The sequence below is a fragment of the Pseudomonas sp. GGS8 genome (genome assembly GCF_024168645.1).
Lineage (GTDB): Bacteria > Pseudomonadota > Gammaproteobacteria > Pseudomonadales > Pseudomonadaceae > Aquipseudomonas.
The window spans coordinates 3,709,856-3,765,091 of the sequence record NZ_JALJWF010000001.1; the positions used below are offsets into that span (position 1 = coordinate 3,709,856).

Annotated in this window: 54 protein-coding genes, 4 tRNA genes and 1 riboswitch (2 of these 59 only partly in view); of the genes, 41 read left to right on the forward strand and 17 right to left on the reverse strand. The window is 59.4% G+C overall.

Annotated features, from left to right (window positions below; translation table 11 throughout):
* The 8 genes from J3D54_RS16785 to J3D54_RS16820 all read left to right on the forward strand — a co-directional run.
* On the forward strand, positions 1-1,552 hold the 3' portion of the coding sequence (locus J3D54_RS16785; RefSeq protein ID WP_253420303.1) for a 2-oxoglutarate dehydrogenase E1 component. It extends 1,280 nt beyond the left edge of the window; 1,552 of the gene's 2,832 nt are visible here — the last part of the coding sequence; the start codon falls outside the window, past its left edge; it ends in the stop codon at positions 1,550-1,552.
* Positions 1,553-1,594: 42 nt separating this feature from the next.
* Positions 1,595-2,815 (forward strand): 2-oxoglutarate dehydrogenase complex dihydrolipoyllysine-residue succinyltransferase, encoded by a 1,221-nt coding sequence (odhB, locus tag J3D54_RS16790; RefSeq protein ID WP_010456848.1) that lies wholly within the window; start codon positions 1,595-1,597, stop codon positions 2,813-2,815.
* Positions 2,816-2,925: 110 nt separating this feature from the next.
* On the forward strand, positions 2,926-4,362 hold the full coding sequence (lpdA, locus tag J3D54_RS16795) for a dihydrolipoyl dehydrogenase (protein WP_253420306.1): 1,437 nt from the start codon (positions 2,926-2,928) through the stop codon (positions 4,360-4,362).
* A 199-nt stretch (positions 4,363-4,561) separates the two neighbouring features.
* Entirely contained in the window at positions 4,562-5,728 is a 1,167-nt protein-coding gene (gene sucC, locus J3D54_RS16800) for an ADP-forming succinate--CoA ligase subunit beta (protein WP_007919879.1), read from the forward strand.
* On the forward strand, positions 5,728-6,609 hold the full coding sequence (gene sucD / locus J3D54_RS16805) for a succinate--CoA ligase subunit alpha (protein ID WP_007919877.1): 882 nt from the start codon (positions 5,728-5,730) through the stop codon (positions 6,607-6,609). Before sucC ends, sucD begins: the two co-directional genes overlap by 1 nt.
* Before the next feature lie 430 nt (positions 6,610-7,039).
* Positions 7,040-8,353 carry a branched-chain amino acid transport system II carrier protein gene (gene brnQ, locus J3D54_RS16810; RefSeq protein ID WP_253420309.1) on the forward strand — a complete coding sequence of 438 codons (1,314 nt, stop codon included), beginning with the start codon at positions 7,040-7,042 and terminating at the stop codon, positions 8,351-8,353.
* Between the two features lie 167 nt (positions 8,354-8,520).
* On the forward strand, positions 8,521-9,258 hold the full coding sequence (locus J3D54_RS16815) for a DUF599 domain-containing protein (RefSeq protein WP_253420312.1): 738 nt from the start codon (positions 8,521-8,523) through the stop codon (positions 9,256-9,258).
* Positions 9,258-9,659 carry an MAPEG family protein gene (locus J3D54_RS16820; RefSeq protein WP_253420315.1) on the forward strand — a complete coding sequence of 134 codons (402 nt, stop codon included), beginning with the start codon at positions 9,258-9,260 and terminating at the stop codon, positions 9,657-9,659. The genes J3D54_RS16815 and J3D54_RS16820 overlap by 1 nt, the downstream gene beginning before the upstream one ends.
* Before the next feature lie 76 nt (positions 9,660-9,735).
* Here J3D54_RS16820 and J3D54_RS16825 read toward each other — a convergent pair whose 3' ends face one another.
* Positions 9,736-9,981 carry a hypothetical protein gene (locus J3D54_RS16825; RefSeq protein ID WP_253420320.1) on the reverse strand — a complete coding sequence of 82 codons (246 nt, stop codon included), beginning with the start codon at positions 9,979-9,981 and terminating at the stop codon, positions 9,736-9,738.
* Between the two features lie 156 nt (positions 9,982-10,137).
* On the opposite strand from J3D54_RS16825, the gene J3D54_RS16830 reads away from it, so the two are divergent.
* The 4 genes from J3D54_RS16830 to J3D54_RS16845 all read left to right on the forward strand — a co-directional run bounded on the left by J3D54_RS16830 (position 10,138) and on the right by J3D54_RS16845 (position 13,845).
* On the forward strand, positions 10,138-10,614 hold the full coding sequence (locus J3D54_RS16830; RefSeq protein ID WP_253420322.1) for a PaaI family thioesterase: 477 nt from the start codon (positions 10,138-10,140) through the stop codon (positions 10,612-10,614).
* Entirely contained in the window at positions 10,611-11,063 is a 453-nt protein-coding gene (locus J3D54_RS16835) for a PaaI family thioesterase (protein WP_253420325.1), read from the forward strand. Before J3D54_RS16830 ends, J3D54_RS16835 begins: the two co-directional genes overlap by 4 nt.
* An 81-nt stretch (positions 11,064-11,144) precedes the next feature.
* A complete protein-coding gene (gene htpG, locus J3D54_RS16840) occupies positions 11,145-13,049 on the forward strand; it encodes a molecular chaperone HtpG (RefSeq protein ID WP_253420328.1) in 1,905 nt (634 codons plus the stop codon).
* A gap of 67 nt (positions 13,050-13,116) precedes the next feature.
* Complete coding sequence (locus tag J3D54_RS16845; protein ID WP_253420331.1) at positions 13,117-13,845, forward strand: dienelactone hydrolase family protein; 729 nt, start codon at positions 13,117-13,119, stop codon at positions 13,843-13,845.
* A gap of 160 nt (positions 13,846-14,005) precedes the next feature.
* Here the strand turns inward: J3D54_RS16845 and J3D54_RS16850 are convergent, their stop codons facing one another.
* The 5 genes from J3D54_RS16850 to purM form a co-directional block, all read right to left on the reverse strand.
* Complete coding sequence (locus tag J3D54_RS16850) at positions 14,006-14,866, reverse strand: pirin family protein (protein WP_253420334.1); 861 nt, start codon at positions 14,864-14,866, stop codon at positions 14,006-14,008.
* Between the two features lie 61 nt (positions 14,867-14,927).
* The gene (locus J3D54_RS16855; RefSeq protein WP_253420337.1) at positions 14,928-15,344 is read right to left on the reverse strand and encodes an OsmC family protein; all 417 of its coding nucleotides are present in this window, start codon (positions 15,342-15,344) and stop codon (positions 14,928-14,930) included.
* A gap of 239 nt (positions 15,345-15,583) precedes the next feature.
* The gene (locus tag J3D54_RS16860; RefSeq protein ID WP_253420340.1) at positions 15,584-16,297 is read right to left on the reverse strand and encodes a DUF3108 domain-containing protein; all 714 of its coding nucleotides are present in this window, start codon (positions 16,295-16,297) and stop codon (positions 15,584-15,586) included.
* 8 nt (positions 16,298-16,305) lie between these two features.
* Positions 16,306-16,956, reverse strand: coding sequence for a phosphoribosylglycinamide formyltransferase (purN, locus tag J3D54_RS16865; RefSeq protein ID WP_253420342.1), 651 nt, complete (start codon positions 16,954-16,956; stop codon positions 16,306-16,308).
* Positions 16,956-18,014: a phosphoribosylformylglycinamidine cyclo-ligase gene (gene purM, locus J3D54_RS16870; RefSeq protein WP_253420345.1), complete on the reverse strand. Its 1,059-nt coding sequence runs from the start codon at positions 18,012-18,014 to the stop codon at positions 16,956-16,958. The genes purN and purM overlap by 1 nt, the downstream gene beginning before the upstream one ends.
* 383 nt (positions 18,015-18,397) lie before the next feature.
* Here purM and J3D54_RS16875 point away from each other — a divergent pair, with 383 nt between their 5' ends.
* From J3D54_RS16875 to J3D54_RS16900, 6 genes are all read left to right on the forward strand, one after another.
* A complete protein-coding gene (locus J3D54_RS16875) occupies positions 18,398-19,447 on the forward strand; it encodes a DUF2066 domain-containing protein (RefSeq protein WP_253420348.1) in 1,050 nt (349 codons plus the stop codon).
* Between the two features lie 32 nt (positions 19,448-19,479).
* Positions 19,480-20,553 carry an AI-2E family transporter gene (locus J3D54_RS16880; protein ID WP_253420351.1) on the forward strand — a complete coding sequence of 358 codons (1,074 nt, stop codon included), beginning with the start codon at positions 19,480-19,482 and terminating at the stop codon, positions 20,551-20,553.
* A gap of 230 nt (positions 20,554-20,783) precedes the next feature.
* Positions 20,784-21,488 (forward strand): DnaA regulatory inactivator Hda, encoded by a 705-nt coding sequence (hda, locus tag J3D54_RS16885; protein ID WP_007936072.1) that lies wholly within the window; start codon positions 20,784-20,786, stop codon positions 21,486-21,488.
* Between the two features lie 225 nt (positions 21,489-21,713).
* Positions 21,714-22,340, forward strand: a complete 627-nt coding sequence (locus J3D54_RS16890; RefSeq protein WP_105339778.1) for a C40 family peptidase — start codon at positions 21,714-21,716, stop codon at positions 22,338-22,340.
* A gap of 167 nt (positions 22,341-22,507) precedes the next feature.
* A complete protein-coding gene (locus J3D54_RS16895) occupies positions 22,508-23,044 on the forward strand; it encodes a C40 family peptidase (protein ID WP_007936074.1) in 537 nt (178 codons plus the stop codon).
* 11 nt (positions 23,045-23,055) lie between these two features.
* A complete protein-coding gene (locus tag J3D54_RS16900; RefSeq protein WP_253420354.1) occupies positions 23,056-23,718 on the forward strand; it encodes a class I SAM-dependent methyltransferase in 663 nt (220 codons plus the stop codon).
* Positions 23,719-23,725: 7 nt separating this feature from the next.
* On the opposite strand, the gene J3D54_RS16905 is transcribed toward J3D54_RS16900, so the two are convergent.
* Both J3D54_RS16905 and J3D54_RS16910 read right to left on the reverse strand, forming a co-directional pair.
* Positions 23,726-25,039 (reverse strand): sorbosone dehydrogenase family protein, encoded by a 1,314-nt coding sequence (locus tag J3D54_RS16905; RefSeq protein WP_253420358.1) that lies wholly within the window; start codon positions 25,037-25,039, stop codon positions 23,726-23,728.
* Positions 25,040-25,107: 68 nt separating this feature from the next.
* Entirely contained in the window at positions 25,108-25,692 is a 585-nt protein-coding gene (locus tag J3D54_RS16910) for a hypothetical protein (protein WP_253420361.1), read from the reverse strand.
* Positions 25,693-25,846: 154 nt separating this feature from the next.
* Positions 25,847-26,082, forward strand: a riboswitch (cobalamin riboswitch).
* 80 nt (positions 26,083-26,162) lie between these two features.
* Here J3D54_RS16910 and cobO point away from each other — a divergent pair.
* The 14 genes from cobO to J3D54_RS16975 all read left to right on the forward strand — a co-directional run bounded on the left by cobO (position 26,163) and on the right by J3D54_RS16975 (position 37,574).
* Positions 26,163-26,774 (forward strand): cob(I)yrinic acid a,c-diamide adenosyltransferase, encoded by a 612-nt coding sequence (cobO, locus tag J3D54_RS16915; RefSeq protein ID WP_007936078.1) that lies wholly within the window; start codon positions 26,163-26,165, stop codon positions 26,772-26,774.
* Entirely contained in the window at positions 26,771-28,171 is a 1,401-nt protein-coding gene (locus J3D54_RS16920) for a cobyrinate a,c-diamide synthase (RefSeq protein ID WP_253420366.1), read from the forward strand. The genes cobO and J3D54_RS16920 overlap by 4 nt, the downstream gene beginning before the upstream one ends.
* Positions 28,168-28,818: a 5,6-dimethylbenzimidazole synthase gene (bluB, locus tag J3D54_RS16925; RefSeq protein ID WP_253420370.1), complete on the forward strand. Its 651-nt coding sequence runs from the start codon at positions 28,168-28,170 to the stop codon at positions 28,816-28,818. Before J3D54_RS16920 ends, bluB begins: the two co-directional genes overlap by 4 nt.
* Positions 28,815-29,723 carry an adenosylcobinamide-phosphate synthase CbiB gene (gene cbiB, locus J3D54_RS16930; RefSeq protein ID WP_253420374.1) on the forward strand — a complete coding sequence of 303 codons (909 nt, stop codon included), beginning with the start codon at positions 28,815-28,817 and terminating at the stop codon, positions 29,721-29,723. Before bluB ends, cbiB begins: the two co-directional genes overlap by 4 nt.
* The gene (cobD, locus tag J3D54_RS16935) at positions 29,716-30,708 is read left to right on the forward strand and encodes a threonine-phosphate decarboxylase CobD (RefSeq protein ID WP_253420378.1); all 993 of its coding nucleotides are present in this window, start codon (positions 29,716-29,718) and stop codon (positions 30,706-30,708) included. Before cbiB ends, cobD begins: the two co-directional genes overlap by 8 nt.
* Entirely contained in the window at positions 30,705-32,156 is a 1,452-nt protein-coding gene (locus J3D54_RS16940; protein ID WP_253420381.1) for a cobyric acid synthase, read from the forward strand. The genes cobD and J3D54_RS16940 overlap by 4 nt, the downstream gene beginning before the upstream one ends.
* Positions 32,157-32,216: 60 nt before the next feature.
* Positions 32,217-32,738, forward strand: a complete 522-nt coding sequence (gene cobU, locus J3D54_RS16945) for a bifunctional adenosylcobinamide kinase/adenosylcobinamide-phosphate guanylyltransferase (protein ID WP_253420383.1) — start codon at positions 32,217-32,219, stop codon at positions 32,736-32,738.
* Positions 32,735-33,790: a nicotinate-nucleotide--dimethylbenzimidazole phosphoribosyltransferase gene (cobT, locus tag J3D54_RS16950; protein ID WP_253420386.1), complete on the forward strand. Its 1,056-nt coding sequence runs from the start codon at positions 32,735-32,737 to the stop codon at positions 33,788-33,790. Before cobU ends, cobT begins: the two co-directional genes overlap by 4 nt.
* Positions 33,787-34,362 carry an alpha-ribazole phosphatase family protein gene (cobC, locus tag J3D54_RS16955; RefSeq protein WP_253420389.1) on the forward strand — a complete coding sequence of 192 codons (576 nt, stop codon included), beginning with the start codon at positions 33,787-33,789 and terminating at the stop codon, positions 34,360-34,362. Before cobT ends, cobC begins: the two co-directional genes overlap by 4 nt.
* Before the next feature lie 2 nt (positions 34,363-34,364).
* A complete protein-coding gene (locus J3D54_RS16960) occupies positions 34,365-35,096 on the forward strand; it encodes an adenosylcobinamide-GDP ribazoletransferase (RefSeq protein ID WP_253420390.1) in 732 nt (243 codons plus the stop codon).
* 70 nt (positions 35,097-35,166) lie between these two features.
* Complete coding sequence (locus J3D54_RS16965) at positions 35,167-35,571, forward strand: MarR family winged helix-turn-helix transcriptional regulator (protein WP_253420393.1); 405 nt, start codon at positions 35,167-35,169, stop codon at positions 35,569-35,571.
* Positions 35,572-35,623: 52 nt separating this feature from the next.
* Entirely contained in the window at positions 35,624-36,832 is a 1,209-nt protein-coding gene (locus J3D54_RS16970; RefSeq protein WP_253420395.1) for an MFS transporter, read from the forward strand.
* Complete coding sequence (locus J3D54_RS30345; RefSeq protein ID WP_301293363.1) at positions 36,829-36,951, forward strand: hypothetical protein; 123 nt, start codon at positions 36,829-36,831, stop codon at positions 36,949-36,951. Before J3D54_RS16970 ends, J3D54_RS30345 begins: the two co-directional genes overlap by 4 nt.
* Before the next feature lie 71 nt (positions 36,952-37,022).
* Positions 37,023-37,574 (forward strand): glutathione peroxidase, encoded by a 552-nt coding sequence (locus J3D54_RS16975; RefSeq protein WP_253420397.1) that lies wholly within the window; start codon positions 37,023-37,025, stop codon positions 37,572-37,574.
* Positions 37,575-37,663: 89 nt separating this feature from the next.
* Here the strand turns inward: J3D54_RS16975 and J3D54_RS16980 are convergent, their stop codons facing one another.
* From J3D54_RS16980 to J3D54_RS16990, 3 genes are all read right to left on the reverse strand, one after another.
* Positions 37,664-38,935, reverse strand: coding sequence for an OmpP1/FadL family transporter (locus tag J3D54_RS16980; RefSeq protein ID WP_253420400.1), 1,272 nt, complete (start codon positions 38,933-38,935; stop codon positions 37,664-37,666).
* A gap of 146 nt (positions 38,936-39,081) precedes the next feature.
* Positions 39,082-39,564 carry a hypothetical protein gene (locus tag J3D54_RS16985; RefSeq protein ID WP_253420402.1) on the reverse strand — a complete coding sequence of 161 codons (483 nt, stop codon included), beginning with the start codon at positions 39,562-39,564 and terminating at the stop codon, positions 39,082-39,084.
* A 275-nt stretch (positions 39,565-39,839) separates the two neighbouring features.
* Complete coding sequence (locus J3D54_RS16990; RefSeq protein WP_007898912.1) at positions 39,840-40,064, reverse strand: hypothetical protein; 225 nt, start codon at positions 40,062-40,064, stop codon at positions 39,840-39,842.
* A 991-nt stretch (positions 40,065-41,055) separates the two neighbouring features.
* Between J3D54_RS16990 and J3D54_RS16995 the strand changes: the two genes are divergently transcribed.
* On the forward strand, positions 41,056-41,379 hold the full coding sequence (locus J3D54_RS16995) for a sel1 repeat family protein (RefSeq protein ID WP_253420404.1): 324 nt from the start codon (positions 41,056-41,058) through the stop codon (positions 41,377-41,379).
* A 175-nt stretch (positions 41,380-41,554) separates the two neighbouring features.
* The gene (rmuC, locus tag J3D54_RS17000) at positions 41,555-42,919 is read left to right on the forward strand and encodes a DNA recombination protein RmuC (protein ID WP_253426647.1); all 1,365 of its coding nucleotides are present in this window, start codon (positions 41,555-41,557) and stop codon (positions 42,917-42,919) included.
* Between the two features lie 48 nt (positions 42,920-42,967).
* Here rmuC and J3D54_RS17005 read toward each other — a convergent pair whose 3' ends face one another.
* Entirely contained in the window at positions 42,968-46,438 is a 3,471-nt protein-coding gene (locus J3D54_RS17005) for a PAS domain-containing hybrid sensor histidine kinase/response regulator (protein WP_253420407.1), read from the reverse strand.
* Between the two features lie 219 nt (positions 46,439-46,657).
* Positions 46,658-47,197, reverse strand: coding sequence for a TetR/AcrR family transcriptional regulator (locus tag J3D54_RS17010; protein ID WP_253420410.1), 540 nt, complete (start codon positions 47,195-47,197; stop codon positions 46,658-46,660).
* A gap of 91 nt (positions 47,198-47,288) precedes the next feature.
* Here J3D54_RS17010 and J3D54_RS17015 point away from each other — a divergent pair, with 91 nt between their 5' ends.
* The 3 genes from J3D54_RS17015 (at position 47,289) to J3D54_RS17025 (ending at position 51,768) form a co-directional block, all read left to right on the forward strand.
* Positions 47,289-48,479 carry an MFS transporter gene (locus J3D54_RS17015; protein ID WP_253420413.1) on the forward strand — a complete coding sequence of 397 codons (1,191 nt, stop codon included), beginning with the start codon at positions 47,289-47,291 and terminating at the stop codon, positions 48,477-48,479.
* Positions 48,480-48,639: 160 nt separating this feature from the next.
* Positions 48,640-49,791, forward strand: coding sequence for a TDT family transporter (locus J3D54_RS17020; protein WP_253420416.1), 1,152 nt, complete (start codon positions 48,640-48,642; stop codon positions 49,789-49,791).
* A gap of 102 nt (positions 49,792-49,893) precedes the next feature.
* Entirely contained in the window at positions 49,894-51,768 is a 1,875-nt protein-coding gene (locus tag J3D54_RS17025; protein WP_253420419.1) for an MFS transporter, read from the forward strand.
* Between the two features lie 126 nt (positions 51,769-51,894).
* Here J3D54_RS17025 and sugE read toward each other — a convergent pair whose 3' ends face one another.
* From sugE to rdgC, 3 genes are all read right to left on the reverse strand, one after another.
* Entirely contained in the window at positions 51,895-52,209 is a 315-nt protein-coding gene (gene sugE / locus J3D54_RS17030) for a quaternary ammonium compound efflux SMR transporter SugE (protein ID WP_018925158.1), read from the reverse strand.
* A 119-nt stretch (positions 52,210-52,328) separates the two neighbouring features.
* On the reverse strand, positions 52,329-53,294 hold the full coding sequence (locus tag J3D54_RS17035) for a bile acid:sodium symporter family protein (protein WP_253420421.1): 966 nt from the start codon (positions 53,292-53,294) through the stop codon (positions 52,329-52,331).
* A gap of 114 nt (positions 53,295-53,408) precedes the next feature.
* Entirely contained in the window at positions 53,409-54,329 is a 921-nt protein-coding gene (gene rdgC, locus J3D54_RS17040) for a recombination-associated protein RdgC (RefSeq protein ID WP_007936132.1), read from the reverse strand.
* 160 nt (positions 54,330-54,489) lie between these two features.
* Here rdgC and J3D54_RS17045 point away from each other — a divergent pair.
* From J3D54_RS17045 to J3D54_RS17060, 4 genes are all read left to right on the forward strand, one after another.
* Positions 54,490-54,565: transfer RNA gene (locus J3D54_RS17045), tRNA-Val, on the forward strand.
* Positions 54,566-54,583: 18 nt separating this feature from the next.
* Positions 54,584-54,660: transfer RNA gene (locus J3D54_RS17050), tRNA-Asp, on the forward strand.
* 187 nt (positions 54,661-54,847) lie between these two features.
* Positions 54,848-54,923: transfer RNA gene (locus J3D54_RS17055), tRNA-Val, on the forward strand.
* 19 nt (positions 54,924-54,942) lie between these two features.
* Positions 54,943-55,019, forward strand: a tRNA-Asp gene (locus tag J3D54_RS17060).
* Positions 55,020-55,162: 143 nt separating this feature from the next.
* Here the strand turns inward: J3D54_RS17060 and J3D54_RS17065 are convergent.
* A protein-coding gene (locus J3D54_RS17065) for a catalase family protein (RefSeq protein WP_253420423.1) crosses the window boundary here: on the reverse strand, positions 55,163-55,236 show its end. It continues 1,063 nt past the right edge of the window; only the last 74 of its 1,137 coding nucleotides appear in the window; the start codon falls outside the window, past its right edge; the stop codon is at positions 55,163-55,165.

Genomic DNA, 55,236 nt, shown 5'->3' on the forward strand with positions numbered 1-55,236 from the left:
TGTGAATGGCGATGATCCGGAAGCCGTGTTGTTCGTGACCCAGCTGGCCATCGACTACCGCATGCAGTTCAAGCGTGACGTGGTGATCGACCTGGTCTGCTACCGTCGTCGCGGCCACAACGAGGCCGACGAGCCTAGCGGCACCCAGCCAATCATGTATCAGCAGATCACCAAACAGCGCACCACCCGGGAGCTGTATGCCGATCGTCTGACCCAGGGCGGTGTGCTGGACGCAGAGCGTGTTCAGGCGAAAGTCGACGAATACCGCAACGCGCTGGACAACGGTCTGCACGTGGTAAAAAGCCTGGTCAAAGAGCCGAACAAAGAGTTGTTCGTGGACTGGCGTCCGTATCTGGGCCACGCCTGGACCGCGCGTCACGACACTCGCTTCGATCTGAAAACCTTGCAGGAACTGTCCGCCAAGCTGCTGGAAATCCCGGAAGGCTTCGTGGTTCAGCGCCAGGTCTCGAAAATCTACGAAGACCGTCAGAAGATGCAAGCCGGCGGCCTGCCGATCAACTGGGGTTACGCCGAAACCATGGCGTACGCGACCCTGGCGTTCGAAGGTCACCCGATTCGCATGACGGGTCAGGACATCGGTCGCGGTACGTTCTCGCACCGTCACGCTGTCTTGCACAACCAGAAAGACGCGGGTACCTACATCCCGTTGCAAAACCTGTACAAGGGCCAGCCACGTTTCGACCTGTACGATTCGTTCCTGTCCGAAGAAGCCGTGCTGGCGTTCGAATACGGTTACTCGACCACCACGCCTGAGGCGCTGGTGATCTGGGAAGCCCAGTTCGGCGACTTCGCCAACGGTGCCCAAGTGGTTATCGACCAGTTCATCACCAGTGGCGAGCACAAGTGGGGTCGTCTCTGCGGTCTGACCATGCTGCTGCCGCACGGTTATGAAGGTCAGGGTCCGGAGCACTCTTCGGCTCGTCTGGAGCGTTACCTGCAGCTGTGCGCCGAGCACAATATTCAGGTAGCCGTGCCGACTACACCGGCTCAGATCTACCACTTGCTACGTCGTCAGGTGATTCGCCCGCTGCGCAAGCCGTTGATCGTTCTGACTCCGAAGTCGCTGCTGCGTCACAAACTGGCCATCTCGACCCTGGAAGATCTGGCCGAAGGTTCGTTCCAGACCGTTATTCCGGAAATCGATGCCCTGGACCCGAAAAAGGTCGAGCGCGTTGTTCTGTGTAGCGGCAAGGTCTACTACGACCTGCTGGAAAAACGCCGTGCCGAAGGTCGTGATGACATCGCCATCGTGCGTATCGAGCAGCTGTACCCATTCCCTGAGGACGACTTGAAAGAAGTCCTGGCTCCTTACACCAACGCCAAGCATGCCGTTTGGTGTCAGGAAGAGCCGATGAACCAGGGTGCCTGGTACTGCAGCCAACACCACTTGCGTCGTAGCATCAGTACGCTCAACAAGTCTCTCGTACTCGAGTACGCGGGTCGTGAGGCTTCTGCTGCACCTGCTTGTGGTTATGCATCGATGCACGCTGAGCAGCAGGAACAACTGCTGCAAGACGCCTTTACTGTTTAACGCCTTCGCGCACCTGAAACCGAATTTAAGGACCCACAGATAATGGCTATCGAAATCAAAGCCCCCACTTTCCCGGAATCGGTTGCCGATGGCACCGTTGCCACCTGGCACAAAAAACCGGGCGACGCCGTCAAGCGCGATGACCTGATCGTCGACATCGAAACTGACAAAGTCGTATTGGAAGTGTTGGCTACCGCTGACGGCGTGCTGGGCGCTATCGTCAAGAACGAAGGCGACACCGTTCTGTCCGACGAAGTCCTGGGCTCCATCGAAGCGGGCGGCGCTGCTGCCGCTCCAGCTGCTGCCGCTGCTCCGGCCGCTGCACAAGCTGCTGCTCCAGCCGCTGAAGGCGAAGATGATCCTGTTGCTGCACCGGCTGCTCGCAAGCTGGCTGAAGAAAACGGCATCAACATCGCTTCCGTTGCCGGCACTGGCAAAGGCGGTCGTGTGACCAAGGAAGACGTTGTTGCCGCTGTAGCTGCCAAGAAAGCCGCTCCGGCTGCCGCGCCTGCCAAGGCTGCTGCGCCTGCCGCTGCTGCTCCAGTGTTCGCTGCCGGCGATCGCATCGAGAAGCGCGTACCGATGACCCGTGTGCGGGCCACCGTTGCCAAGCGTCTGGTTGAAGCTCAATCGAACATGGCAATGCTGACCACTTTCAACGAAGTCGACATGACCGAAGTCATGGCTCTGCGTTCGAAGTACAAGGACCTGTTCGAGAAGTCCCATAATGGTGTACGCCTGGGCTTCATGTCGTTCTTCGTGAAAGCGGCCACCGAGGCGCTGAAACGCTTCCCGGCTGTTAACGCGTCGATCGACGGTGCTGACATCGTTTATCACGGCTATGCTGACGTCGGTGTGGCTGTTTCCAGCGACCGCGGCCTGGTTGTACCGGTTCTGCGTAACGCCGAACTGATGAGCCTGGCTGAAATCGAAGGCGGCATCGCTACCTTCGGCAAGAAAGCCCGTGACGGCAAACTGTCGATGGACGAAATGACCGGTGGTACGTTCACCATCACCAACGGTGGTACCTTCGGTTCGATGATGTCGACTCCGATCGTCAACCCGCCACAAGCGGCCATCCTGGGCATGCACAACATTCTGCAGCGTCCTATGGCGATCAATGGTCAAGTCGTTATCCGTCCGATGATGTACCTGGCGCTGTCCTACGATCACCGTTTGATCGACGGCAAAGAAGCTGTGACCTTCCTGGTTACCATCAAGAACCTGCTGGAAGACCCGGCTCGTTTGCTGCTGGATATCTGATTTCGTTGCACGGGCCGCTCAGCGATGAACGGTCCTTCTGTAATGACCAGCTTCGTCCCACGACGGTCCCCAAAAGGGGCCGTCCGGTTTGATTCGAGAAGGAATGACACATGACTCAGAAATTCGACGTGGTAGTGATTGGCGCGGGCCCTGGCGGCTACGTGGCTGCCATTAAAGCAGCGCAACTGGGCCTCACCACTGCCTGCATCGAGAAATACACCGACAAGGAAGGCAAACTGGCCCTCGGCGGTACTTGCCTGAACGTCGGCTGCATTCCATCCAAGGCGCTGCTGGACAGCTCCTGGAAGTTTCACGAAGCGCAAGACGGCTTCGCGATCCACGGTATCAACCACGCTGGCGTGACCATGGACGTGGCAGCGATGGTCGGCCGTAAAGCCAACATCGTTAAAGGCCTGACCTCCGGTGTTGCGACCCTGTTCAAGGCGAACGGCGTCACTTCGATCCAGGGCCACGGCAAACTGCTGGCCGGCAAGAAAGTCGAAGTCACCAAGCCTGACGGTTCGGTAGAAATCATTGAAGCCGAGAACGTGATTCTGGCTCCAGGTTCGCGTCCGATCGACATTCCACCGGCTCCGGTCGACCAGAATGTGATCGTCGATTCGACGGGTGCTCTGGAATTCCAATCCGTGCCAAAACGCCTGGGTGTAATCGGCGCTGGTGTTATCGGTCTGGAACTGGGTTCGGTATGGTCCCGTCTGGGCGCAGAAGTCACCGTTCTCGAAGCACTGGATACCTTCCTGATGGCAGCGGACACCGCTGTTTCCAAGGAAGCGCTGAAAACCCTGACCAAACAGGGTCTGGACATCAAGCTGGGCGCTCGCGTAACCGGTTCCAAAGTGAACGGCGACGAAGTCGTTGTGAACTACACCGATGCCAACGGCGAACAGAACATCACTTTCGACAAGCTGATCGTAGCCGTTGGTCGCCGTCCGGTGACCACTGATCTGCTGGCCGCTGATTGCGGCGTGACCCTCGACGAGCGCGGTTTCGTGCACGTTGACGATCACTGCGCCACCACCGTGCCGGGCGTTTACGCCATCGGTGACGTGGTTCGCGGCATGATGCTGGCTCACAAAGCCTCGGAAGAGGGCATCATGGTTGTCGAGCGCATCAAGGGCCATAAAGCCCAGATGAACTATGACCTGATCCCTTCGGTTATTTATACTCACCCGGAAATCGCGTGGGTCGGTAAAACCGAGCAGGCCTTGAAAGCTGAAGGCGTAGAAGTTAACGTCGGCACCTTCCCGTTCGCAGCCTCTGGCCGTGCCATGGCCGCCAACGATACCGGTGGTTTCGTCAAGGTCATCGCTGATGCCAAGACTGACCGCGTATTGGGCGTCCACGTGATTGGTCCGAGCGCTGCAGAACTGGTTCAGCAGGGCGCGATCGGCATGGAATTCGGCACCAGCGCTGAAGACCTGGGCATGATGGTTTTCTCCCATCCGACCTTGTCTGAAGCCTTGCACGAAGCAGCGTTGGCAGTGAATGGCGGCGCCATCCACATCGCCAACCGCAAGAAACGCTAAGCGGATAATAAGAAACCACGGCGGTACGGCCCGTCGTGAGCCTTGCGAGCAAGACTCACCGCGGAATGTCCGCTGGACGCAGTCTTGCGTAACTGCACCGGGTACCCGGAAAGGTTACGCAAGCAGCAGTCACAGGTGGTGCGGCACTTGAATGAGTGCAGCACCGAATGCGCAGTACCTAACGAAGACGGTAATAAGCATGAATCTTCACGAGTATCAGGGTAAGCAGCTGTTCGCTGAGTACGGCCTGCCAGTATCCACCGGTTACGCGGTAGACACCCCGGAAGCAGCAGCAGAAGCTTGCGACAAAATCGGCGGCAGCGAATGGGTTGTCAAAGCCCAGGTTCACGCCGGTGGTCGCGGTAAAGCGGGCGGCGTAAAGCTGGTTCGCAGCAAAGAAGACGCTAAAGCATTCGCACAGCAGTGGCTGGGCAAGCGTCTGGTGACTTACCAGACTGACGCCAATGGTCAGCCAGTCACCAAGATCCTGGTTGAATCGTGCACTGATATCGCTAAAGAGCTGTACCTGGGCGCTGTCGTTGACCGTTCGAGCCGTCGCATCGTGTTCATGGCTTCCACCGAAGGTGGCGTGGACATCGAGAAAATCGCTCACGACACTCCAGAAAAAATTCTGAAAGCCACTATCGATCCACTGGTTGGCGCTCAGCCATTCCAGGGTCGCGAGCTGGCATTCCAGCTGGGTCTGGAAGGCAAGCAAGTTGCTCAGTTCGCCAAGATCTTCGTAGGTCTGGCCAAGCTGTTCAAGGATCACGACCTGGCTCTGCTGGAAGTGAACCCGCTGGTGATCAAGGCTGACGGCGATCTGCATTGCCTCGACGCCAAGATCAACATCGACGCCAACGCCATGTACCGTCAGCCTAAGCTGAAGACTTTCCACGATCCGTCGCAAGACGATCCGCGCGAAGCGCACGCTGCCAAGTTCGAACTGAACTACGTAGCGCTGGAAGGCAACATCGGTTGCATGGTCAACGGTGCTGGCCTGGCCATGGGTACCATGGACATCGTCAACCTGCATGGCGGCAAGCCAGCCAACTTCCTCGACGTGGGCGGCGGTGCTACCAAAGAACGCGTAACCGAAGCGTTCAAGATCATCCTGTCCGACACTAACGTCGCTGCAGTACTGGTCAACATCTTCGGCGGCATCGTTCGTTGCGACATGATTGCCGAAGGCATCATCGGCGCTGTGAAAGAAGTCGGCGTGAAAATCCCGGTTGTTGTTCGCCTTGAAGGCAACAACGCTGAGCTGGGCGCTAAAGTACTGGCAGAAAGCGGTTTGAACATCATCGCTGCTACCAGCCTGACCGACGCTGCTCAACAAGTTGTCAAAGCTGCGGAGGGCAAATAATGAGCGTCCTGATCAATAAAGACACCAAAGTTATCTGCCAGGGTATTACCGGTTCGCAAGGTAGTTTCCACACCCAGCAAGCCATCGAGTACGGCACCAAGATGGTTGGCGGCGTAACTCCAGGCAAAGGCGGCACCGAGCACCTGGGTCTGCCAGTGTTCAACACCGTGAAAGACGCTGTAGCTGCCACTGGCGCCACCGCCAGCGTGATCTACGTTCCAGCTCCTTTCTGCAAGGACTCCATCCTGGAAGCAGCTTTCGGCGGCATCAAGCTGATCGTTTGCATCACTGAAGGCATTCCTACCCTGGACATGCTGGATGCCAAGGTCAAGTGCGACGAGCTGGGCGTAGTCCTGATCGGTCCTAACTGCCCAGGCGTGATCACTCCAGGCGAATGCAAGATCGGCATCATGCCAGGTCACATTCACTTGCCAGGCAAAGTCGGTATCGTTTCCCGTTCCGGCACCCTGACCTACGAAGCTGTGAAGCAGACTACTGACGCCGGTTTCGGTCAGTCGACTTGCGTCGGCATCGGTGGTGACCCGATCCCGGGTTCGAACTTCATCGACATCCTGAAGCTGTTCCAGGAAGACCCGAAGACCGAAGCGATCGTGATGATCGGCGAGATCGGCGGTTCGGCTGAAGAAGAAGCGGCTGCCTACATCAAGGCACACGTGACCAAGCCGGTTGTTTCCTACATCGCTGGTGTGACTGCTCCTCCGGGCAAGCGCATGGGCCATGCTGGCGCAATCATCTCTGGCGGCAAAGGCACTGCAGACGAGAAATTCGCTGCTCTGCAAGACGCAGGCGTTAAAACCGTGCGTTCGCTGGCAGACATCGGCAAGGCCCTGGCCGAGCTGACTGGCTGGGCCGTCAAGTAAGCCTCGCGCTTAACTGACGCTTCACCCAACAAAGGCCACCTTCGGGTGGCCTTTGTCATTTCCGGGATTTGTGTTGGCCGTGCGGACGCCATCGCGGGCAAGCCCGCTCCCACAGGAAATTGTGCTGTATGCAGTTTTTCCGAACGACCCGGTCACCTGTGGGAGCGGGCTTGCCCGCGATGACGGAGTTACAGGCGACAATGCATTTACATGTAAAAACGCGACATTGAAATGTCGCGTATCGGATAGTTCGCCCTGTAATAGTGCGTTTGTCAGCAAGATTAGTTACGCTAGCCGCCATTTTTGCGTCTGCGGCCCACAAGGCAGCGGCGCGCTAAACGGGTCGGTCCTATACGGATCGACAGCATTTCCCTCACCCATAAGGGAAATCCCTCTCTAAATTCCGATTCAGTAGTGTGGTATTTCCTTAATGAAAGTGTTGAAAGGCCAGGACATCCTGGCACTGGGCTTCATGACATTTGCCCTGTTCGTCGGGGCCGGCAACATCATCTTCCCGCCTATCGTCGGTTTACAGTCCGGGCCTAATGTCTGGATGGCGGCGCTGGGTTTCCTGATCACGGCGGTCGGTCTGCCGGTGATCACCGTTGTCGCTCTGGCCAAGGTCGGTGGGGCAATGGATGCCTTGAGCAGCCCGATCGGTAAAATCGCCGGTGGCTTGCTGGCAGCTGCGTGCTACCTCGCTGTCGGTCCATTGTTCGCGACACCGCGCACCGCGACCGTGTCGTTCGAAGTGGGTCTGGCGCCGCTGACCGGCGAGAGCCCGCTGGCGCTGTTTCTCTATAGCTCGGTGTACTTCCTGCTGGTGTTCTTCATTTCGCTCTATCCGGGCCGTCTGCTGGACACCGTAGGACGGTTCCTCGCACCGCTGAAGATCATCGCTCTGGCCGTTCTTGGCATCGCAGCGTTCGCGTTGCCAGCCGGTGATATCGGCGTGGCCACCCCCGAATATGTTGCAGCACCGTTCTCCCAGGGTTTCATCAATGGTTACCTGACCATGGATACCCTGGGTGCGCTGGTCTTCGGCATTGTCATCGTCAATGCGATCCGCTCCCGTGGCGTCGAATCGCCGGCGCTGATCACCCGTTACGCGATCATCGCCGGGCTGATTGCCGGTGTAGGTCTGGCGCTGGTTTATGTCAGCCTGTTCCGTCTCGGTTCGGGCAGCCATGAAGTGGCCGTCGGTGCCACCAACGGCGCGGCGGTATTGCACGCCTACGTGCAGCACACCTTCGGCTCCCTGGGCAGCGGTTTCCTCGCGGTGCTGATCTCCCTGGCCTGCCTGGTGACCGCAGTCGGTCTGACTTGCGCCTGTGCCGAATACTTCAGCCGTGTACTGCCACTGTCCTACAAGACGCTGGTGATCATCCTGGCCGCGTTTTCCCTGCTGGTGTCCAACCTGGGCCTCACCAAGCTGATCGCGTTCTCGATCCCGGTGCTGACCGCTATCTACCCGCCATGCATCGCTCTGGTGGCTTTGAGCTTCTGTAAGGACTTCTGGCATGAGCAGGGCCGCATCGTCGGTCCGGTGATGCTGGTGTCGTTCATCTTCGGCATGATCGACGCGCTCAAGGGCGCCGGTCTGGCCGACTGGATGCCGGCTCAACTGGCTCACCTGCCGCTGAGCGAGCAGGGCCTGGCGTGGCTGGTGCCGTCGGTCATGACCCTGATGGTCGCCGTGGTTTGCGATCGTCTGCTGGGCAAGCGCGAAGAAGCGCTGGCTTAAGTCGCTCCATCGTCCGCCACAAGCGGGCTTGAGCTACAAATGGAAATGCCCCGTATCAATCGATACAGGGCATTTTTTATGCGCGTGATGCAGTGTCTTTTTCCTTGGGTTAACGTCGAAGCACTGTCCGCAGGTTTCATCATTACCAACGTCTCACAGGGAACTGCATGTCGTTCATCCACGCCAATCTGATCCACATCCTCGCCGCGCTCTGGTTTGTCGTCTGCTGGGGTGGCTACACCCGTTACGCGACATGGAAGGGCCGTGACACCGCATGCCTGGCCAGCGTGTTGCACCTATATCGCGAAGACTGGATGCGCCGCATGCTGTTGCGCGACAACCGCATCGCCGATGCCAGTGTGATCGGTAACCTGGAGCGCAACGCCTCGTTCTTCGCTTCCAGCACGTTGATTATCCTGGCCGGTATTCTCACGGTGTTGGGTGCGTCCGAAAGGGCCGTGTCGTTGCTGGCGGATATCCCGATGGTGCAACAGGCTTCCCAAGGCATGTCGGAGATCAAGTTGTTGTGCCTGGCGCTGGTGTTTGTCTATGCGTTCTTTACGTTCAGCTGGTGCATGCGTCAGTACAACTTTGCCGCCGTTCTTGTGGGCTCGGCACCGATGATCGGTGAGCGGCATGTGTCGGAGCAAGAGCGTAAAGCCTTCGCTTCCCGAGCTGCCCGTGTGATCTCCATGGCGGCCAACCAGTTCAACTTCGGTCTGCGTTCCTATTATTTCGGCATGACCATGCTGGCGTGGTTTGTCAGTCCCTGGTTGTTCATGTTGATGAGCGCCGGTGTCGTGTTTGTGTTGTATCGCCGCGAGTTTCACTCCGACGTTCTTGACGTGATGGTCTATACACCTACAGAGGCGCCATTGCCTGAGCTGAACAAAGAGGCGGCTTGATGAGTATTCCATTCTGGTGTGTGTTTATCAGTGGCTTGTTGATTTTCGTGGCACGCATGCCGGTGGCCAAGGCGATGAAAGAGCAGGGCGGCTACAACAATCACCTGCCGCGTCAACAGCAGGCGCAACTCACAGGTTTCGGCGCCCGCGCATTGGCGGCCCACCAGAATAGTTTCGAGGCATTCATTTTGTTTGCGGTTGGGGTGTTGATGGCGCACACCACGCAAACGGCGGGATGGCTGATCGATGCGCTGGCGATCATCTTCGTGATCGCGCGTGTTATCTACTTGCTGTGTTACTGGGCTGATCTGACCTGGCAGCGAAGTCTGGTGTGGTTGGTCGGATTAGTGTGTTCGTTGTTGCTGATGATTAGTCCGACTTTTAGGACTGTTTTGCTCTAAAGGCGCGTATCGAACGAAATGTCAGATAAAAGAAAACCCGCACTTGGCGGGTTTTCTTTTATCACTAAAAACACTTTTAGTTTTTAGGAGCTTCCGGTGCGGCTTCTTTTGTCGCGGCTTCGTTCGATTCAGTCTGAGCTTTGGCAGCTTCAGCGTTTTCTTTTGCTGCCTCGTTCACTTTATCCTGAGCTTCGCTCATTTTTTCCTGAGCTTGCTCACTATGTTTGGCGGCATCTTGAGCTTTGTCCTCGGATTTTTTACCGCAAGCGGCGAGACCGAGGGAAGCGGTCAACATCAAGGCAATAGCTAAAGTCTTACGCATGGGGTGTTTCTCCTGGTGGAAAATATTTACTGGCCTTTCGAGCACAGCGACCAGGGTTAAGTTCCTCAAATCACTCAGATATATAAGTTTGTTTTGCCACGGAACTTTTGCTCATTAGCCTGCTACTTTGCCCGGACACTAGAAGAGATTTATCAAATGGCCGAAAACCCCGTTTTTGAGCGTGCGACGCGATTCCTGTCGGCGTTGCGCCATTGTCAGGTGCTCGGCATGCGCCTTCACAGCGCCAGCAACGAAGGGCTGACGGTAATTCTTCCGTACAGCCGACAGATCGTCGGTAACCCGCAAACCGGGGTGATTCATGGCGGTGCGCTGACCTCGCTGATGGATACCGCCTGCGGCATGGCCACCCTCTGCGTGCTGTCTGAGTTCGAAGTCTGCCCGACGCTCGACTTGCGCATCGACTATATGCACGCCGCTGAGCCACACAAGGACGTGTATGGCTTCGCCCAATGCTACCGAGTGACCACGGACGTGATCTTCGCGCGCGGTTTTGCCTATCAGGACGACCCCGAACAGCCCATCGCCCATGTTGTGGGCACGTTCATGCGCATGGGCAAAGGCGTCAAAGGCACCAAGGGCTTTGGCGGTGTCATTGCAGGAGATGCGAAATGACCGACACGTTCAAGAAGCAGCTCCAGCAGGCCCATGCGCAGGGGGACTACACCGCACTGCTGCAGCTGATTCCCTATGCCGAACTTATCGGCGTCGAATGTTCGCGGGTAGGAGATGAGCTGCTGTTTCGTCTGCCGGCCAACAAGGACAACATTGGTAACCCTTTACTGCCGGCGATTCATGGTGGGGTGATTGCCGGGTTCATGGAGCTCTCGGCGGCGCTGCACCTGTTGATTTTCACCGGCTCGCCCGGTGTGCCGAAGATTATCGACTTTTCCCTCGACTATCTGCGCGCGGGGCAGTTTCGCGATACCTGGGCCCGATGCCAGGTTTGCCGTCAGGGGCGGCGGGTGGCAAACGTGGCGATTGCCGCCTGGCAAAGCACTGAAGCCGAGCCTATTGCCACGGCTCGGGCTCACTTCAAAATCGAAGAGCCCTTGAAATCCTGATCTAAGCCCCCAACTTTGATGACAACCCGCCGCCGACCCTCTAGGTCGCGGCCACTGCCATCTGATTGGAGTTTGATGACCATGAGTGTGGAAACTCAAAAGGAAACCCTGGGCTTCCAGACCGAGGTGAAGCAGCTGCTGCACCTCATGATCCATTCGCTGTATTCCAACAAGGAAATCTTCCTTCGCGAATTGATCTCGAACGCCTCTGACGCTGTCGATAAGTTACGTTTTGAAGCGCTGGCCAAGCCTGAATTGCTGGAAGGCGGCGCTGAGCTGAAAATCCGTGTGAGCTTCGACAAAGACGCTAAAACCGTCACCCTCGAAGACAACGGCATTGGCATGAGCCGTGAAGATGCGGTCACTCACCTGGGCACCATCGCCAAGTCCGGTACCGCCGATTTCATGAAGCACCTGTCTGGCGATCAGAAGAAAGACTCGCACCTGATCGGTCAATTCGGTGTCGGTTTCTACTCGGCGTTCATCGTCGCCGATAAAGTTGACGTATTCAGCCGCCGTGCCGGCCTCGCTGCCAGCGAGGGTGTGCACTGGTCGTCCAAGGGCGAAGGCGAATTTGAAATCGCTACCGTCGAGAAAGCTGACCGCGGCACTCGCATCGTCCTGCACCTGAAGTCCGCTGAAGACGAATTCGCCGATGGCTGGCGTCTGCGCAACATCATCAAGAAGTATTCCGACCACATCGCTTTGCCGATCGAGTTGCCGAAAGAAGTGGCAGCTGCCGAGGGTGAAGAAAAGCCTGCCGTTGAATGGGAAACCGTCAACCGCGCCAGCGCTCTGTGGACTCGCCCTCGCACTGAAGTAAAGGACGAGGAATACCAGGAATTCTACAAACACGTCGCTCACGATTTCGAGAATCCGCTGAGCTGGAGTCACAACAAGGTCGAAGGCAAGCTCGAGTACACCTCGCTGCTTTATGTGCCGACCCGTGCTCCGTTCGACCTGTACCAGCGTGAGGCGCCGAAAGGCCTGAAGCTGTACGTGCAGCGCGTGTTCGTCATGGATCAGGCCGAGTCGTTCCTGCCGCTGTATCTGCGCTTCATCAAAGGCGTGGTCGATTCCAACGACCTGTCGCTGAACGTGTCGCGGGAAATCCTGCAGAAAGACCCGATCATCGACTCCATGAAGTCGGCGCTGACCAAGCGCGTTCTGGACATGCTGGAAAAACTGGCGAAGAACGAGCCTGAGCAATACAAAGGTTTCTGGAAGAACTTCGGTCAGGTCATGAAAGAAGGCCCGGCAGAAGATTTCGCCAACAAAGAAAAAATTGCTGGTCTGCTGCGTTTCGCGTCCACTCAGGGCGACGACGGCGAGCAGGTTGTGGGTCTGGCCGACTACCTGGCCCGTGCCAAGGAAGGTCAGGACAAGATCTACTACCTGACCGGCGAAACCTACGCGCAAGTTAAAAACAGCCCGCACCTGGAAGTCTTCCGCAAGAAAGGCATCGAAGTGCTGCTGTTGACCGACCGTATCGATGAGTGGCTGATGAGCTACCTCAACGACTTCGACGGCAAGAGCTTTGTCGACGTGGCACGCGGTGACCTGGACCTCGGCAACCTGGATTCGGAAGAAGACAAGAAAGCCGCGGAAGAAGTCGCCAAGTCCAAAGAAGGCCTGGTTGAGCGTCTCAAGACCGCTTTGGGTGAATCCGTTGCTGAAGTGCGGGTTTCCCACCGTCTGACCGATTCCCCGGCGATTCTGGCCATCGGCGAGCAAGACCTGGGCCTGCAAATGCGTCAGATCCTGGAAGCCAGCGGTCAGAAGGTTCCGGATTCGAAACCGATTTTCGAATTCAACCCGGCTCACCCGCTGATCGAGAAACTCGACAACGAGCAGAGCGACGAGCGCTTCGGCGACCTGTCGCACATTCTGTTCGATCAGGCGGCCCTGGCGGCCGGCGACAGCTTGAAAGACCCGGCCGCTTATGTGCGCCGTCTGAACAAGCTGCTGGTTGAACTGTCGGCTTAACCAAGTTGTATAAAAACCCGCTTCGGCGGGTTTTTTCATTCTGGTGCTTTTTTACTGGGAGTCAGTCATGAGCCAAATCACTGTTCGATCCGTGGCCTATCAGATCGACGGCCAATCGTATGAAAGTCGTCTGGCCTTTGATGCCGACCATAAAGGCCCGCGTCCGGGGCTGTTGATGGCGCCGAACTGGATGGGCGTCAGCTTTGGCGCCGAGGAGATTGCCAAATCGATAGCATCCAAGGGTTATGTGGTACTGATCGCGGATCTGTATGGGCAATCGGTTCGTCCGCAGAACGGCGACGAGGCAGGCGCGGCGATGATGCCGTTGAAGAGTGATCGCGCCTTGCTGCGCAAGCGCATGCAGGCTGCCTTCGAACAGCTGCAAGGGCAGGGCGAGGCGGCGGTCGATACCTCGAAGCTGGCGACCTTTGGTTTCTGCTTCGGTGGTTGCTGCGCGCTGGAGTTGGCGCGTAGCGGTGCGCCGGTGAAAGCGGCGGTATCGTTCCACGGCACGCTGGATACGCCGAACGTGAACGATGCGAAAAGCATTAAGGGCTCGGTGCTGGTGCTGCATGGCGCTGCTGATCCGTTGGTGCCGAAAGAGCAGCTGCCGGTGTTCGAAGCTGAGATGAATGCCGCCGGTGTGGATTGGCAATTGCTCAGCTATGGCGGTGCGGTGCATTCGTTCACCGATCCGCATGCCAATGTACCGGGCAAGATGATGTATGACGCGAAGACGGCTGCTCGCGCGTTCACGTCGATGCATAACTTGCTGGATGAAGTGTTCAAGGGCTGATCTGTTTTCAGGTCCTGACTGGGTCGTTGCCTGACAGGGCCTATATCGCGGGCAAGCCCGCTCCCACAGGGAACTGCGCCGTATGCAATTTTTGCGAACGACCCGGTCAACTGTGGGGGCGGGCTTGCCCGCGGTGACGGATTGACAGGCGACGCAGAAATTACGGCAGTTCGATCCGCTCGCTTTCCCCCGGCACCGTCGGCCAATCCCCTGTCGCCCAGCGCCGACGTGCTTCATCAATCAATGCCGGATCACTGGCCACGAAGTTCCAGTTGATCCGTCGTGGCCCATCCAGTGGCGCTCCGCCAAACAGCACGGCATGGCAGTCACTTTCGGCGAACAGCGTCATCTCTTCCCCGGCCGGCAGCACCACTAGCGTATAGGGCTCCAGCAGTTCACCATCAAGCTGCGCCTCACCGCTCAACACATACAGCGCCCGTTCTTCATGCTCGGTGGGAATCAGTAGCGTCGTCGCCGTTTGCAGGTTCAATTCGGCATACAGCGTAGGAGAAAGCACCGGGACCGGCGATTCAAGGCAAAAGCCCTTCCCGGCGATCATTCGTATCTTCACGCCAAGGTTTTCGCTGACCGGCAGCGTGGCCGCCGGATGGTGGCTGTAGTATCCCGGGCCGTGCTCACGGTCCTTGGGCGAAGCCAGCCAGATCTGTAAGCCGTGCATCGTACCGCCACTGTTCTTCAAAGCTTCGGGCGTGCGTTCGACGTGGGCAATCGCACTGCCGGCGGTCATCCAGCTGACATCGCCAGCATTCACCACCTGATCGGAACCGAGGCTGTCCTTGTGCTGGATTTGCCCTTCGAACAGGTAGGTGAGGGTGGACAGACCGATGTGCGGATGCTGACGGATGTTCATGCCTTTGCCCGGTGGATAACGGGTTTCGAGCATGTGGTCGAAAAACACGAAAGGCCCGACGTTGCGGCATTTGGCTGATGGCAAAGGGCGAAGGATCGGCTGGCCTTCGACATCTTCGGCGCGGGGGCGGATCACGAGCGGAGTGTTCATGGTGCATTCCAGGCTGAGCGGGTGACGCAGGGAGCATAACCCGCTTGCTCAGCCGTTGCCGCTATTGGCTGAAGGCGCCTTCTGACAGATGAGTCTCGATGCTGACTTCGGAGGTGGTCATCAGCTTGTGTACCGGGCAGCGGTCGGCCACGCGGTGCAGTTCGTCGCGCTGGGCATCGGTGAGCACGCCCTTGAGCGTGAGTTTGACGTGCAGGACATATTTACCCTTCTGCTCTTCACTGTTGTCGCGCTTGACCTCGACCCCGACGCCGGTCAGTGGGATGTCCTTCTTCTTCGCATACATTTTCAGGGTCAGGGCTTTGCAGGCGCCGAGGGCTGCGTCGAAATAGTCATGGGGTTCAGGCGCCGTGCCTTCACCACCGCTGGACTTGGGGGCATCGGCAAACAGTTCATGGTCATCGATCTGGACACTGTGACGAAAACCTTCGGCAGAGACGGTATTGACGGTAACAGTCATGGGGAAACCTCGCAGGCAACAGGAGAATTCATTCGGTCAGAAAAGACCCTGAAGTTATAGAGCATTCGTTCACGTTCACGTTCAACTTTCTGCCGGGCGATTTGGCCTTGCCTCAATACCGCTAAGTTAAGACGCAGAACCTACAGGATTGCGCTGGGCCGTGCGCTGATCGCTCCCGGCCGGCGAAACGCCAGACGAAAAAAAGCCCCGCGTTTGCGGGGCTTTCATGTCGGCCCTAATCAGCTGCCTTTAACCGTCTTGCCGTTGACCGTACCGTCGAGGAGCATGATGTTGTACTCCTTACCGTCGGTTTCGACCTGTTGCAGACGGACTAGCAGGTAATCCCAATCCTTGGCGAACCACAGTACGGTGATGCGCTTGCTTTGAGTCGGATCGCGCACGCGCTCGACCTTGACCGCATCGATCTGGCCTGCCTTGGTGTCGACTTTTTCCGAACCCAGTACGCGGAAGTCATAGGTATCGACTTCGCCGGCATCGACGACCTGATAGCTCATGCTTTTCTTGCCGGCGGCCACGTCATGCTGCAGCGCCAGTTGGTAGGTGGACTTGTCGACCATACCGCGGTTTAGCGGGAGCTTGACGGCGTCACCACGATCGATGCCGGTGACCATCTTGTTGGTCCAGTCGAAGTCCAGATCAGCCTTCTTGGCTTTGCCCAGGCCGCCGCGTTCGAAGTGGTAGGACTGCGGCAGCAGCGTGTCCTTGTCCAGGGTCAGAGTGCTTTCTTCGGTCAGGCTGGCGATCATCATCGACGCCTTGAAGCTGAGTTTCCAGACGCCGTTGGCTTCCTTGGTCAGGCTGCGTTCGGCGGTGCCACTCATGGGCAGTTGCTTCCAGTCGGCGGTGTAGCTGGCGGAGAAGGGGTGAAGGTCCGAGGCCTGCGCAAACGGCAGGGCGAGCAGAGCGCAAGCGAAGAGCAGGGCACGACGCATAAAATCTCCTAGGTTCGAATCAAGTGGCCGCTGGCCGCGAGTAACTGCCCATCCAGTAAAGCACCTTGTTCGCCGAGTGATAAACGGCCTTCGGCAAACCAGCGTACGGCCATCGGGTAGATCAGGTGTTCCTGGGTATGGACTCGCTGCGCCAGACTCTGCGGCGAATCGTGCAACTCTACCGGTATTACTGCCTGTACGACCAGTGGTCCGCCATCGAGTTCCTCGGTGACGAAGTGCACGGAGCAGCCATGTTCCGTATCGCCGGCCTCCAACGCGCGCTGATGAGTGTGTAACCCTTTGTATTTGGGCAGCAGCGAGGGATGGATATTGAGCAGGCGACCCTGGTAATGGCGCACGAAGTCAGCGCTGAGAATGCGCATGAAGCCGGCCAGTACCACGAGTTTGGGTTGGAAGGCGTCGATCAGTTCGATCAGCGCGGCATCGAAGGCCTCGCGCCCCTCGAAAGCCTTGTGATCCAGGGTGCGGGTGTCGATACCCGCGTCCCCGGCGCGTTGCAGGCCGTAGGCGTCGGCGCGGTTGGAAATCACCGCAGCAATGCGGGCCGGGCTGTCGCCGGTCCGCGTGCTGTCGATCAAGGCCTGCAAGTTACTGCCGGTGCCGGACAGCAGCACCACCACATCACAGGTCTGGGACATTAATGAGCCTTGAGGTTCTTCAGTTCGACCTGAGCCGCGCCTTCGGCAGCGGTGGCGATCTGACCGATGACCCATGGCTGCTCGCCGGCTTCACGCAGGACGTTCAGGGCGGCTTCAACGTGCTCTTGAGCAACGCAGATGACCATGCCGACGCCGCAGTTCAGCACGCGGTGCATTTCGGTTTCGTCGACGTTGCCTTTCTCTTGCAGCCAGTCGAACACCGCAGGGCGGGTCCAGCTCGCGACGTCAACTACCGCTTGAGCGCCTTTTGGCAGTACGCGCGGAATGTTGTCCAGCAGGCCGCCACCGGTGATGTGGGCCATGGCTTTGACGGCGCCGGTGTCCTTGATCAGCTTGAGCAGCGGCTTCACGTAGATACGGGTCGGAGCCATCAGCAGGTCGGTCAGCGGTTTGCCGTCGAGCTGGATGTTCTCGATGTCGGAACCCGACACTTCGATGATCTTGCGGATCAGCGAGTAGCCGTTGGAGTGCGGGCCGGAAGATGGCAGGGCGAGCAGGGCATCGCCGGCAGCGACTTTCGAACCGTCGATGATTTCGGATTTTTCCACGACGCCGACGCAGAAGCCGGCCAGGTCGTAGTCTTCGCCTTCGTACATACCAGGCATTTCAGCGGTTTCGCCGCCGACCAGGGAGCAGCCGGACAGTTCGCAGCCGGCGCCGATGCCGGTCACAACCTGAGCAGCGGTGTCGACGTTCAGTTTGCCGGTGGCGTAGTAGTCGAGGAAGAACAGCGGCTCAGCGCCGCATACCACCAGGTCGTTCACGCACATGGCCACCAGGTCGATGCCGATGCTGTCGTGCTTGTTCAGGTTCAGCGCCAGGCGCAGCTTGGTGCCGACGCCGTCAGTGCCCGAGACCAGCACTGGTTGTTTGTAACCGGCCGGGATTTCGCAAAGGGCGCCGAAACCGCCCAGGCCGCCCATGACTTCCGGGCGCGCAGTGCGCTTGGCGACGCTCTTGATGCGTTCGACCAATGCTTCACCGGCGTCGATGTCTACACCGGCGTCCTTGTAGCTCAGGGAGGGTTGCTTGCTCATGATCCAGGCCTTTAGGGGGGATTCAGGGGTAACGACCGAGTCCAGCGGGGGACGCTGAAATCGATGGGGGCGATTGCCTCACGCGATTTTCAGAGTACCCGGCTGTTGCCGGTCTGCGAAGGCGCGCGATTTTATCAGGCTTGAGGGGCAGCGGCCATCCTCGTGCCGACGGGCAGGGGCATATCGCGTTAAAAAAACCGATATTGCCCGTTTTGGCGGCGCCCCACATGGCTGTATAAGGTACAACGTTAACCGTCTATCGTTAGGACAGTGCGAAAACTTACCGCGATCGTGTGAATGTTTTGTTTGGGTGTGTGGTCACAGCCCGGCTCAATCGTCTTCATGCGGTCTGTTCCAGCCGCTCTTGTCGTCAGGAATCTTTCATGCGTTTTCTTAAATTCTTGTTCGTGGGCTGTTTATCCGTGGTCAGCCTGGCCAGCCATGCCGAAACCGTCAAAGGCCTCTATCAAGTGCGCGAGCCCGTCAGCAGCCAGACGCCGGAGGAGCGCGATCAGGCGACTCAGCGGGCACTGGAAACGCTGGTGTTGCGTTTGACCGGTGATCCCAAGGCGGCCCAAAGCCCTGGCCTGGCGGCTGTGCGCAAAGACCCTCAGCAGATCATCAGCCAGTTCGGTTATGACGCCGGGCCGCCGGAGGTGTTGAAAGTCGATTTCGATCCGGCCACCACCGAGCAGGCCTTGCATCGTGCCGGATTGGCCGTGTGGGGGGCCAATCGGCCGTCGATCCTCGGCTGGTGGTTGAACGATTCCACTGAAGGTTCGAACCTGGTCGGCGATGGTCAGGCCAGTGCTGCGCCCCTGCGTCGTGCGGCTCAGCACCGTGGCCTGCCGCTGCGTTTGCCGTTGGCTGACCTGAATGAGCAGATCGTCGCCACGGCACCGAACCTGGAGGGTGCCGACCCGGCGCCGTTGCAGGGCGCCTCCGACCGTTACAATGCCGACGCTTTGCTGGCGGTGCATGCCCGGGAAGAGGGTGGTCAATGGCAAGCCAAGTGGCGTCTGTGGTTGGGCGATCAGAAAGAGGCCGGTAGCGTGCAGGGCGCCGATACCGCCGCTGTGGCCGATGCAGTGATGCTGGCGGTCAGCGAGCGTCTGGCGTCGCGTTTCGTCGCCAAACCGGGTACGTCCGGTGAGCAATTGCTGGAAGTGCAGGGCATGAATCTGGAACGTTATGCGACGCTTGGGCGTTTGCTGGAGCCTTTTGGTGCGCGTCTGCAAAGTGTCGATGGCGACCGCGTGCTTTATCGCGTCAATGGCAGCGCCGATCAGCTGCGAGCTCAGTTGTCTCTGGCGAAGTTGCAGGAAGTTCCGGCCGGTCAGGCGCCGACACCTGTTCAACCCGTGGCTGCTGGTACAGTGCCGGCCGCAGCGCCAGCCACGGCGCCGACACCGCAGTTACGTTTTCGTTGGTGAGTTTTTTCTTTATATAGAAGCAGGAGTGGTACATGGCCGATACGCAGCGTTGGTTCTGGCTCGGTGGGGTGGCCCTGCTTTGCACGTTTGTTTACCTGTTGCATCCGATCTTGACGCCGTTCCTGGTGGCGTTGTTGCTGGCCTATCTGTTCGACCCGCTGGTGGACCGGTTGGAAAGGCTCGGTTTGTCGCGGACCTGGGGCGTGGTGACGGTGTTCGCGTTGTTCACGATGATCCTCACCACGCTGCTGTTGGTGTTGGTGCCGATGCTCGCCAAGCAGCTGTTTCGCTTGTATGAACTGGCGCCGCAGATGCTCGACTGGTTGCAGCACACCGCGTTGCCGTGGGCGCAATCGAAGTTGGGTTTGTCGGAGGGCTTCTGGAAGTTCGACAAGCTCAAGGCGGCGATCAGCGAGCACATGGGCCAGACCACCGACATAGTCGGCGTGGTGCTGAGTCAGGCGACGGCTTCAGGCCTTGCGCTGATTGGCTGGCTGGCCAATCTGGTATTAATCCCGGTGGTGAGTTTTTATCTATTGCGCGACTGGGACCTGATGATGGCCAAGATCCGCAGCCTGCTGCCGCGTGATCGTGAAGAGCGCGTCGTGTCCCTGGCCGGGGAATGCCATGAAGTGCTTGGGGCGTTCGTGCGCGGGCAGTTGCTGGTGATGCTGGCGCTGGGGGTGATCTACGCCGGGGGCTTGATGATCGTCGGGCTGGAACTGGGGTTGTTGATCGGTCTGATTGCCGGTCTGGCGGCGATCGTGCCGTACATGGGGTTTGTTATCGGGATTGGCGCGGCGTTGATTGCCGGTCTGTTCCAGTTCGGTGGCGATCTGTATCCCATGATCGGTATCGTCGCGGTGTTTACGGTCGGCCAGGCGCTGGAAGGTATGGTGCTGACGCCGTTGCTGGTGGGTGACCGGATCGGCCTGCACCCGGTGGCGGTGATCTTTGCGATTCTGGCGGGCGGTGAACTGTTCGGTTTTACCGGTGTGCTGCTGGCATTGCCGGTGGCGGCGGTGATCATGGTCCTGGTGCGCCATATGCATGATTTGTATAAGGATTCTGATATCTATGGCGGCGTCGACGAGTCTGAGCGATAAGGCTTCTTGATCGCTCCTGGCGGGCAGCCTGGTTTCATGCCGGGTTTGTCCGTCTCCCTCGCGCGGCTGTCACATGCGCCGCCAAAGAAACTGTCATAAAACCAGCGTGTTAACGCAAACCGTTGATTTTGCTTGTGGTCTGTCGCATTGTGCGGTCAGCTTCACGGGTATAAACTTCGCAAACTTTACACAGAGGCCACTAACGGTTCCTTTGGAACTGTTCAGTCAGCATGAAACCGATTCAGCTGCCCCTAGGTGTGCGTCTGCGTGATGACGCTACCTTTATCAATTACTACCCAGGCGCCAATGCCGCTGCACTCGGCTATGTCGAGCGGCTGTGCGAAGCCGACGCCGGCTGGACGGAAAGCCTGATTTACCTCTGGGGCAAGCACGGGGTAGGGCGAACGCATTTGTTGCAGGCAGCTTGCCTGCGTTTCGAGCAGATGGGTGAACCGGCGGTGTACCTGCCGCTGGCCGAGTTGATGGACCGTGGCATCGAAATCCTCGACAACCTTGAACAATACGAGCTGGTTTGCCTGGACGATTTGCAGGCGGTCGCCGGCAAGGCGGATTGGGAAGAGGCGTTGTTCCATCTGTTCAATCGTTTGCGTGACAGTGGTCGGCGTCTGCTGATCGCCGCCTCGACATCCCCGCGCGAATTGCCGGTGAAGCTGGCGGACCTCAAGTCGCGGCTGACACTGGCACTCATTTTCCAGATGCGTCCACTCTCTGACGAAGACAAATTGCGTGCCTTGCAATTGCGTGCTTCCCGTCGTGGCCTGCACCTGACAGACGAAGTCGGGCATTTTATTTTGACCCGCGGTACTCGCAGCATGAGTGCGCTTTTCGAGCTGCTTGAACGCCTCGATCAGGCCTCCCTTCAAGCCCAGCGCAAGCTGACAATCCCGTTCCTGAAAGAAACCCTCGGTTGGTAAAAACCGCTTAAGACTCAGGTTTTTCGCGGGTTTTGGCATATTCCAGGCGTCAGAAAATCCGCTTTCCTACAGGGCTGCAGGCTGCGCGAATGTCTAGAATGGGCTTAGGCGCTTAGATGCTGACGAGAAACCGATAAGTCACATAAAGATCGATTGAATTTGCAAATGAGGTCGATAGCGGGCATAGTCTCGGCTTCTTTACAACTATCAGCCACGGTCGTGCCCATGCTAAATCGCTTCGCACCCCTCGTGCCTCTCGCACTCGTCACCCTGTTGTTCGGTTGCGCTGCTCACTCTCCAGTGTCTCAGCAAGAGCAACAACAGCGGGTTTCAAATTCAGTTACCGCGCAGTCTTCTTCCGTTCTTTTCCAGGAAGAGCTAGCCACCAATAAAGAACTGGCAGACTTCGCCGACGGCAAGTCGTACCAGCTTCCGGTTCTGGCCGACAGCATCCTCGAACGTGGTATGTCCCTGATCGGTACCCGTTACCGTTTCGGCGGCACCTCCGAGGCTGGCTTCGACTGCAGCGGCTTCATCGGTTATCTGTTCCGTGAAGAAGCCGGCATGAACCTGCCGCGCTCTACCCGCGAAATGATCAACGTTGACGCTCCGCTGGTGGCTCGTAGCGCCCTCAAGCCGGGCGATCTGCTGTTCTTCGCCACCAATGGCCGTCGTGGTCGTGTGAGTCACGCCGGGATCTACGTAGGTGACAACCAGTTCATCCACTCCAGCAGCCGCAAAAGCGGTGGTGTCCGGGTCGATAGCCTGGGCGACAGCTACTGGAGCAAGACCTTTATCGAAGCCAAGCGTGCACTCGCAATGGCTCCGACGATGGTCACCGCACGCAAGTAAGCTTACGACTTGTAAGGCGAAGTTAAAGTCTTACTTGAAGTTTGCCGCGTAGCCGCTAGAATCCTGATCTATTATTGATGGCAAACCGCCTGCGTTCTGCGCAGGCGGTTTTCTTTTCTGTCTTTGTGGCAGAAAAAAAGCCGCAGCCAGATCAGGATGTTCTGTTTATGACGATGTCGGCCCGCCTCGCACTCATGTTCTTCGCAGCGCTGCTCAGTGCCTGCGCCAGCCGCACACCGCCACCTGCGCCGGTGGTTCGCGCACCGATTGTTTTCGGCTCCTCCCAAGCCTTTTCCCCAGCCGCAGAAGATGTGCTGTTTCGCGCGCTCGGTCTGGTGGGGACGCCTTATCGCTGGGGCGGCAACACGCCGGATTCCGGATTCGATTGCAGCGGTCTGATCGGTTACGTCTATCGTGACGTCGCAGGCATTTCCTTGCCGCGCTCCACGCGCGAGATGATCGGTATGCAGGCTCCCAACGTCGGCAAAGAAGGCCTGCAAACCGGTGACCTGATCTTCTTCGCCACCAATGGCGGCTCCCAGGTCAGTCACGCCGGAATCTACGTCGGCGAAGGCCGCTTCGTCCACGCGCCAGCCACGGGCGGCACGGTCAAGCTGGACAGCTTGTCCAAAGCTTATTGGCAGAAAGCCTATCTGAGCGCCAAGCGCGTCCTGCAACCCGAGCACTTGGCACATAACCCATAGCGGAGGTTGTCATGACCGCTCGCACGCTCAATCTCGACGATGCCCTTTACCAATATCTGCTCGACGTTTCCCTGCGGGAAACGCCGCTGCTCAAGCGCCTGCGTGACGAAACCCAGGCGTTGCCCCTGGCGCGCTGGCAGGTGGCGCCGGAGCAGGGGCAGTTTCTCGCGTTGCTGGTCAAACTCATCGGCGCCAGGCGTTTGCTGGAAGTCGGCACCTTTACCGGTTACAGCGCCTTGTGCATGGCCGCAGCGTTGCCGGATGACGGTTCACTGATCTGTTGTGATCTTCCTGGCGATTACAACGCCACCGCACGACGGTACTGGCAGGAAGCAGGCCTGGCCGGGCGCATCGATTTGCGTCTGGCGCCTGCGCTGGAAACTCTCGCGCAGCTTGAGCAGCAAGGGCAGGGCGAGTACTTCGATCTGATGTTCATTGATGCCGACAAGGCCAACTATCCGGCTTATCTGGAGCACGCGCTGCGTCTGCTGCGGGTCGGCGGTCTGGCGGTGTTCGATAACACGCTGTGGAGTGGGCGGGTGCTTGAGGCCAATCCCGAGAGCGAAGACACTCGAGCCATCCAGGTGCTCAATCGCGCCTTGAAGGATGACTCGCGTGTGGATCTGTCGTTGTTGCCGTTGGGCGATGGCCTCACGCTGTGCAGAAAATTGTAGGGGCGGTTTACTTGGCCGCCGAAACGCGCCACACCTTGTTCCCCACATCATCCGCCACCAGCAAGCCGCCCTGCTGATCGATCACCACGCCCACCGGCCGGCCCATGGCTTTTTCCTCATCGTTGAGGAAACCGGTAAGGACATCCACCGGCTGTCCGCTCGGTTTACCGGCGCTGAACGGCACGAAAATCACTTTGTAGCCGCTGTGCGGTTTACGGTTCCATGAGCCATGCTGACCGATGAAGGCACCTTGAGTGAACGGTGCGGGCAACTTGCTGCCTTCGGCGAACGTCAGGCCCAGAGACGCGGTATGGGGGCCCACCGCGTAGTCCGGTGCGATGGCCTTGGCGACCAGGTCAGGGTTTTGTGGTTCGACGCGAACATCGACATGTTGCCCGTAATAGCTGTAAGGCCAGCCGTAGAACCCGCCGTCCTTCACTGAAGTGATGTAGTCCGGCACCAGGTCGCTGCCGATTTCATCCCGCTCGTTGACTGCGGTCCACAGTGCGCCGCTCTGAGGCTCCCAGGCCAGACCGTTTGGATTACGAATCCCCGAGGCGAAGATTCGATGACTGCCGGTGGCGCGATCCACTTCCCAGATCGCCGCGCGACCTTCCTCCTGATCCATGCCGTTTTCACCGACGTTGCTGTTCGAGCCCACGGTGACGTACAGCTTGCTGCCGTCCTTGCTGGCGATGACGTTTTTGGTCCAATGGTGATTCAGTGTGCCGCCCGGCAAATCGACCACTTTGATCGGCTGGGACTTGATCGCCGTCTCGCCGTTTTCATAGTGGAAACGCAGCAAGCGGTCGGTGTCGGCGACGTACAGGTCTTTGCCGACCAGAGTCATGCCGAAGGGCGAGTTGAGGTTTTCCAGAAACACCGTGCGGGTTTCAGTGACGCCGTCGTGGTCCTTGTCCCGCAGCAGGGTGATGCGGTTCGGACTGGGGACGCCGGCCCCGGCACGGCCCATGACTTTGCCCATGATCCAGCCTCGAATGCCTTTGCCGTCGTCGGGTTTGGGTGGCGAGTTGGTTTCGGCCACCAGCACATCGCCGTTGGGCAACACGTAGAGCCAGCGCGGATGATCGAGGCCTTCGGCAAACGCCGCCACCTGAGTCCCTGCTGCTGCGATGGGTTTTTTACCTTGAGGCCAGCCGATCGCCGGGGCAATGTTCACCGTCGGGATCAGGGTTTTGTTCGGTTCCGGCAGCTTGGGCGACGGTCCGGTGCCGTCCGAGACTTGCAGGCTGGAGGTTTCACCGCAGGCGGCGAGCCCTCCGGCGAGCGCGATGATGAAAACGAGCTGGGGTTTGCGCATTACTGATCTTCCCTATGAATGCATTGACGTAATCATAGAGAAGCGTAGGCGCCCGATGGTTCAACCGGTCAGCCGCGGGCTTCCTTGAGCAGTACGGCGATCCCCGGATGGTAGTTGCCGGCTTCATTGCGCAACTTGTGGTAGGCGTAAGGGAAATACCAGGCCACGGCGCAGGTGTGTTCCTTTTGCAGGTCGTCGAGCATGTCCTGGAGTTCTTCCGGGGTGGCGCTGTGCTGGGCTTTTTGTGGGGCGACAAACAGGCAGCCGAGTTTCAGGTCGCTGGCGTAGCTGATGCGCTTCGCGTCGCTGGTGATGTCCGCCAGTGCCTGGGTCAGGTTCAGGTTATTGACCCGCGGCCAGCGCTGGGTGACCTGCAGGTACGCGCGTTCTTCGCGGGTGGCGATAAACAGATCGGCGTGGGCGTTGCGTTCGCCTTCTTCGGTCTGTTTGCGCGTCGGTGTTTGCTGCAGCGTGACCATTTCCGCCATCCAGGCCGCGGCAGAGAGGAGGCCGAGGTTGGCGTTTTCGTCGTACCAGTAAGGCGTATCGTTATCGCCGCGCACGGCGTTGTAGCGGTCGATACAGTCAAACCAGCGTTCCAGCACCGGGCGCAGGAATTCCAGTTTCGGATTGCTGATGATCATGCCTTGCATGTGGCTCACCTTTGTTATTGTGTTGTGAGGTTGTGGCTCTTTGATATCACTGCTGGCAGTGTGGCACAAGATTGGCGTCAGATAATTGATCGACGGCAGTTATTCGCTCAGCGGTGCCCCGGCTTTAATTGACGCTCCACCCCCAACCCTCTAACCTTCGCGGCTTGTTTCAGGTGCTCTGTGACCGTGGTCGACAGAGTGAAACAGGGAAGCCGGTGAGTGGATTTCTTCCAGCGAAGAATGATCACGATCCCGGCGCTGCCCCCGCAACGGTAAATGAGTGAAGACTGCGCCTGATGCCACTGTGTCGATGAACGATGCGGGAAGGCGCGCAGTCGGGCCAATCGCCGCTCATGAGCCCGGAGACCGGCCTGATCCATTCAGCGGCATCACGGTGGGCGATGCCAGGCTTCTTGCCGTCTATTCTTGTGCCTGCCCGCCGTTATCCAGCCTCAACGGAGAGCTCCCCTATGACTGATACCCCTGATCGTGACGAACGCCATCTGGCGCGCATGCTGCGCAAAAAGGCCGTGATCGACGAACGCATCGCCAATTCGCCGAATGAATGCGGCCTGCTGCTGGTGCTGAGTGGCAACGGCAAAGGCAAGAGCAGTTCGGCGTTCGGCATGCTCGCGCGTTCCATGGGCCACGGCATGCAGTGCGGCGTGGTGCAGTTCATCAAGGGGCGCAGCAGCACTGGCGAGGAGCTGTTCTTCCGGCGCTTTCCGGAGCAAGTGCGTTTTCATGTGATGGGCGAGGGCTTCACCTGGGAAACCCAGGACCGCCAGCGTGACATCGCCGCCGCCGAAGCCGCTTGGGCGGTGTCCCGCGAGCTGCTGAGCGATCCGTCGATTGGCCTGGTGGTGCTCGATGAATTGAACATCGCCCTCAAGCACGGTTACCTCGATCTTGATCAGGTGCTCAGTGACTTGCAGGCCCGTCCGCCGATGCAGCATGTGGTGGTCACCGGCCGTGGCGCCAAGCCGGAGATGATCGAACTGGCTGATACCGTCACCGAAATGGGCATGATCAAACACGCCTTCCAGGCCGGGATCAAAGCGCAAAAAGGCGTCGAGTTGTGATTCAACCACGTCATTGCCCGGCGGTACTGATTGCCGCGCCGGCTTCCGGTCAGGGCAAGACCACCGTCACGGCTGCGCTCGCCCGTTTGCATCGCAATCAGGGACGCAAGGTGTGCGTGTTCAAATGCGGCCCGGACTTTCTCGACCCGATGATTCTCGAGCGCGCCAGTGGTGCACCGGTTTATCAACTGGACATGTGGATGGTCGGCGAGCAAGAAAGTCGTCGTCTGTTGTGGGAAGCCGCTGGCGAAGCCGATCTGATTCTCATCGAAGGCGTGATGGGGCTGTTCGACGGTACGCCGTCCAGCGCTGACCTGGCGCGGCATTTCGGTGTGCCGGTGCTCGGCGTGATCGACGGCACTGCGATGGCGCAGACCTTTGGCGCGCTGGCCTTGGGCCTGGCGCGCTATCAGCCGGATTTGCCGTTTGCCGGTGTGTTGGCCAACCGGGTCGGCACCCTGCGTCATGCGCAATTGCTCGAAGGCAGCCTGACAGAAGGCTTGCGCTGGTACGGCGCCTTATCCCGGGAAACCGGCATCGAATTGCCGAGTCGGCATCTCGGCCTGGTGCAGGCCAGCGAGCTGAATGACCTCGATCTGCGCCTCGATGCGGCGGCCGCCTCACTGGCCAGCAGCTGCGACGTGACGTTGCCGCCGGCCGTGGAGTTTGCCGCACCTGAAGTGATCGCCGCCGAACCGTTGCTGGCCGGTGTGCGGATTGCCGTGGCCCGGGACGAAGCCTTCGCGTTTACCTACGGCGCGAGCCTGGATCTGCTGCGAGCCATGGGGGCCGAATTGTCTTTCTTCTCGCCGATTCGCGACAGCGAGTTGCCGGAGGCAGACAGCCTTTATCTGCCGGGCGGTTACCCCGAATTGCACCATGTGGCGTTGTCACAAAACACACCGATGTTAAATGCCATCCGCGCTCACCACTCGGCGGGCAAACCGTTGCTGGCCGAGTGTGGCGGCATGTTGTACCTGCTGGACTCGTTGACCGATGTCGAGGGTACTCGCGCTGAGCTGGTTGGCTTGCTGACCGGTGATGCGGTGATGCAGAAGCGTCTGGCGGCGTTGGCCTTGCAGGCGGTGGAACTGCCCGAAGGTTTGCTGCGCGGGCACACCTATCACCACTCGTTGACCAGCACCGAGCTTGAGCCGATTGCGCGTGGTCTGAGCCCCAATGGCGGGCGAGGGGCGGAGGCGGTTTATCGTGAGGGGCGGATGACGGCCTCTTATGTGCACTTTTATTTTCCGTCCAATCCGGCGGCGATTGCTGCGTTGTTGGCGCCTGATCGTGAGGCCGCCATCGCGAGCAGCCTCGCTCCCACAGTTGACCGCGTTTTGTCGGGCAACACTCCATCTAATGTGGGAGCGAGCCTGCTCGCGAAGAGGCCATGACGGACAACACATTTTCCGAAGCCGAACGCGAAGCTGTTTATCGCGCAATTGCAGAGCGCCGTGACATGCGCCACTTCAGCGGCGGAACGGTCGAGCCCGAGTTACTGAGGCGCCTGCTCGAAGCCGCGCACCAGGCGCCGAGCGTCGGCCTGATGCAGCCCTGGCGGTTTATCCGCATCAGCGACCGGGCGCTGCGCGGCAAGATCCAGCAACTGGTGGAAGAGGAACGCATCCGCACCGCTGAAGCCCTCGGCGAGCGCTCCGACGAATTCATGAAGCTCAAGGTCGAAGGCATCCAAGACTGCGCCGAAGTGCTGGTCGCCGCACTGATGGACGATCGCGAACGGCATATCTTCGGCCGTCGTACGTTGCCGGAAATGGACATGGCCTCGCTGTCCTGCGCCATCCAGAACCTTTGGCTGGCGTCCCGCGCCGAAGGCCTGGGCATGGGCTGGGTGTCGCTGTTTGAGCCGCAAGCCTTGGCGGACCTGTTGGGTTTACCGGCCGGGGCCAAACCCTTGGCCGTTCTTTGCCTGGGGCCAGTCAAGGAGTTCTATCCGGCGCCGATGCTGGTGCTCGAAGGCTGGGCGCAGGCGCGTCCGCTCAACGAGTTGCTGTATGAAAATTATTGGGGAGTGAGTCAATGAGTGTGGCGTTGTTGAGTGTCGCCGCGGTCGCGCTGGATGCGCTGCTGGGTGAACCCAAACGCTGGCATCCGCTGGTGGCGTTCGGTCGTTTTGCCGATCGCATCGAACAGCGTTTCAACTCCGCTGGCCGCGGCTGGCGCAGTCACGGGGTAACGGCCTGGGTGATAGCGGTCGGACCGCTGACCTTGCTGGTCACCGCGCTGTCCTGGGCACCTTACGTTGGCTGGATCGTCGAGATTCTCGCGCTCTATTGCGCGCTTGGCATGCGCAGCCTCGGCGAGCATGTCGAGCCGGTGGCCAAGGCCCTGCGCAGCGATGATTTGGTTGAGGCGCGCACACGTGTCGGTTATCTGGTCAGCCGCCAGACCAGCGAACTGGACAAAACCGAAGTCGCCCGCGCCGCCACCGAATCGATGCTGGAGAACGGCAGCGATGCAGTGTTCGCCGCGCTGTTCTGGTTTGCCGTGGCGGGTGCGCCCGGCGTGGTGCTCTATCGTCTGAGCAACACCCTGGATGCAATGTGGGGTTATCGCAACGAACGCTTCGAACGTTTCGGTTGGGCTGCGGCGAAAGTCGACGATGTCCTGAACTACATTCCCGCACGCTTGGTGGCGTTGACCTACGCACTGTTGGGCAAAACCCGACTGGCGCTGAAATGCTGGCGCACCCAGGGCCCGACCTGGGACAGCCCGAATGCCGGGCCGGTGATGGCGGCCGGTGCCGGTGCGCTGGGGGTCGAGTTGGGCGGGGCGGCGATTTATCACGGTGAACTGCATCAGCGTCCGCAGTTGGGCGAAGGCGTACCGGCGGATGCCGATTCCATCGACCGTGGCTGGCAATTGGTCCAGCGCGGGGTATGGTTATGGCTGCTGATTCTCTGCGTGGGGGCTGAATTCTATGCTTGAGCACGGTGGCCGATTGCGCAAGGCGGCACTTGAATACGGTATCGCCGAAGCCGATTGGCTCGACCTGTCCAGTGGTCTTGCGCCCTGGCCATTCCCGGTCCCGGACATCCCGCTGCGGGCCTGGGCGCGTCTGCCGGAAACCGATGACGGTCTGGAGCAGGCCGCCTGCGACTATTACGGAGCGGTTCAGGTATTACCAGTGGCAGGTTCGCAAATGGCGATTCAGTTGCTGCCGCGTTTGCGCCGGGCCGGCAAGGTCGGCGTGCTGTCGCCATGTTACGCCGAACACGCCGAGGCCTGGCGTCGCAACGGTTACGTCGTGCGTGAAGTCCTGGAGTCGGAAGTCGATTTCTTTCTCGACAACCTGGACGTGCTGGTGGTGGTCAATCCGAACAATCCCACGGGCCTGAGCCTGACTCCGGCCCGCCTGCTGGATTGGCATGCGCGGCTGGCCCAGCGCGGTGGCTGGCTGGTGGTGGACGAGGCGTTCATGGACAACACACCGCATTTGAGTCTGGCGCCGTTTGCCAACCAGATCGGCTTGATCGTACTGCGTTCCTTCGGCAAGTTTTTCGGTCTGGCCGGTGTGCGGTTGGGGTTTGTGTTGGCCGAGCGCAAGTTGCTCAAACTGCTGGCCGAGCAAGTCGGGCCTTGGGCGGTCAGTGGGCCGACCCGTGTATTGGGCCAGGCTTGCCTGACGGATACGGACGGGCATACCCGACAGCGCATTCGCACGGATGAAGCCGGCGAGCGTCTGGCGCTGCTGCTTGAGCGGTATGGTTTCAAGCCTCAGGGCGGCTGCGCGTTGTTCCAGTGGCTGATCACCGAGCGCGCCGAAGCGCTGCATGAATTCATGGCCCGGCGCGGTATTCTGCTGCGGTTGTTCACCCACAACAGCAGCCTGCGTTTTGGTTTACCTGCGGATGAAACGGACTGGTCGCGCCTCGAACAAGCCCTGCAAATCTATGCCAAGGAAAACCCATGACAACGTTGATGGTGCAAGGCACCACCTCCGACGCCGGTAAAAGCACACTGGTGACGGCGCTGTGTCGCTGGGTCACGCGCCAAGGCGTGAGCGTGGTGCCGTTCAAGCCGCAGAACATGGCCCTCAACAGTGCGGTGACCGCCGACGGTGGCGAGATCGGTCGCGCTCAGGCGGTGCAGGCCCAGGCGGCCAACCTCGAACCGCACACCGACATGAACCCGGTGCTGCTCAAACCCAACAGCGACACCGGCGCCCAAGTGATCATCCATGGTCGCGCGGTCACCACCATGAATGCTGTCGCCTATCACGACTACAAAGCGATCGCCATGCAGGCGGTGCTGGCCTCCCATGAACGGCTGAGCGCGGCGTATCCGCTGGTGATGGTCGAAGGGGCGGGCTCGCCGGCCGAGATCAACCTGCGCGCCGGCGACATCGCCAACATGGGTTTTGCCGAGGCGGTGGACTGCCCGGTGGTGCTGATTGCCGACATCAATCGCGGTGGGGTGTTCGCGCATTTGGTCGGTACCCTGGAGCTGCTGTCGCCGAGCGAGCAGGCACGGGTCAAAGGCTTCATCATCAACCGTTTTCGCGGCGACATCGCCTTGCTGCAACCGGGGCTGGACTGGTTGGAGGCACGCACTGGCAAACCGGTAATCGGCGTGTTGCCTTATGTGATGGACCTGCATCTGGAGGCCGAGGACGGCCTCGATCAACGTCAGACCGACAAGGCCGAGCAAGTGCTCAAAGTGGTGGTGCCGGTCCTGCCGCGCATCAGCAATCACACCGATTTCGATCCGCTGCGCCTGCATCCGCAAGTAGACCTGCAATTCATCGGCCCCGGCCAGGCGATTCCACCCGCCGACCTGATGATTCTCCCCGGCTCGAAAAGTGTACGCAGCGACCTCGCGTACCTGCGGAGCAACGGCTGGGACACGGCGATCGCGCGGCACTTGCGCTACGGCGGCAAAGTGCTGGGTATCTGTGGTGGTCTGCAAATGCTCGGCGAGCAGGTGCATGACCCGCTGGGCCTCGAAGGCGCGCCGGGTTCCAGTGCCGGTTTGGGTTTGCTGGCGTTCGAAACGCAGCTCGAAGAAGAAAAGCAGTTGCGCAATGTACGTGGGCGTCTGGCGCTGGAAGATGCGCAAGTCAGCGGCTATGAAATTCATGCCGGCGTAACCACCGGGCCGGCGCTGGAAAACGCCGCCGTGCTGCTGGACGATGGTCGTTGCGATGGCGCGCAAAGTACCGATGAGCAGATTTTCGGTACGTACCTGCATGGCCTGTTCGAATCACCGGCGGCGTGCAGCGCGCTGTTGCGCTGGGCCGGTTTGCAGGATGTGCAGGAGGTGGATTACCACGGGCTGCGCGAGCGCGATATCGAGCGGTTGGCGGATCTGGTGGAGAAGCATCTGGATACTTCGTTGCTGCGTGAGCTTTGTGGTTTTTGAGGTGGCTGTATTGCCCGCGATAAGGCCCGTTGCCTCACCGAAGATTTTAAGGAATAAACCATGCTGCAACTGATCCTCGGCGGCGCCCGATCCGGCAAAAGTCGTCTGGCTGAAAAGCTGGCGACAGACAGTCAGCTTCAGGTCACCTACATCGCCACCAGCCAACCCCTGGACGGTGAAATGAACGAACGGGTGGCCCATCATCGCGCCCGCCGTCCCGCCGAGTGGGCGTTGATCGAAGAACCGCTGGAACTGGCCCGTGTGTTGCGCGAAAGCGCCAGTGCCGACCGTTGCCTACTGGTGGATTGCCTGACGCTGTGGCTGACCAATCTGCTGATGCTCGATGACGCCGAGCGCTTGTTGGTCGAACGCGAAGCCCTGCTGGACTGCCTGGCGTCGTTGCCGGGTGAAATCATTTTTGTCAGCAACGAGACCGGAATGGGTGTCGTGCCGCTGGGCGAATTGACTCGCCGCTATGTCGATGAAGCCGGTTGGCTGCATCAAGCCTTGGCCGAGCGCTGCCAACGTGTCGTCCTGACCGTCGCCGGCCTGCCCCTGACTTTGAAAGGAACTGCGTTATGACTCACACCTGGTGGCTGAACCCGTGCAAGCCAATCGATGCGCAAGTGGTCGAACAGGCGCAGGCGCGTCAACAGCAACTGACCAAGCCTGCCGGCTCCCTCGGCCTGCTCGAAACGGTGGCGGTGCAATTGGCCGGGTTGCAGGGCCGGGTCAAGCCGACCCTCGATCAGCTGTGGATCGCGATTTTTGCCGGTGACCATGGCGTGGTCGCCGAAGGGGTGTCGGCGTTTCCGCAGGAAGTCACCGGGCAGATGCTGCACAACTTCGTCAGCGGCGGCGCGGCGATCAGTGTATTGGCGCGGCAGTTGGGGGCTTCCCTTGAAGTGGTCGACCTCGGCACCGTTACGCCGTCGTTGAATCTGCCGGGTGTGCGTCACCTGAACGTTGGCCCGGGCACGGCGAATTTCGCCCAGGGCCCAGCGATGACTCAGGCCCAGGGCGAACTCGCTTTGCAGGCCGGTCGCGACAGTGTGCGACGGGCCACTGCAGCAGGCGCGCAGTTGTTTATCGGTGGCGAAATGGGGATCGGCAACACCACAGCGGCCAGCGCATTGGCCTGTGCCTTGCTCGATTGCCCGGTGGTGCATCTGGCCGGGCCGGGCACCGGTTTGAACGCGGCGGGGGTCAGCCATAAAGCCCAGGTCATCGAACGTGCCTTGGCGTTGCATGGCGCTCAGCGTGGCGATGTGCTGCAAACCTTGTTCAACCTTGGCGGTTTCGAAATCGCTGCGCTGGTCGGTGCATACCTGGCTTGTGCGCAGGAAGGCGTCGCGGTGTTGGTCGACGGGTTTATTTGCAGCGTCGCTGCGCTGGTGGCGGTGCGTCTGAATCCGGCCTGTCGTGAGTGGTTGCTGTTCGGTCATCGTGGTGCCGAACCGGGTCATCGCCATGTGCTGGAAACCCTGAACGCCGAACCGTTGCTGGACCTCGGCCTGCGGCTGGGCGAGGGCAGTGGTGCGGCGTTGGCCGTACCGTTACTGCGTTTGGCCTGCGACCTTCATGGGCAGATGGCAACATTCGCCGAAGCGGCGGTGGCGGACCGCCCGGCATGACCTTGCGCCTGGACCTGTTGCGTCATGGCGAAACCGAACTCGGTGGCGGCCTGCGCGGCAGTCTCGACGATGCGCTGACCGGCAAGGGCTGGGAGCAGATGCGCGCCGCAGTGGTCGAGCAGGGGCCTTGGGATCGCTTGGTCAGCTCGCCGTTGCAGCGTTGCGCCCGCTTTGCGCAAGAGCTTGGGGCGCAACTGGGGTTGCCGGTGCAGCTGGAAAAGGATCTGCAAGAGCTGCACTTCGGCGCTTGGGAAGGGCAGAGCGCGGCGGCACTGATGGAAACCAGCGCTGAGGCATTGGGCTTGTTCTGGGCCGATCCCTATTCGTTCACACCGCCTGACGGTGAACCGGTTGCTGACTTTTCGACGCGGGTGTTGGCGGCCATCGAGCGGCTGCACGCGGCTTATGCGGGTGAGCGAATCTTGCTGATCAGCCATGGCGGCGTGATGCGATTGTTGCTGGCGCAAGCGCGCGGATTGCCGCGTGAACAGTTGCTCAACGTTGAGGTCGGCCATGGCGCGTTGTTCTCGTTGACGGTTGAATCCGGCGCTTTGTTAAGGGAGGCGATCTGATCATGTTGCCGTTCTGGATCGCCCTGCAATTTCTGAGCAGCCTGCCGATTCGCCTGCCAGGCATGCCGACGCCCGAGGAGCTGGGCCGGTCGTTGTTGTTTTATCCGCTGGTCGGCTTGCTGTTCGGCGCTATTCTGTGGGCGCTGAACGGGCTGTTGCAGGGCGCGCCGTTGTTGCTTCACGCCGCGTTGTTGCTGACCGTGTGGGTGGTGCTCAGCGGCGCGTTGCACCTGGATGGCCTGGCCGATAGCGCCGATGCGTGGCTCGGTGGTTATGGCGACCGTGAGCGCACGCTCACGATCATGAAAGACCCGCGCAGCGGGCCGATCGCGGTGGTGACGCTGGTGCTGGTGTTGCTGCTCAAGTTCGCCGCGTTGCTGGCGTTGATCGAGCAGCAGCACAGCGTGGTGCTGATCATTGTTCCACTGATTGCCCGCAGCGCGCTGTTGGGATTATTCCTGACCACACCTTACGTGCGTCCTGGTGGATTGGGGCAGGCGCTGGCCGATCATCTGCCGCGTCTGGCCGGAAAGCAGGTGTTGGCGGTCGGCGCAGTGGCCTGTGTGCTGATGGCCGGCCTCAGTGGCGTATGGATGCTAGTGCTGGCGGCTGTGATTTTTGTCTGGTTGCGGCAAGTGATGATGCGGCGACTGGGCGGGACGACTGGCGATACCGCCGGAGCGTTGCTGGAGTTGCTGGAAGTGGCGCTGCTGGTGGGGCTGGTGCTGCTCTGAATTCTCGTCCCTACAGGTAAAATGTGTCGAAAAATTTGCTTTCATTTAACCGCGGGTATATACACGCACCATGCTTCCTTCTCAATGTTTGTGCACTAACCTGCGTCGCGCCGCTCGTGGCGTCAGCAGGCATTACGACGGCGCGCTCGACGGCTTCGGGATCAATGTTGCCCAGTATTCTTTGCTGTGCAACCTGCAGCGTCTGGATCAGCCGAGCATCTCGTCTCTGGCCGAGGCCATGGGCCTGGATCGCAGCACTCTGGGGCGCAATTTGCGGGTGCTTGAAGGTGAAGGCCTGGTGACGCTGGTCGAGGGCGAGGACATGCGCAATCGTATCGTCCTGCTCACCGAGACGGGGCGCGACCGTCTGGCAGCGGCCTTGCCGGCCTGGGAAGCGGCGCAGCAGCGGTTGATCGACCGTCTGGGTGCCGAGAAGCGTGAAACCTTGATGAAACTGCTGGACGAACTGGCTTGAGGCCGGTTTGTTCGATCTTAAGCGGGTATATACCCGCTACCGGAGAATAAGAATGACATCGATGTGGCGTACGTGCGGTTGGGTGCTGTTGGGCAGTGCGCTGATTCTGGCGTTGTCTCTGGGGGTGCGGCACGGCTTCGGGCTGTTTCTGGCGCCGATGAGCGCCGAGTTCGGCTGGGGGCGCGAAGTGTTTGCCTTCGCCATTGCCCTGCAGAACCTGATCTGGGGCCTGGCGCAGCCGTTCACCGGCGCATTGGCCGACCGCTTTGGCGCCGCGAAGGTGGTGTTGATCGGTGGTGTTCTATACGCCTTGGGTCTGGTGTTCATGGGCTTGTCCGATTCGGCGGTGACCTTGTCCTTGAGCGCCGGGTTGTTGATCGGTATCGGCCTGTCCGGCACCTCGTTCTCGGTGATCCTCGGCGTGGTCGGTCGTGCTGTGCCGCCGGAAAAGCGCAGCATGGGCATGGGGATCGCCAGTGCCGCCGGTTCCTTCGGTCAATTCGCCATGTTGCCCGGTACGCTAGGACTGATCGGCTGGCTGGGCTGGTCCGCGGCATTGTTGGTGCTTGGCCTGCTGGTGGCGCTGATCGTGCCGCTGGTGAGCATGCTTAAAGACAAACCACTGCCGGTGCTTGGGCATGAGCAAACACTGTCTGAAGCGCTGCGCGAAGCCTGCTCCCATTCGGGGTTCTGGCTGTTGGCGTTCGGTTTTTTTGTTTGCGGTTTTCAAGTGGTGTTCATCGGCGTGCACCTGCCGGCCTATCTGGTGGATCAACACCTGCCAGCCTCTGTCGGCACTACGGTGCTGGCGCTGATCGGGCTGTTCAATATCTTTGGTACTTATACGGCGGGCTGGCTTGGCGGGCGGATGTCTAAACCGCGCTTGCTCACCGGTTTGTATCTATTGCGGGCGATGGTGATTGTGCTGTTCCTCTGGGCACCGGTCACGCAGGTCACGGCGTATTTGTTCGGCATGGCGATGGGCTTTCTCTGGTTGTCGACGGTGCCTTTGACCAACGGCACGGTGGCCACGTTATTCGGCGTCCGAAATCTGTCCATGCTCGGTGGGATTGTTTTCCTGTTCCACCAACTGGGCTCGTTCCTTGGTGGTTGGTTGGGTGGGGTGGTGTATGACCGAACCGGGAGCTACGACTTGATCTGGCAGGTGGCGATTCTCTTGAGTCTGATGGCCGCAGCCCTGAACTGGCCAGTGCGCGAGCAGCCGGTGGCGCGTCTGCAAACCCAGGTGAGCACCGCATGAACAGTCTTTGGCCGCGGATGGCTGCCATCACCGTCGGCGTATTGTTGCTGGCCCTGGTTTGGTGGGGCTGGCATCAGGGTGGGCTGGCATTGATGCAGCTGGGCATGGGGGGTTGCTAGCGAGCTGCTTGCTAGCGAGCGGCGAAGGCGAGTAGTTTCGCGTTCTGACGATAGTTCAAGGATGCACCGACATGCCGATGCGTTGGCTTGCAGTTCCCGCGTTGCTGATGGTTTTTTCCGGGCTGGCTCAGGCAGCAGAATGCCCGGAGCTGTTACAAGGCTCATTGCCGAAGCTGCGCGCCAAGGAGTCCATCGATCTGTGCCAGCGCTTCGCAGGCAAGCCGCTGGTGGTGGTCAATACCGCGAGCTTCTGTGGCTTCGCCCCGCAGTTCAAAGGCCTTGAGGCGCTGTATCAGCGTTACAAGGATCAAGGGCTTGAAGTGGTCGGTGTTCCCTCCAATGACTTCAAGCAAGAGGCCAAGGACGGCGCAGAGACTGCCAAGGTCTGTTACGTGAACTATGGCGTGACCTTCACCATGACCGAGCCGCAGAAAGTCCGCGGCGATGACGCCACGCATTTGTTCAAGGTCCTTGCCGAACAAAGCAGTTCGCCGAAGTGGAATTTCTACAAATACGTAGTCGATCGCCAAGGCAACGTGATTGCCAATTTCTCCAGTCTGACCAAGCCCGACAATCCCGAGTTCATCGAGGCGGTGGAGAAAGCCCTGGCCTCGAAACCCTGATCGACGCGCACGAAAAAGCCCCGCCTCTGTACAAGAGTGCGGGGCTTTTTCAGTTCAGGCGGCGAGGGGGTCAGGTTCGCCGTGAATTATCAGAAACGGTAGGTCGCGCCTACACCGAAACCGTTCGCCCAGTTTTCATACTTGGCGTTGTAGCTCTGGCCACGGTTGTTGCTGTTGTTGATCTTTACCGACTCTTCACGCAAGTATGAGTACGCCACGTCGATGGTCAGATCGTCGGTCGGGCTCCAGCCGGCGCCCAGGCTGAAAATCTTGCGATCGCCCGTCGGGATGCGTGGGGAGCGATTGACGTTGTTGGTCGGTGCCTGGTCAAAGGACAGGCCGGTACGCAGCACCCATTCCTTGTTCAGCTTGTAGGACGCGCCGATGGCGTGAGCCCAGGTGTCGTGCCAGTTCTGTTCTTCGGTGATGCTGCCGAACTGGCCATTGAGGATGGCCGGCACGCCTTTGTTTTCGACGGTGATGTCTTTCAGGCGGCTCCAGCGAGTCCAGGTGCTGCCTGCGTAGAGGGTCCACTTGTCATTCAGCTCATGAGTAAGCGAGAGGTCGACCGACTCAGGGGTGGTCAGGTCCAGCGAAGCATCGTACTTCTGGCTTGGGTTCTGACCCAGAGCCCCGAGGAGGCTGTAGTTGACCTTGGTGTCACCTTCGAGCTTGTACTTCACTTTCGAGTGGTAGGTCAGGCCAACGCGAGTGCTGTCGGTAGCTTGAACCAGGATACCGATGTTGTAGCCCAGCGCGGTGTCGTCACCCTTGATCTTGACGTTACCGTCCGGCGCGCGCGGGTTCAGTGACAGATTCGATTCGAGGGTGCCATCAATGCGGTTGATGGTCGGACCGAAGCCGATCGACACCTTGTCGTTGAAGGCGTAGCTGACGGTCGGTTGCAAGGTCATGACTTTTACTTCGCTCTTGCTGCCGAAGTAGCGGCCGGCAAAGCCATTCTCGTAGTCGGTCACCAGGCCGAATGGTGCATACATGCCGATACCGAATGCCCAATGGTCATCGATTGGCTTGACGTAGTAACCCATTGGCACGGCGACCAGGGGAACCATGTCGCCATCGTTGCTGCCGCCGTTCGGTCTGGAGCTGGCGTGGCTGATGTCAGTGTGGGCATCGAGCAGTGCAACGCCGCCTGTCACTTGTTCGCGCTTGAGGCGAGACATACCGGCAGGGTTGCCGAAAATGGTGCTTGCATCGTCGGCAGAGGAAGATCGCCCGGCAAAACCAGTACCCATCCCGCTGATACTCTGTTCGTTGATGGCGAAGCCACTTGCGAAGATCTGGGTGGATGCCAAGGCAACGGCAAGACTAAGGGTGGTTTTGAGCATTACTTTTTTCATTATTAGAACTCCTGGTGATCACCGGGGCGAAAATTACCAACATTTTCGTCCGGGCGCCATAGCCTGTATCGCTGGAGTTAGAGTGGTTTTGTAGGACAATCCGACCAGAATCGCGACCTGTTGTGCGATTTTTGGAAATGGGCGGGTCAGCAGGCGACCTGATTCAGCGGTGAAACACAGGTTTGCCAGGCGCAGGTGAAGTCTCGCAGACGACCTTGAGGCTGGAAGGTCTGGCGCCAGATTCGGGCCATTCCCAGCACGTCATCGGAGGCGGGGAGGGGAGTGTTCTGTTCTTCTACCAGTAGCCAGGCGATGGCGGTGGCGTAACGCAGGTTGACGGTCAATTCCAGATGCGGCCCGCTGAGAAAAGCATGCTGGCTGGCCAGGCCGCGAACCAGGCTCGCCCGTTCCGGGTCCAGGGCCAGGTAGTGATCCCAGAGGGCCTGGTGGCGGGGTTCGGCGATTCGGTACAAGCCGTGTCCACGGCGGTCATGCAGGGCTGAACCAAGGGCTGACTGACTGGCGGCAATGCCCAGCAGCAGGGATTCGGCAGTCGCGCTATGGCGTCCGAGGTAGATCAATGTCGGACGGATCACATAACGGCACAGTTCGCTGGCAGCGATACCCATAAAGCCCTCGAAACATGAAGTGGTCGGCGATACCTGAAGGAGGCCTTGGCAGCTGTGAATCGAATCAGGCTCGCCGGAAGCGGATCAAGCCGCTTGAGTTGAAGTGTAGTGTCATTATTTTGCTGTAAAGGACTGTTTTTAAAATATTTCCGGCTTCGAGTTATAACTGTTATATCGGTTAGTGCTTAGGCAACAGGGACAAAAAGAGAAATATCGGGCAATAAAAAGCCCCGCTTTTCAGCGGGGCCTTTGAGGTTTTCAGCGTTACTGGCGTCTCAGGCAACCAGTGCCTGGCGAGTACGCTCGATCACAGCCTGCAGTGGTTCGGCGCTGGAGTATTGATCGGGGTACAGGCGTTCGCTGTGACGAGCGATGCCGTGTTCGTTGACCAGGGTAAAGCTGAAGCAGCCTTTGCGAGCGGCCATGATCAGGCAATTCATTGGTGCAAAAGCGTTGGTTAGGGTGCGAATGGCATCCTGAGTGTGGATTTGAGTAGACATAATCGGGTGTTCCTACAAGCGACACGGATAAGAACCGTGCAAAGTTAAAACGTTCCAGTGACGACGACCACCATTGGTCGAACGAAGAACCCGACTGGAACAAAGCAGCCAGTTTGAAGCGCTGATAAGTTGGCGCGCTTGGGCTGGCAGGTAGGTACTTAGGAGGGCAGGCAACACAGCAGGGGCAAAGGTTCTGGGCCCGGGGTGAAGATCCTGATCAATTTGCAGGTTGGTTCGGTCAGAGTAAGTGAACTTCGCAACACCCTTTGCTTTCGATTCAAAGGCTGTGTTGGCGCAAGATTTACCTGGAAACCATCGAGGTGGTCGATCCCGCTTTGTCGGTGAAGGCTTCTCTTAAGGAAGGCTGACCGGGAGGATTTGTTCGACCAGAATTGACTTTCAGCTTGGTACTAACGCCGCGGATACTAACGGATTGAATGGCCGAAGGGAAGCCTGTTCGCAAAAATACACTGGAGTGCTGGCCGACCACCTCCGCAAGAGCTGTCGGAAAATCTAATCGGCCGACACGTGCCCCGCAATAGCCCAAAAATCGGTCGTTGATCCGAGAGGGCGATCGAGCCAGGATCAACCTGTGGTGCGGGTCGTCGGGTTTATCCCCTGGCGTTACCAAAAAAACGCGCCGAAAAAGCGCACCCATATAACCACCTCGCAGGTACTTGTGCACATAAGTTGCGCGGACTGTCATCCCACTGTCATCCTCGCTTCACCGGGGGTGGGTGCCTGTAATGAAAATTTAAGTCAATGAAAAACATCGCTTTTTTTTACTGGTGAAAAAATCGTCAGTTTGACCGCGAGCCCCATTCCACACGGCTTTGCGCGAGTTCAAGCGCGGTTGTCCACTGAGTTATCCACAGCTTCTGTGGATTGTCCCGAGCGCTTGCTCTAGGACGGGCGTGCAGGCTTTTTCGACTTTACCTGTACGAAAAAAAGAGTAGAGTGGCGCGCCTTCCGATCTGCTCCACAGTGCTTTATGAAGTTTCGCTCAGTACCAGTCTCTGCGGCCTCAACAACCTCCAGCATTAACCCACCCAAGCGCTTTTCGATGCGTGTGGCCGAGTGGCTACTGGACAGCCCGCGTCTGGGCGAAAACCCCAATGTAAAACACTTTGCCGGACGTTTGCTCAAGCAACCTGCCCGTGAAGGCGTGGTGGCCGCGCAAAGCCGCCTCGGCCAATTGATGTGCCGCGAATGCGGGAACGCCCGGGATCGCCGCATTGGCCAGGAACTGTTGCGCCAGGCCGCACGCGCAGGGGACCGACGCGCCCAGCAGGAACTCGGCCTGATCGAAGACTGAGCTGTCCAAGACCTGACGCCTTGGTTAACCTTCACGCTTTATCTAATCGGCAGGAGTGGCTATGGCGATGGACTTGACCAGCGCATTGCTGGGGCTGGCGGGCGCAGCACTGCCGTTGCTGGTACTGGCCTGGCAACTTCAGCGTCGGACGAGTACAGGGCAGGCCGAACTGGCGTTGCTGGAAGAGCGCCTGGCCATGGCCCAGCTGACGCAGGATGGCTTGAACGCCCAGCTCGACACCTGCCGTGATGAAGTCGCTGACCTGAGCCAGGCCAACGCCGCCAAACAGGCCGATCTGGCCGCCCTGCGCCGTGAAGTCGAATTGCTGCAGATCGAACGCGACGATGCTCGCGATGCAGCCCACGCCTGGAACATCGAACGTGCCGGCAAAGAAGCTGAGTTGCGTCGCCTGGACGCTCAGGCTGCCTCCCTCAGCGCCGAGTTGCGTGAGCAGCAGGAAAGCCATCAGCAGCGCCTCAACGACTTGCAAGGCTCACGAGATGAATTGCGCGCGCAATTCGCCGAGCTGGCGGGCAAGATCTTCGACGAGCGCGAGCAGCGTTTTGCCGAAACCAGTCAGCAGCGTCTGGGGCAATTGCTCGATCCGTTGAAGGAGCGCATCCAGTCATTCGAAAAACGCGTTGAGGAAAGTTATCAGGCCGAGGCCCGCGAGCGCTTTTCCCTGGCCAAGGAGCTGGAGCGTCTGCAACAACTGAACCTGCGCCTGAGCGACGAAGCCACCAACCTTACCCGTGCCTTGAAAGGGCAGAAAACCCAAGGCAATTGGGGTGAACTGATTCTTGAGCGAGTGCTTGAGCACGCGGGCCTGGAGAAGGGGCGCGAGTACCAGACCCAGGTCAATCTCAAGGGGCCGGACGGTGAGCGATTCCAGCCGGATGTGATTATTTACCTGCCTGGCGACAAGCAGGTCGTGGTCGATTCCAAAGTCAGCCTCACGGCTTATCAGCAATATGTGGCCGCCGAAGACGACGGTATCGGCCAGATCGCCATCAAGCAGCACGTACTGTCGCTGCGCAATCACGTCAAAGGCCTGGCTGGCAAGGATTACAAGCGGCTCGACGGTTTACACAGCCTGGATTTCGTCCTGCTTTTCGTCCCGATCGAAGCGGCGTTTTCCGCGGCGTTACAGGCTGAGCCAACGCTGTTTCAGGAGGCCTTCGACCGCAATATCGTGATCGTCAGCCCGACCACGTTGCTGGCCACTTTGCGCGTCATCGACAGCCTGTGGAAGCAGGAGCGCCAGAGCCAGAACGCCAGGGAAATCGCCGAGCGCGCCGGGTGGCTGTACGACAAGTTCGTGTTGTTCATTCAGGATCTGGATGAGGTCGGCAATCGCTTGCAGCAACTGGACAAGGCCTACAGCTCTGCCCGCAATAAGCTGACAGAAGGTCGTGGCAATCTGGTCAGTCGCAGCGAACAGCTCAAGTTGCTTGGCGCCCGGGCCAGCAAGAGCTTGCCGGCGGATCTGCTGGAGCGGGCGATGACGGATGTCGATGGTTTGGCCGAGTTGCCGGAGTAGCCGAAAAGCTTCGCGAGCAAGCCCCCTACAGGGTTCAATCCTGCGGTGTTACAACGGCAAATGCCGACTCAACAACGCCCGTAACGCGGCCGGCTTCACCGGTTTGGCCAGGTAATCCAGGCCTGCTGCATGCACCTGGGCCACGGTTTCCGGCCGTCCATCGGCGCTGATCACCACCCCCGGCACCGGCTCGCCCAGTTGCGTACGCAACCACGCCATCAAATCAGTTCCGGTCTCGCCATCGTCCAGGTGGTAATCCACCAGCGCTAACTGTGGGCGCATCCCGTCGCTGAGCAGCGTCGCGCATTCATCACGGTTGCGCGCGGTCCAGACCTGGCAGCCCCAACGCGTGAGCAGGCTGTTCATGCCAATCAGGATGCTGTCTTCATTATCGATGCACAGCACTTGCGCGCCGCCGAGCAAATGGCCATTGAGCTCGGCAACTTTGGCCGGCGCCGCAGTCTGTGCCCGAGCCAACGGCACGCTGACACTGAACACGCTTCCGCGACCCGGCCAGGAGCGCACGCTCAAGGTGTGACCGAGCACGCGGCACAGTCCATCGGCAATCGCCAGGCCCAGGCCCAGGCCTTTCTCGGCCCGGGTCTGGTGGCTGTCGAGGCGTTTGAACTCTTCGAAAATCACCTTCTGTTTGTCTTCCGGAATGCCCGGTCCACGGTCCCAGACCTCCAGGCACAGCTCGCCGTTACGTCGCCGAACGCCGAGCAGCACGGGGCCTTTGGCGTAGCGGAAGGCATTGGTCAGGAAGTTCTGCAAGATCCGTCGCAGCAGTTTGATGTCGCTGTCGACCCGTAGCGCACTGCCTCGGACGCGGAATGTCAGCCCCTGTTCCTGAGCCAGCGCCTTGAACTCGGCACCCAGCGTATGGAATAACTCATTGAGTACAAAGGGCTTGCGATCAGGGTTGATCTTGCCGTTTTCCAGACGGGAAATGTCCAGCAGATCACTGATCAGGTCTTCGGCCGAACGCAGTGAACTGTCCAGGTGATGAACCAGCTTCTGCGCTTCGCTGGACAAACCTTCTTCCTGATGGGAGAGGGCGGCAGAGAACAGCCGCGCAGCGTTCAGCGGTTGCATCAAGTCATGGCTGACGGCGGCCAGGAAACGGGTTTTCGACTGGTTGGCCGATTCGGCGGTGCCCTTGGCTTCGGTCAGGGCAAGGTTGAGTTGTGACAGCTCGTGGGTCCGCTCGGCGACCCGCCGCTCAAGGCCTTCATTGGCTTCGGTCAGCGCCTGCTCAGCCTCGCGGAACGCGGTGATGTCGGTGAAACTCATGACGAAACCGCCGCCGGGCATCGGGTTGCCGATCAGCTCGATCACTCGGCCGTTGGGGAACAGTCGTTCGGAGGTATGGGCGCGGCCCTGACGCATCCAGTGCAGGCGGCGGGCGACGTGCACTTCCGCTTCGCCGGGTCCGCACAGGCCGCGCTCGGCGTTGTAGCGAATGATGTCGGCAATCGGCCGGCCGACGCTGATCAGGCCGTCGGGGTAGTTGAACAGCTCCAGGTAACGCCGGTTCCAGGCCACCAGTTTCAGCGACTGGTCGATCACGCTGATGCCTTGGGTGATGTTCTCGATGGCGCCTTGCAGCAGGGCGCGGTTGAACTGCAGCACTTCTGAGGTTTCGTCGGCGATCCGTACGACGTCCTCCAGTTGCATTTCCCGACCTTCGATGGCAGCTTTTACCACCGCCCGAGTCGAAGAGGCGCCGAGTACACCGGCCAGCAAGCGTTCGGTATGGGCGATCCATTCACCGTCGGCGTTCTGGTTCGGGTTGAAGCCTTTGCCTTGGCGGTAGGCGAAACGGATGAAGCTCTGACGGGCTCGTTCTTCGCCGACAAACCGGGCAGCCAGTTGCAGCAAATCGTCGATTTGTACCGCCAGCATCGAGCGGGCGTTGGGGCGGGCGCTGATTTCCTGGCCGATGAAGCGACCGGCCTGCCAGTGCTCCGAAACCCGCGTGCGTGACAGCACCGAGACCCAGGCGAACAAGGTGAAGTTGCCCGCTAGCGACAACACCACACCTTGAGTCAGTGGCGTGATCGGCAGGTTCAGCGGGTTGCTTTGCAGCCAGGCCAGGCCCGGAAAACTGCTCAAGGGCAAGCCGAGACTGTTGGCGGCAATCGGCAACACCAGGGTGTAGAGCCAGAGAAACGTCCCGGTAGCCAGCCCGGCAAACACGCCACGGCGGTTAGCCTGTTTCCAGTACAGCGCGCCGAGCATGGCCGGGGCCAGTTGGGTCACGGCGGCGAAGGCGATCTGGCCGATGGTTGCCAGGCTCGCGGTCGAGCCCAGCAGGCGATAGCTGACGTAGGCCAGCAGCAGAATGATCACGATGCTCACCCGGCGCACCGAAAGCATCCACTGGCGGAACACTTCGAATGGCCGCTCGGCGTTGTTGCGTCGTAGCAACCACGGCAGCAGCATGTCGTTGGAGAGCATGGTCGACAGCGCTACGCTGGCCACGATCACCATGCCGGTCGCCGCCGAAGCGCCACCGATAAACGCGAGCATCGCCAGGGCAGGGTGAGATTGGGCCAGAGGCAGGCTGATGACGAATGAGTCCGGCAGCACCGAACTGGGCAGCAACATCTGACCGGCCAGTGCAATCGGCACCACAAACAGCGCCGCCAACGCCAGATAGGTCGGAAACACCCATTTGGCCAAGCGCAAATCCTGGGGATCGATGTTTTCCACCACCGTCACGTGGAACTGCCGGGGCAGGCAGATGATCGCCATCATTGCCACGCCGGTCTGCACCACCATGGACGGCCAGTTGATGGTTTCCTTCCAGTACGCTTCCAGGCGCGGGGCGAGCATGGCCTGGTTGAAGAGGTCGTCGAAACCGTCGTACAGGCCGTAGGTCACGAACGCGCCGACCGCGAGAAAAGCGAACAGCTTGACCAGCGATTCAAAGGCAATCGCCAGCACCATGCCGCGATGGTGTTCCGTGGCGTCGAGGTTGCGGGTACCGAAAACGATGGTGAACAGCGCCAGCACCAAGGATACGATCAGCGCCGTGTCTTGCGCGCGCGTGCCCATGGCGTCGGCGCCGGCGCCGATCAACAGGTTCACGCCCAGCACGATGCCCTTGAGCTGCAAGGCGATGTAGGGCAGTACGCCGACCAGGCAAATCAGCGCGACGACTACCGCCAGGGATTGGGATTTGCCATAGCGAGCGGCGATGAAGTCGGCGATGGAGGTGATGTTCTCCTGTTTGCTGATCATCACCATTTTTTGCAGGACCCACGGCGCGCACACCAGCAGCAGGATCGGCCCGAGGTAGATCGGCAGGAATGACCAGAGTTGTTCGGCCGCCTGGCCCACGGCGCCAAAGAACGTCCAGCTGGTGCAATAAACCGCCAGCGACAGGCTGTACACCCAGGCACGCACTCGTGGCGGCAACGGCGTGCTGCGACGGTCGCCGTAAAAGGCGATGGCGAACAGGATGGCCATATAGGCCAGGGCGACAATGGCGATCAGCCCGGTGGACAGCGACATGGGAACTCCAGACAAAAAACATCCGGGACTGCGCCCGATCCAGACAGTCTCGCATGACCGCCTGAGTTAGTCAGTGTCGACCAAGGTCGTGGCGTGGCGGGGTGTCGCAGGTTGGGAGTCCGCTGGATCTTTGGTGTCTTTTCGGGCTTCTTCGCGGGCAAGCCGCGCGCCTACAGGTATTACGTCTTATAGGAGCGAGGCTTGCCCGCGAAGGCGGCGTTACTGACTCAATGCAATATCGATCAACCGATGCAACTCATCGACCTCCAGCGCCTGCGCCGCAAACAGGATGCGAAACACCGTGGGTGCTACCACCATATTGATCAACCGGTCGACACTTGGCCGTGGTTGATCGGGATAGCGATCCAGAATGGTCTGCAACTGCCCACCAATGATCGTCACGCAATAGCCCGGCGTGGCACTGGATTGCACGTCGCGCATCATGTTGCGCCCGGGTTCGGAGCTCATTTCGTCCAGATACTGCTCCGCCCAGGCCCGCACGTCACCGCGCAGGCTGCCGGTATTGGCCGGCTCACTGTCGGGGCGCATGCGGGCGATGGCGACATCGGCCAGCAGTGCCGACAGATCACCCCAGCGCCGGTAAATAGTCGACGGCGTCACCCCGGCCCGGGCAGCAATTTGCGGCACAGTCACGCAGGCTCGGTCCTGCTCTTCGAGGAGCGCGCGGACGGCCGAATGAATCGATTCTTGAACCCTGGCGCTGCGGCCGCCGGGGCGTAAACCTTCTTTAATAGTCATACGGTGGACCTTAACACAAAGAATTTGCTTTAAGAGAAAGTCAGTAGCACACTCCGCAAAAGCAAAATATTAGCTTTTGCGGAGTGTGCTCATGTCTCTTCCAGCGACAAATCGTTCCAGCCTGTGGTTTCTGGCGATCACCTTACTCAGTTTTCTCGCCGCTTCCACCGCGCCGACCCCGTTGTATCACCTCTATCAGGAACACCTGCAATTCTCGGCAGCGACCCTGACCCTGATTTTTGGCGTCTACGCCCTCAGCTTGTTGGCGGCGCTGCTCACGGTCGGTTCGCTCTCGGATTATCTGGGACGCAAGCCGGTGATTTTTACCGCTGTATTGCTGAACATGCTGGCGATGTTGCTGTTCATCAACGCGGACAGCGTTGCTTGGCTGATCAGTGCGCGGGTCCTGCAGGGGTTTGCCACGGGAATGGCCACCGCCGTTTTGAGTGCAGCGCTGCTGGATACCGACCGTCAGCAAGGGCCGATGGTCAACAGCGTTGCGCCGTTGCTGGGCATGGCGCTGGGTGCCATGGGGTGCGGTTTATTGGCCGAGTTTGCGCCGCTGCCGCTGCAATTGACCTATTGGGTGCTGTTCGCGCTGTTTGTGATGCAAGCGCTGTACGTCTGGCGCCTGCCGGAAAGCGTCAGTCGACAACCGGGTGCCTGGGCCTCGCTGCGCCCGACCCTGCATGTGCCGATTCAGGCGCGGCGAATGTTGTGGCGGGTGCTGCCGATAGACCTCGCGGTGTGGGCGCTTGGCGGCTTTTTTGCCTCCTTGGCGCCGTCTCTGGTGCGGACGGCCACCGGGTCGACGTCGAACTTGATTGGCGGTGCGACGGTGGCCGTGTTGACGGTGACCGGTGCCTCGATGATCTACACCTTGCGCAATCGGCCGGCCGACAAGGTCTTGCTGCTGGGCGCGAGCTTGCTGCCCGCAGGCGTCGCGCTGATTCTGCTGGCGGTCCACAGCGCCAGCCTGCCATTGTTTTTCTTCGGAACTCTGGTGGCGGGCGGCGGTTTTGGCGCGGGCTTCCTGGGTGCCCTGCGAAGCATCGTGCCGCTGGCTTTGCCTCATGAGCGAGCCGGATTGATGTCGGCGTTTTATGTGCTCAGTTATCTGGCGTTCTGCTTACCGTCGTTGCTGGCCGGTAATCTGACCCGCACCTTTGGGCTGGTGGCGACCACCGACGGTTACGGCGCGGTACTGATCATCCTGTCGCTCGGTGCGCTGATCGGGTTGCTTCGTGAGCGGTCCGTCAAAGTCTGTGGCGTCGATGTCTGATGACCGTCAGCCTTGGCGCAGCCCTTCATCTCGACTGAGCGCAGCGTCTGATGCTATATCTGTAAAACAGATAACAGTTAGAGAAATTACCCGTTATATCGATATTCGATTCAGATCTACCATGAACTCCACCTCATCAGAGGACAGGAGTTCCTTCATCATGACCTGCACCAGCTACATTAAACCCGGTATCAAGCCGCTCAGTCATTTGCAGCACCCAAGAGAAGCTATTCGCCAATTCACCCCGAACTGGTTCGCCGCGACCATGGGCACCGGGGTATTGGCACTCGTGCTCGCGCAACTGCCTCTGGCAATACCCGGCTTGCAGGCGCTCGCCGAAGGCCTGTGGCTGTTCAATATTGGCCTGTTTGTGTTGTTCACGGCCATGTACACCGCGCGTTGGGTACTGTTCTTCGACGAGGCGCGGCGGATTTTCGGTCACTCCACAGTTTCGATGTTTTTCGGCACCATTCCCATGGGCCTTGCGACCATCATCAATGGCTTTCTGCTGTTCGGCCTGCCGCGTTGGGGCGACGGTGTGATTCATGTCGTCGAAGTGCTGTGGTGGCTGGACGTGGCGATGTCGCTGGCCTGTGGCGTACTGATTCCCTACATGATGTTCACTCGCCAGGAACACAGCATTGACCAGATGACCGCCGTCTGGCTGTTGCCGGTGGTGGCGGCGGAAGTGGCGGCTGCCAGTGGTGGCTTGCTGGCGCCGCACTTGGTCGATGCTCATTCACAACTGGTGGTGCTGGTCACCAGCTACGTGCTCTGGGCTTTTTCCCTGCCGGTGGCGTTCAGTATTCTGACCATCCTGTTGTTGCGCATGGCCTTGCATAAATTGCCCCACGAAAACATGGCCGCCTCGAGCTGGCTGGCGCTTGGGCCGATTGGCACGGGTGCGCTGGGTATGTTGCTGCTGGGGGCCGACGCGCCGGCGATTTTTGCCGCCAACGGTCTGCCGGGGATCGGTGAAATAGCTGAGGGGCTTGGACTGGTGGCCGGGATCACGCTGTGGGGCTTCGGGTTCTGGTGGATGCTGATGGCGCTGCTGATCACCGTGCGTTACTTGCGCACCGGTATCCCGTTCAACCTCGGCTGGTGGGGTTTTACTTTCCCGCTGGGTGTCTATTCGCTGACTACGCTGAAACTGGCCAGCACCTTGAGCCTGACGTTTTTCAGTGTCTTTGGTTGCGGGTTGGTGGCCATGCTGGCGGCGATGTGGCTGATTGTCGCCAAACGTACGGTGCAGGGCGCGTGGCGTGGCGAGTTGTTTGTCTCGCCGTGCATCGCAGGATTAAAGAAATAACCGGCAAAGATTAGGTAATGTGTGTGGCCTGGATCGACGTTCGACATTCCAATAACAGTATCCACGCCACCCTCTACCAAAAAAATCAGGGACACATGGAAGATGAGTCACCCCTCGCAGTTCACCTTGCTTCGCACTCGGCGCTTCCTGCCTTTTTTTGTCACGCAGTCCCTCGGGGCCTTTAACGACAACATCTTCAAGCAGTCGCTGATCCTTGCCATTCTGTACAAGCTGACCCTCTCGGGTGACCGCTCGATCTGGGTCAACCTGTGTGCGTTGCTGTTTATCCTGCCGTTCTTTCTGTTCTCGGCGCTGGCCGGTCAGTTCGGGGAAAAGTTCGCCAAGGACGCGCTGATCCGTCTGATCAAGCTCGGGGAAATCGTCATCATGGCGGTGGGCGCGGTCGGTTTCATGTTCGATCACTTGTCGCTGATGCTGGTGGCGCTGTTTGCCATGGGCACCCACTCGGCGCTGTTTGGGCCGGTGAAGTACTCGATCCTGCCCCAGGCCTTGCGCGAAGAAGAATTGGTGGGTGGCAACGGCCTGGTGGAAATGGGCACCTTCCTGGCGATTCTCGCCGGGACGATTGGCGCCGGGATCATGATGTCCGCCAGCAACTACGCACCGGTAGTGTCCACGGCAATCGTCGGTATCGCAGTGCTCGGTTACCTCGCCAGCCGCAACATTCCCCGGGCCGCGGCGGCATCGCCGCAAATGCGCCTGAACTGGAACATCTTCAGCCAGTCCTGGGCCACCTTGAAGCTGGGCCTTGGGCAAACCCCTGCGGTATCGCGATCGATCGTCGGTAACTCATGGTTCTGGTTTGTCGGGGCGATTTATCTGACGCAGATCCCGGCGTATGCCAAGGAATGGATGCACGGCGACGAAACCGTGGTGACGCTGATTCTTACCGTGTTCTCGGTCGGCATCGCACTGGGTTCGATGCTCTGCGAGAAACTTTCCGGGCGCAAAGTCGAGATCGGTCTGGTGCCGTTCGGCTCATTCGGTCTGACCGTATTTGGCCTGCTCCTGTGGTGGCATTCCGGCGGAATTCCGGACAGCGTTGCCGGCCATGGCTGGCTCGAAATCCTTGGGTTCGGTCACACCTGGCTGGTATTGATCGACATCCTCGGGCTTGGAGTCTTCGGCGGTTTCTACATTGTGCCGCTGTATGCGTTGATCCAGTCCCGCACCGTCGAGAACGAACGGGCCCGAGTGATCGCCGCCAACAACATTCTCAACGCCCTGTTCATGGTGGTGTCGGCGATTGTGTCGATCGTTCTGCTGAGCATCGCCAAACTGTCGATCCCGCAGCTGTTCCTGGTGGTGTCGCTGCTGAACATCGGCGTTAACGCGTACATCTTCAAAATTGTCCCGGAATTCAGCATGCGTTTCATGATCTGGCTGCTCGGCCATTCCATGTACCGCGTCGAGCATCGCAACCTGGAGCTGATCCCCGATGAGGGCCCCGCGCTGCTGGTTTGCAACCATGTGTCGTTTGTTGATGCATTACTGATTGGTGGCGCGGTGCGTCGGCCGATTCGCTTTGTGATGTATTACAAAATCTACAACCTGCCGGTGCTGAACTTCATCTTCCGCACGGCCGGGACGATTCCGATCGCCGGGCGTCAGGAAGACATTCAGATTTACGAAAAGGCCTTCACCCGGATAGCCCAGTATCTGAAGGATGGGGAGCTGGTGTGCATTTTCCCTGAAGGCAAGTTGACCGCTGATGGTGAGCTCAACGAGTTCAAGGGCGGGCTGACGCGGATTCTCGAAGAAACGCCGGTGCCGGTGATTCCGCTGGCGTTGCAGGGGTTGTGGGGGAGTTTCTTCAGCCGCGATCCGAACAAGGGCTTGTTCCGTCGGTTGTGGTCGCGGGTGACCTTGGTGGCGGGGCCGGCGGTGGCCATTGAAGCGGCTGAACCGGCGACATTGCAAGGGTTGGTGGGAGAGTTGCGTGGGGCCGTTAGATAGTCGGTGACTTTGCGGGCCTCATCGCGGGCAAGCCCGGCTCCCACAGGTTTTGATGCTGTGCCACATAGTGTGGTCACACCATCAATCCCTGCGGGAGCCGGGCTTGCCCGCGATGGCGTCAGAGGCCTAAGCGCTAACCTTGAGCCCGACCAAGCCGGTAATGATCAACGCCACACTGGCCAGCCGAAACAGCGCCATGGATTCACCAAACAGAATGATCCCGGCGATCACCGTGCCCACCGCACCCACGCCGGTCCAGATCGCATAAGCCGTGCCCAGCGGCAATTCCTTCATGGCAAGGCCCAGCAGGCCAAGGCTGATTGCCATGGCGGCAACGGTCAATGCGGTAGGGAGAGGGCGGCTGAAGCCGTCGGTGTATTTCAGGCCGACGGCCCAGCCGACTTCGAACAGGCCAGCAAAAAACAGAATGATCCAGGACATTGGAGACCTCCATCGATGGATGGGGTCGTCCCCGGACTAATGACTCGAACGAGCCGCGAGGTCGTCCCCGCGTTGCGCAATAGAGTGCCGATCATTAACCCGAGGATCAAGTTTTCGGCTTAGTCAGCCACCTGCCGAGCGGCGATTTTCCGATCCTCTTTCTCGCTCATGCGACGGAAATACGTCGAGAGCAGCGCCCCGGAAATGTTGTGCCAGACGCTGAACAATGCGCTCGGCACCGCCGCCAGCGGCGAGAAGTGCGCGCTGGCCAACGCTGCGCCCAGGCCGGAGTTCTGCATGCCGACTTCCAGTGCCAGGGATTTGCGCTGGGCCAATGGCAGGTTGAACAAGCGTCCAGTGAAGTAACCCAGCAAGTAGCCGAAGCTGTTGTGCAGCATTACCACGGCCATGATCAGCAGACCTGATTCGGCAATCTTCGCCTGACTGGCAGCCACCACGGCAGTGACAATGATCACGATGCTCACCACCGACACCAGCGGCAACACCTCTACCGCGTGACGAACCCGATCACCGAGCACGCGTTGGGCAACCACGCCAAGTACGATCGGCAACAGCACGACTTGCAGGATCGACCAGAACAGCTCCATGAACGACACCGGCAACCAGGCCGAGGCCAGCAGCCAGATCAGTGCCGGTGTCAGCAATGGCGCGAGGAGGGTGGTGACGGCTGCTATGGCCACCGACAACGCCAGATCGCCGCGAGCCAGCCAAGTCATCACGTTCGAGGAGGTGCCGCTCGGGCAACAGCCGACCAGAATCACACCGACGGCGATCTCTGGCGGCAGGTGGAACACTTGGCAGAGCAACCACGCCATACCGGGCATGATCACGAAATGGGCGACCACGCCCAGGGCCACGCGCCACGGATGACGAGCGACTTCGGCGAAGTCTTCGAGCTTGAGGGTCAGGCCCATGCCGAACATCACCAACCCCAGCAGCGGCACAATGGCGCCTTTCAAGCCGATGAACCAGGCCGGCTGCAGAAACGCCACGATGGCGAAAACCAGTACCCAGTAAGCGAAGGTGTTGCCGACAAAACGACTCAATGCAGCGAGTGCGCGCATGGTCTGATCCTTGTTATATAAGTGGGATTCCCAGTTTGGAAATCCAATCAATGTGGGAGCAGGCAAGCCAGCTCCCACATTTGATCCGGTTCCATCAAGGGGAACCGGTTGTTTTTAGATCCCTTGCGGCGTCTCTTCACCACCCAACGCTTCAACCAGTGCCGGCAGGAAATCGCCGAAGGTCAGCATCATCAGGGTGAAGCTGGCGTCCAGTTGACCCAGTGCTTCGTCACCACCGTCCTGTTCAGCCTGATCTTGCAGCAAGTCTTCGAACTTCAGGCGCTTGACCACCATTTTGTCGTCGAGCACGAACGATAGTTTGTCCTGCCAGGCCAGTGACAGTTGAGTGACCACTTTGCCGGTGCTCAGGTGCAGCTGGATTTCTTCGCTGGTCAGGTCCTGACGCTTGCAACGCACGATACCGCCGTCTTCGTGGGTGTCGCGCAGTTCGCACTCGTCCAGCACAAAGAAATCGTCCGCAGCTTTCTGAGTGGTAACCCACTCGGTCATGGTCGCGGTCGGGGACATCTTCACCGTCAGCGGACGCACCGGCAGCGAGCCGATCACTTCGCGCAGGGTAGACAGCAGGTCTTCGGCGCGTTTCGGGCTGGCCGAGTTAACCAGGATCAAGCCCTGTTTCGGCGCGATGGCGGCGAAGGTCGACGAGCGACGAATAAAGGCGCGGGGCAGGAAGGCCTGGATGATTTCATCCTTGATCTGATCGCGCTCCTTTTTATAGACCTTGCGCATTTGTTCGGCTTCGATCTCTTCGACCTTTTCCTTCACTGCGTCACGCACGACGCTGCCCGGCAGAATGCGTTCTTCTTTACGGGCTGCGATCAGCAGGAAGTCTCCGCTGACGTGTACCAGCGGCGCGTCTTCGCCCTTGCCGAATGGCGCGACGAAACCGTAGGTGGTCAACTCCTGGCTTGCACATGGACGCGCCAGTTTGGTGGCCAGTGCAGTTTCCAACGCCTCGGCATCAAAAGGCAGATCTTGGGTCAGGCGATAGATAAGCAGGTTTTTGAACCACATGGGGTGAGTCTCTCCTTTATACAAAGGGGGGCATTATTCTCTTAGCGGCGCCATAGGCCAACCCTTCGCTAAGCCTTTGGAAGGCCTGAAAAAATTAATTAAAAAAGTGCTTGCCAGAGGTGTGGTCGCTCCGTAGAATGCGCGCCACACCGAAAGTGAAGGGTGATTAGCTCAGCTGGGAGAGCGTCTGCCTTACAAGCAGAATGTCGGCGGTTCGATCCCGTCATCACCCACCATTCGCTTTAGTGTTACGCGCAGCGGTAGTTCAGTCGGTTAGAATACCGGCCTGTCACGCCGGGGGTCGCGGGTTCGAGTCCCGTCCGCTGCGCCATATTCGGTAACCTGGAATGCTGAACGCCAGGTCACCACGGAAAAGCCCGCTAATGCGGGTTTTTTTCTGTCTGAAGTTCCTGTGGGGTGTGTCGTTTTACCGGTTTTCAGATTTTTTTGATTTTTTATCAATTAAATCAACACTTTATGAAAACCTGTGGCATAATGTGCCCCGCAACGAAGGTAAAGGGTGATTAGCTCAGCTGGGAGAGCGTCTGCCTTACAAGCAGAATGTCGGCGGTTCGATCCCGTCATCACCCACCACTTACTTTCAACGCTACGCGCAGCGGTAGTTCAGTCGGTTAGAATACCGGCCTGTCACGCCGGGGGTCGCGGGTTCGAGTCCCGTCCGCTGCGCCATATTCGGTATCTGGAACACTGAACGCCAGATCACCACAGAAAGCCCGCTTAATGCGGGCTTTTTGCTGTCTGGGATTGGGCTTTTTTCCGGACTCACTGAAGAAAGCGACCTGTTCGGGTCGCTTTTTTCGTTTCTGCCTTACTTATTGTTCGCCGTTGCGGCTGTGTCGATAGTCGCTGACAGCCTCGTACACCGCTTTGCGCAACCGGTTGATCC

What these genes read in the sequence shown, in the direction of transcription:
- sucC (WP_007919879.1), top strand. Translation starts at nt 4,562, where the DNA reads ATGAATCTTCACGAGTATCAGGGTAAGCAGCTGTTCGCTGAGTACGGC.
- bluB (WP_253420370.1), top strand. Translation starts at nt 28,168, where the DNA reads ATGACGGACAACACATTTTCCGAAGCCGAACGCGAAGCTGTTTATCGC.
- J3D54_RS17015 (WP_253420413.1), top strand. Translation starts at nt 47,289, where the DNA reads ATGTCTCTTCCAGCGACAAATCGTTCCAGCCTGTGGTTTCTGGCGATC.
- J3D54_RS16910 (WP_253420361.1), bottom strand. Translation starts at nt 25,692, where the DNA reads ATGCAAGGCATGATCATCAGCAATCCGAAACTGGAATTCCTGCGCCCG.
- J3D54_RS16890 (WP_105339778.1), top strand. Translation starts at nt 21,714, where the DNA reads ATGCTAAATCGCTTCGCACCCCTCGTGCCTCTCGCACTCGTCACCCTG.
- J3D54_RS16995 (WP_253420404.1), top strand. Translation starts at nt 41,056, where the DNA reads ATGAAGTTTCGCTCAGTACCAGTCTCTGCGGCCTCAACAACCTCCAGC.
- sucD (WP_007919877.1), top strand. Translation starts at nt 5,728, where the DNA reads ATGAGCGTCCTGATCAATAAAGACACCAAAGTTATCTGCCAGGGTATT.
- J3D54_RS16845 (WP_253420331.1), top strand. Translation starts at nt 13,117, where the DNA reads ATGAGCCAAATCACTGTTCGATCCGTGGCCTATCAGATCGACGGCCAA.
- J3D54_RS16975 (WP_253420397.1), top strand. Translation starts at nt 37,023, where the DNA reads ATGCCGATGCGTTGGCTTGCAGTTCCCGCGTTGCTGATGGTTTTTTCC.
- J3D54_RS16990 (WP_007898912.1), bottom strand. Translation starts at nt 40,064, where the DNA reads ATGTCTACTCAAATCCACACTCAGGATGCCATTCGCACCCTAACCAAC.
- odhB (WP_010456848.1), top strand. Translation starts at nt 1,595, where the DNA reads ATGGCTATCGAAATCAAAGCCCCCACTTTCCCGGAATCGGTTGCCGAT.
- J3D54_RS16825 (WP_253420320.1), bottom strand. Translation starts at nt 9,981, where the DNA reads ATGCGTAAGACTTTAGCTATTGCCTTGATGTTGACCGCTTCCCTCGGT.
- J3D54_RS16965 (WP_253420393.1), top strand. Translation starts at nt 35,167, where the DNA reads ATGCTTCCTTCTCAATGTTTGTGCACTAACCTGCGTCGCGCCGCTCGT.
- cbiB (WP_253420374.1), top strand. Translation starts at nt 28,815, where the DNA reads ATGAGTGTGGCGTTGTTGAGTGTCGCCGCGGTCGCGCTGGATGCGCTG.
- J3D54_RS16900 (WP_253420354.1), top strand. Translation starts at nt 23,056, where the DNA reads ATGACCGCTCGCACGCTCAATCTCGACGATGCCCTTTACCAATATCTG.
- cobC (WP_253420389.1), top strand. Translation starts at nt 33,787, where the DNA reads ATGACCTTGCGCCTGGACCTGTTGCGTCATGGCGAAACCGAACTCGGT.
- cobT (WP_253420386.1), top strand. Translation starts at nt 32,735, where the DNA reads ATGACTCACACCTGGTGGCTGAACCCGTGCAAGCCAATCGATGCGCAA.
- J3D54_RS16960 (WP_253420390.1), top strand. Translation starts at nt 34,365, where the DNA reads ATGTTGCCGTTCTGGATCGCCCTGCAATTTCTGAGCAGCCTGCCGATT.
- brnQ (WP_253420309.1), top strand. Translation starts at nt 7,040, where the DNA reads ATGAAAGTGTTGAAAGGCCAGGACATCCTGGCACTGGGCTTCATGACA.
- cobU (WP_253420383.1), top strand. Translation starts at nt 32,217, where the DNA reads ATGCTGCAACTGATCCTCGGCGGCGCCCGATCCGGCAAAAGTCGTCTG.
- purM (WP_253420345.1), bottom strand. Translation starts at nt 18,014, where the DNA reads ATGAGCAAGCAACCCTCCCTGAGCTACAAGGACGCCGGTGTAGACATC.
- J3D54_RS17035 (WP_253420421.1), bottom strand. Translation starts at nt 53,294, where the DNA reads ATGCGCGCACTCGCTGCATTGAGTCGTTTTGTCGGCAACACCTTCGCT.
- J3D54_RS16985 (WP_253420402.1), bottom strand. Translation starts at nt 39,564, where the DNA reads ATGGGTATCGCTGCCAGCGAACTGTGCCGTTATGTGATCCGTCCGACA.
- J3D54_RS16980 (WP_253420400.1), bottom strand. Translation starts at nt 38,935, where the DNA reads ATGAAAAAAGTAATGCTCAAAACCACCCTTAGTCTTGCCGTTGCCTTG.
- J3D54_RS16830 (WP_253420322.1), top strand. Translation starts at nt 10,138, where the DNA reads ATGGCCGAAAACCCCGTTTTTGAGCGTGCGACGCGATTCCTGTCGGCG.
- J3D54_RS16875 (WP_253420348.1), top strand. Translation starts at nt 18,398, where the DNA reads ATGCGTTTTCTTAAATTCTTGTTCGTGGGCTGTTTATCCGTGGTCAGC.
- J3D54_RS17020 (WP_253420416.1), top strand. Translation starts at nt 48,640, where the DNA reads ATGACCTGCACCAGCTACATTAAACCCGGTATCAAGCCGCTCAGTCAT.
- sugE (WP_018925158.1), bottom strand. Translation starts at nt 52,209, where the DNA reads ATGTCCTGGATCATTCTGTTTTTTGCTGGCCTGTTCGAAGTCGGCTGG.
- J3D54_RS17005 (WP_253420407.1), bottom strand. Translation starts at nt 46,438, where the DNA reads ATGTCGCTGTCCACCGGGCTGATCGCCATTGTCGCCCTGGCCTATATG.
- cobD (WP_253420378.1), top strand. Translation starts at nt 29,716, where the DNA reads ATGCTTGAGCACGGTGGCCGATTGCGCAAGGCGGCACTTGAATACGGT.
- J3D54_RS16880 (WP_253420351.1), top strand. Translation starts at nt 19,480, where the DNA reads ATGGCCGATACGCAGCGTTGGTTCTGGCTCGGTGGGGTGGCCCTGCTT.
- J3D54_RS16860 (WP_253420340.1), bottom strand. Translation starts at nt 16,297, where the DNA reads ATGCGTCGTGCCCTGCTCTTCGCTTGCGCTCTGCTCGCCCTGCCGTTT.
- cobO (WP_007936078.1), top strand. Translation starts at nt 26,163, where the DNA reads ATGACTGATACCCCTGATCGTGACGAACGCCATCTGGCGCGCATGCTG.
- J3D54_RS16895 (WP_007936074.1), top strand. Translation starts at nt 22,508, where the DNA reads ATGACGATGTCGGCCCGCCTCGCACTCATGTTCTTCGCAGCGCTGCTC.
- J3D54_RS16815 (WP_253420312.1), top strand. Translation starts at nt 8,521, where the DNA reads ATGTCGTTCATCCACGCCAATCTGATCCACATCCTCGCCGCGCTCTGG.
- J3D54_RS16835 (WP_253420325.1), top strand. Translation starts at nt 10,611, where the DNA reads ATGACCGACACGTTCAAGAAGCAGCTCCAGCAGGCCCATGCGCAGGGG.
- J3D54_RS16940 (WP_253420381.1), top strand. Translation starts at nt 30,705, where the DNA reads ATGACAACGTTGATGGTGCAAGGCACCACCTCCGACGCCGGTAAAAGC.
- J3D54_RS17010 (WP_253420410.1), bottom strand. Translation starts at nt 47,197, where the DNA reads ATGACTATTAAAGAAGGTTTACGCCCCGGCGGCCGCAGCGCCAGGGTT.
- J3D54_RS16905 (WP_253420358.1), bottom strand. Translation starts at nt 25,039, where the DNA reads ATGCGCAAACCCCAGCTCGTTTTCATCATCGCGCTCGCCGGAGGGCTC.
- htpG (WP_253420328.1), top strand. Translation starts at nt 11,145, where the DNA reads ATGAGTGTGGAAACTCAAAAGGAAACCCTGGGCTTCCAGACCGAGGTG.
- purN (WP_253420342.1), bottom strand. Translation starts at nt 16,956, where the DNA reads ATGTCCCAGACCTGTGATGTGGTGGTGCTGCTGTCCGGCACCGGCAGT.
- J3D54_RS16970 (WP_253420395.1), top strand. Translation starts at nt 35,624, where the DNA reads ATGACATCGATGTGGCGTACGTGCGGTTGGGTGCTGTTGGGCAGTGCG.
- J3D54_RS16820 (WP_253420315.1), top strand. Translation starts at nt 9,258, where the DNA reads ATGAGTATTCCATTCTGGTGTGTGTTTATCAGTGGCTTGTTGATTTTC.
- J3D54_RS30345 (WP_301293363.1), top strand. Translation starts at nt 36,829, where the DNA reads ATGAACAGTCTTTGGCCGCGGATGGCTGCCATCACCGTCGGCGTATTG.
- J3D54_RS16850 (WP_253420334.1), bottom strand. Translation starts at nt 14,866, where the DNA reads ATGAACACTCCGCTCGTGATCCGCCCCCGCGCCGAAGATGTCGAAGGC.
- J3D54_RS17025 (WP_253420419.1), top strand. Translation starts at nt 49,894, where the DNA reads ATGAGTCACCCCTCGCAGTTCACCTTGCTTCGCACTCGGCGCTTCCTG.
- lpdA (WP_253420306.1), top strand. Translation starts at nt 2,926, where the DNA reads ATGACTCAGAAATTCGACGTGGTAGTGATTGGCGCGGGCCCTGGCGGC.
- J3D54_RS16855 (WP_253420337.1), bottom strand. Translation starts at nt 15,344, where the DNA reads ATGACTGTTACCGTCAATACCGTCTCTGCCGAAGGTTTTCGTCACAGT.
- rdgC (WP_007936132.1), bottom strand. Translation starts at nt 54,329, where the DNA reads ATGTGGTTCAAAAACCTGCTTATCTATCGCCTGACCCAAGATCTGCCT.
- hda (WP_007936072.1), top strand. Translation starts at nt 20,784, where the DNA reads ATGAAACCGATTCAGCTGCCCCTAGGTGTGCGTCTGCGTGATGACGCT.